Raw genomic sequence first — 57671 nt, forward strand, 5'->3', positions numbered from 1 at the left:
CCGACCGCAAGCACGACCACTGCCGCATCGATACGGCCCGCCATCAGGCAAAGTCCGGCGAGCAGGGGTCGCGCAACCTCGTGATGCGCGTGGCTGCGGCGCTGGTGCTGGCGCCGGTCGCAATCGCACTGGCCTATATCGGCGGCATCGCCTGGTCGCTCCTGGTGACGCTTGTTGCGATCGGCCTGTTCGCGGAATGGCTTGCCGTCACCGGGCTCGGACGCGAGCTCCGCGTCGTGGTGCCCGGCGTGGTCACGTTGCTGCTCGCCGGACTTTGCCTGATGGCGGGCCGTATCGATGCGGCAGTGGTCGTGCTTGCGGTCGGTGCGGTCGTTGTGGCGCTGACATCGGGCGCGCGGCGCAACTGGGCGATTGCGGGATTGCTCTATGCGGCAGGGGCCGAGATCGCATCGGTGCTGCTGCGCCACGATCCGGCGAAGGGCTTTGCTGCGCTGATGTTCGTGCTGCTGATCGTATGGGTCACTGACATCGGCGGCTATTTCGCGGGCCGCAGCATCGGCGGGCCGAAGCTGTGGGTGCGGATCAGTCCGAAGAAGACCTGGGCCGGCGCGGTTGGCGGCTTCGTGGCGAGCCTGCTTGTTGCTGCCGGCTTCGCCGCCTTCGAGATCGGGGCGACGGGTGCGCTGCTGTTGCTCGGAGCCATGTTGTCGGTGGTCTCGCAGCTTGGCGATCTCTTCGAATCCGCCGTGAAGCGGCGGTTCGGAGTAAAGGATTCCAGTCACATCATTCCCGGCCATGGCGGCCTTCTGGATCGCCTGGACGGATTTGTCGCAGCCGTCATTGTGGCGGCGATTTTCGGCTTTCTCCGCGGTGGTGCCGATGGCGTCGGACGCGGTCTTATGGTTTGGTGATGAGATGAGCGCTGTTCCGTTGCGTAACAACAAGGCCGCGGCGGCATCCGCCGTGCGGACTGTGACCGTCCTCGGTGCCACCGGCTCGATCGGCGACAGCACGATGGATCTGCTGCGTGGCGCGCGCGATCGTTACCAGGTCGAGGCGCTGACCGCGAACAGCAATGTCGAGGGCCTCGCCAAACTGGCCAAGGAGTTCGGTGCGCGGTTCGCCGCCATTGCCGATCCGGCGAAGCTTTCAGAGCTGAAGGACGCACTGGCCGGAACCCGGATCGAGTGCGGGGCCGGGGAGAGCGCGATCATCGAGGCGGCCGCTCGGCCTGCGGATTGGGTGATGGCGGCGGTCAGCGGCGCTGCCGGACTGAAGCCTGCGCTTGCCGCGGTCGATCGCGGCGCCACGGTTGCGCTCGCCAACAAGGAGTGCCTGGTCTGCGCCGGCGACATCTTCATGGAGCGCGCCAAGAAGGCCGGCGCATGCATCCTGCCGGCGGACTCCGAGCACAACGCGCTGTTCCAGGCGCTGGCCTCCGGCAATCGCGAGGAACTGACGCGGGTGATCATCACCGCGTCCGGCGGACCGTTCCGAACCTGGGCGCCCGCCGACATCGAGCAGGCGACGCTGGAGCAGGCGCTGAAGCATCCCAATTGGAGCATGGGGCAGAAGATCACGATCGATTCCGCCTCGATGATGAACAAGGGCCTCGAGGTGATTGAGGCGTCCTATCTGTTCGCGCTGGCGCCGGACGAGATCGACGTGCTGGTGCACCCGCAGTCGATCATCCACGGCATGGTCGAGTTCTCCGATCGCTCGGTGGTCGCCCAGCTCGGCACGCCCGACATGCGGATCCCGATCGCGCACTGCCTCGGCTGGCCCGACCGGGTCGTCGGGCCGTCAGCCAAGCTCGATCTCGCCAAGATCGGTCAGCTCACCTTCGAGGCGCCGGACTTTCAGCGCTTCCCGGGGTTGCGGCTGGCTTACGAGGCGCTGCGCACCGGGCACGGTGCGACGACGGTCTACAATGCCGCGAACGAGATCGCGGTCGCCGCGTTTATCGCCGGCAAGATCAAGTTCGGTGCGATCGCCCGGCTGGTCGAGGCGACGATGAATGATTGGATCAGGTCGGGGAATCAGCCACCACTGCACTCGGCGGATGATGCGATTTCCGTTGACCATATCGCGCGAAATAAGGCTGCCGCCCTATTGCCTCAAATTGCCTTAAAGGCAACCTAGAGGGTTGGGGACGGAGCTTAATCGCTCTTGTCGAGGGGAGTCAGATGCCCGAGTATTTTCTTCATAGTATCAATGCGTTGAGCCATGGGCTCCTCGGCTATATCGTTCCCTTTCTCTTCGTCCTGACCATCGTCGTCTTCTTTCACGAGCTCGGCCACTTTCTGGTCGCGCGCTGGGCTGGCGTGAAGGTGCTGACGTTCTCGCTGGGCTTCGGGCCGGAGCTTGCCGGCTTCAATGACCGGCACGGTACGCGCTGGAAGATCTCGGCGATACCGCTCGGCGGCTACGTCAAATTCTTCGGCGACGACAGCGAGGCATCGACGCCATCGACCGAATCGCTCGCCGCGATGACGGCGGAAGAGCGCGAAGGCAGCTTCCATCACAAGTCGGTCGGAAGGCGCACCGGCATCGTTGCGGCCGGCCCGGTCGCGAATTTCATTCTCGGCGCCCTGATCTTCGCGGGCATGGCGCTGTATTACGGCAAGCCGAGCACGATCGCCCGGGTCGACGGCCTGGTGGCCGAAAGCGCCGCCGCGAATGCAGGCTTCAAGGTCGGTGACGTCGTCGTGGATATCGACGGCAGCGCGATCCAGAGCTTCGCCGACATGCAGCGGATCGTAGCTTCGAACGCTGGTTCAGAGCTTGGCTTCAAGGTGAAGCGGGATGGCGCGGTCGTCGCGCTCAAGGCGACGCCGGCGCTCAAGGAGGTCAAGGACCCCTTTGGCAATGCGCACCGAATCGGTGTGCTCGGAATCGAGCACAAGGCTCAGGTTGGCGAAGCCTCCAGCGCTCCGGTCGGCGTCTTTGAAGCCCTGAAGATCGGCGTCGAGCAGGTCTGGTACATCATTGCCAGCACCTTCAAGTTCCTGGGGTCGCTGTTCGTTGGGACCGGCAATCCGGGAGAGGTGAGCGGTGTCATCGGAATCGCCAAGCTGTCGGGGCAGGCTGCGAGCGCCGGTTTCCAGTTCGTGGTCAACCTTTGCGCCATCCTGTCGGTCTCGATCGGGCTGCTGAATCTGTTTCCGATCCCGCTTTTGGATGGCGGACACCTTCTGTTCTACAGCGCCGAGGCGCTTCGTGGCCGTCCGCTGTCGGAGCGGACGCAAGAGGTGGGTTTCCGAATCGGATTGGGTTTGGTTTTGATGCTGATGGTGTTTGCGACATACAACGACATCCTCAGGATCGCCGGGTCCTGAAACGGGCTTTTTTGTGGCGTTGCCGATGGGCAACGTCTTGGAACGAAAATGGAAATGTTCAGCTGTAGGAAGTTTGCCCCCTTGGCAAAGTTGGCTACAAGCTGAGCGGCAGGTTGGGAATCTGCCGGGCCGTTGGGGAACGGTCCGGCATTGCTAAGATAAGGGCGCGTTGCGCATGATGTTTGGAATGCGAGTGAGGGGGGGCTTGTTTGCCGCCTTGGTCATGTTCGCCGCGCCAGTGGCGGCCACCTTGGGGGCCGTAGCTGTGTCTGCGCCTGCGTATGCGCAGACGGTCGATTCGATCACGGTGGAGGGGAACCGCCGCGTCGAAGTCGAAACCATCCGCTCCTATTTCCATCCCGGACCGGGCGGCCGGCTGGGTCAGGCGCAGATCGACGACGGTCTCAAGGCGCTGATCGAGACCGGGCTGTTTCAGGACGTCCATATCGATCAGCGGGGCGGGCGCCTCGTCGTGGTCGTGGTCGAGAATCCCGTGATCGGTCGCGTTGCCTTCGAGGGCAACAAGAAGGTCAAGGACGAGCAGCTCACCGCCGAAGTCCAGTCCAAGCCGCGCGGCACCTTCTCGCGCCCGATGGTTCAGTCGGACGCGCTGCGCATCGCCGAAATCTACCGCCGCTCCGGTCGTTACGACGTGCGGGTCAATCCGCAGATCATCGAGCAGCCGAACAACCGCGTCGACCTGATCTTCGAGGTCAATGAAGGCGTGAAGACCGGCGTGCGGTCGATCGAGTTCGTGGGCAACAATGCCTATTCGGCGTCCCGTTTGCGCGACGTCATCAAGACCCGCGAATCGAATCTCCTGAGCTTCCTCGGCGGCAACGACGTCTACGACCCCGACCGGGTCGAGGCCGACCGTGACCTGCTGCGCCGTTTCTACCTCAAGAACGGCTATGCCGACGTCCAGGTCGTGGCCGCGCTGACCGAATACGATCCCGACAAGAAGGGCTTCCTGGTTACCTTCAAGATCGAAGAGGGCCAGCAGTATCGCGTCGCATCCGTCAACTTCACCTCGTCGATCAATACGCTCGACCCGAACGCGCTGCGCACCTATTCGCGCGTCAATGTCGGCTCGCTCTACAACGCCGAGGCGCTGGAGAAGTCGGTCGAGGAAATGCAGATCGAAGCGTCCCGCCGCGGCTACGCCTTCGCGGTGGTCCGGCCGCGCGGTGATCGCAATTTCGACAATCACACGGTGTCGATCACCTTTGCGATCGACGAGGGCCCGCGCACCTATATCGAGCGCATCAACATCCGCGGCAACAGCCGCACCCGCGACTACGTGATCCGTCGCGAATTCGATATCTCTGAAGGCGACGCCTACAATCGTGCGCTGGTCGACCGCGCCGAGCGCCGCCTGAAGAACCTCGACTTCTTCAAGACAGTGAAGATCACCACCGAGCCCGGCTCCTCCAGCGATCGCGTCATCCTGATCGTCGATCTCGAGGAGAAGTCGACTGGTGACTTCTCGGTGTCGGGCGGCTATTCGACCACCGACGGCGCGCTGGCTGAAGTCAGCGTCTCGGAGCGCAACCTGCTCGGCCGCGGCCTGTTCGCGAAGGCGTCGGTGACCTACGGCCAGTATGCCCGCGGCTACTCGCTGTCGTTCGTCGAGCCGTATCTGCTCGACTACCGCGTCGCGCTCGGCCTCGACTTCTACCAGCGCCAGCAGCTGTCCAACAGCTACATCGCCTACGGTACCAAGACGCTGGGCTTCAGCCCGCGCCTCGGCTTCAGCCTGCGGGAAGATCTCTCGCTGCAGCTGCGCTACTCGATCTATCAGCAGGAAATCACCCTGCCGTCGACGTTGAACAACTGTAATAACGTGCAGTTCCTGCCGGATGGAACGCCGAATCCCGCGTTCAATCCGAGCCCGGCCTATGCGAACCTGAACGGCATCAGCCTGGTGTCGACCAATGGTCTCGGCTGTTTCTTCGATGGCGAGGCCTCGCTGCCGGTCCGCAAGGAGCTGGCGGGTGGCAAGACGCTGACGTCGGCGCTGGGCTACACGCTCAACTACAACACCCTCGACAACAACAAGAACCCGACCGACGGTCTGATCGTCGACTTCAAGCAGGACTTCGCCGGCGTCGGTGGCGACGTCAGCTATATCAAGTCCGCGATCGACGCGAAGTACTACACCCCGCTGGTCTCCGACATCGTCGGCGTGATCCACGCCCAGGGCGGCATCCTGAACAAGCTCGGGAGCCAGGATCTGCGCATGCTCGATCACTTCCAGATGGGTCCGAACCTGGTCCGCGGCTTCGCGCCGAACGGCATCGGTCCGCGTGACATCAACCCGTACGGCACCATGGACGCCATCGGCGGCACCAAGTACTGGGGCGTGTCGGCGGAATTGCAGATGCCGTTCTGGTTCCTGCCGAAGGAAGTCGGGCTCAAGGGCGCGGTCTATGCCGACGCCGGCGGCCTGTACGATTACCAGGGCCCGAGGAATTGGTTGGCAACGGGCGAGGTCAATGTGCCCGGCTGTAAACCGCCGACGAATAACCCTGCATCTCCGGGCACCTGCCTTGGTCTGCAGTTTGACGACAGCAAGGTCGTCCGTACCTCGGTCGGTGTCGGTCTGATCTGGCAGTCGCCGTTTGGTCCGCTGCGCTTCGACTACGCCGTGCCGCTGACCAAGGGCGCGTATGACCGCGTGCAAGAATTCCGGTTTGGCGGCGGTACGACTTTCTAACACCGCGACCCGACCGGACTGCGACGGATGGAATGGCGCAGCCGATCTTCTTCAAGAGTCCTCCTTCGTCATCGCTGGCTGAAATTGCCGCGCTGACGAAGGCGCAACTGGTCGACCCCGCGAGGGGCGCGCTTGAGATCAGGGGGCTGGCCTCGCTCGACGAGGCCGGTCCGATTCATCTCGCCTTTTTCGACAATCTCAAATATGCCGACCAACTCGCCGCCACCAAGGCCGGCGCCTGTCTGGTCAGCCCGCGCTTCGAGGCGCAGGTACCGAAGGGCACGGCGGTGCTGCGGGCCGCCAAGCCGTTCCAGGTGTTCGTCGAGCTCGCCCGCGAATGGCATGCCGACGCGCTGCGGCCGCAATCCTGGTTCGGGACCGAGGGCATCGCGCCGTCGGCGATCATCGATCCCACCGCGCGTCTCGAGGACGGCGTCATCGTCGATCCGCTGGTGGTGATCGGCCCGCGGGTCGAGATCGGCGCCGGCACCATCATCGGCGCAGGTGCTGTCATCGGCGCCGACGTCAAGATCGGTCGCGACTGCAATGTCGGCGCCAAGACCACCATCCAGTTCGCGCTGATCGGCAACAATGTGCTGATCCATCCGGCCTGCAATATCGGCCAGGACGGCTACGGCTTCATCTTCTTCGGGCCGAAGGGCCACGTGAAGGTGCCGCAGACCGGCCGCGTGGTGATCCAGAACAATGTCGAGGTCGGCGCCGCCTCGACCATCGACCGCGGTTCCCTGCGCGACACCGTGATCGGCGAGGGCACCAAAATCGACAACCAGGTCCAGATCGGCCACAATGTGACCATCGGCCGGCACTGCCTGCTCGCGGCCCAGATCGGCCTCGCCGGCAGCCTGACGATCGGCGACAACGTTGCGCTCGGCGCCAAGGTGGGTATCAACAACCACCTCAAGATCGGCGACGGCGCCCAGGTGACGGCGATGAGCGCGGTCAAGGACGACATTCCGGCCAACGGTCGCTGGGGCGGGCATTTCGCCAAGCCGACCAAGCAGTGGTTCAGGGAAATTATCGCGGTGGAGCGCCTGGTGCGCGACAACGAAACCAAAGGCAAGGAACAGGAGTGATGGAGGAGGCACCGGTCAAATTCGAGCTCGTGGATATCAACGATATCCTGAAGACGCTCCCGCATCGCTTTCCGATGTTGCTGATCGACCGCGTGATCAAGATCCGCACCGACTACAGCGGTATCGGCATCAAGAACGTCACGTTCAACGAGCCGCCGTTCCAGGGGCATTTCCCGGATCGTCCGGTGTACCCGGGCGTGATGATGATCGAGGCGATGGCGCAGACCGCCGGTGTGATCGGCATCAAGTCGGTCGAAGGCACCGAGAAGCCGCGCGCGGTGTATTTCCTCACCATCGACAAGTGCAAGTTCAGGAAGCCGGTGATGCCCGGCGACACCATCGAATACCACATGCGCTCGCTCGGCCGCCGCAAGACGATGTGGTGGTTTCACGGCGATGCCAAGGTCAACGGCCAGGTCGTCGCCGAGGCCGATGTCGGTGCGATGCTGACGGATTAAAGCGCGCTGCTCAGGTCACGACGTCGTGCAGGCATAGCGGCCGTCCGCAGCTGCGATCCGCAGGACGCGATTGAGGTAGACGCCCATCGAGGATGCGTTCATCAGCGCATCGTGGGTCCCAGTGGGGACGTTGCAATAGTGCTGGTAGCTGCCTCGTACCGCGACCAGCAGCGTGCGCTCGCCTGGGCTGTAGCAGACCCGCTGGACGATCGTGCTGCGATTGATGTCGCGGCATTCGAAGGTCGAGAGATCGACGGTCGTGCTGCTGCCGAGATCGGCCGTCTCCGGACCGATCGGCAGAGATAACAGGCTGAGGATCAGCGCGGCGGCCCGGACCATCTTTCGGTTGCGACCTTGTCGTTTGCAACAGGCCGTCATGATACGTCACTGGACAGGGCGGGCAAAGTCGCGCTAACGACCGCCCAAATCGACAGCATCGCGTCTTGATAGCACCTTGGCGCCGTTAACGAATTCCGGATCGAAACTTCATGAGCATGATCGACCCCACTGCGCGGATTGCGGATGGCGCCGTGATCGGGGCCGGCACCGAGATCGGTCCGTACTGCATCGTCGGCCCCAATGTCGCGCTCGGTGAGAACTGCAAGCTGATCGCGCATGTCACGATCAGCGGCTACACGAAGATCGGCGCCGGCTGCGTCATCTCGCCGTTTGCCGCGCTCGGGGGGCCGCCGCAGGATCTGAGCTATCGCGGCGAGCCGACCCGTCTCGAAGTCGGCGAGGCCTGCACGATTCGCGAAGGCGTGACGATGAACGTCGGTACCGTCAAGGGCGGCGGGCTTACCCGCGTCGGCGATCGCGGCTTCTTCATGAACAACAGCCATGTCGGTCATGACTGCATGGTCGGCGACGGCGTGATCTTCGCGACGTCGGCGACGCTTGGCGGCCACTGCGAGATCGGCGACTTCGTCTATATCGGCGGCCTCTCGGCGGTGCACCAGTTCACCCGCGTCGGTTCGCAGGTGATGATCGGCGGCGTCTGCGGCGTGCGCGGCGACATCATCCCGTTCGGATTGGCCAACGGTCAGTACGCGGTGCTCGAAGGCCTCAACATCATCGGTATGCGGCGGCGCCAGTTCACCAAGGCGCGGCTGGCTGTGGTGCGTGCGTTCTATCAAAAGCTGTTCCACGGCCCCGGCATCTTCGCCGAACGGCTGGCCTCGGTGCAGCCGCTGGCTGCCGAGGATCCGGCGATCGCGGAAATCCTCACCTTCATCGAGGGCGGCAAGCTCCGGCCGCTCTGCCTTCCCGCCGATACCAACTGAGCAGGGATGGCCGCCAGCATGACGTCAGCGGCTCCCTCGCTTTCCTCGCCGGTCGGCGTGATCGCCGGCGGCGGCGCCATGCCGTTCGCGGTTGCCGATCAGCTCGCCGCGCGCGGCATCACGCCGGTGCTGTTCGCGCTGCGCGGCGCCTGCGATCCGGCGCGCGCACAACGTTTTCGTCACCGCTGGATCTCGGTCGGCCAGCTCGGGCGGGCGACCCGGTTGTTCCGCGACGAGGGTTGCCGCGACCTGATCTTCATCGGCACGCTGGTTCGCCCGGCGCTGTCGGAGATCCGGCTCGACTGGGGCACGCTGCGCCTGCTCGGTCACGTCGTGCGCGCGTTTCGCGGCGGCGACGATCATCTGCTCTCGAGCGTCGGCCGCATCCTCGAGCAGCAGGGATTCCGCATGGTCGGCATCAAGGATGCCGCGCCCGATCTCCTGATGCCCGAGGGGGCCGTGACGCGCGCGACGCCGGATAGCACCGCGCTCGCCGACATCGCGCGCGGACGCGGCCTGCTCGACGCGCTCGGTCCGTTCGACATCGGCCAGGCAGCTGTCGTGATCGACGGCCACGTGGTTGCGGTCGAGGATATCGAGGGCACCGACGGATTGCTGGCGCGCGTGGCGCGGCTGCGCGCCGAGGGCCGCATTCGCGCCAAGGCCGGCCGCGGCGTGCTGGTGAAGGCGCCGAAGAGCAAGCAGGATCTGCGCTTCGATCTGCCGACCATCGGCCCGCGGACGGTCGAGGGCGCAGCGGCGGCCGGTATCGCGGGGATCGCGGTGATCGCCGGCAACACGCTGGCCGCCGAGCCGCAGGCCCTGATCGAGGCAGCTGACGCCAAAGGGCTCTTCGTCATCGGACTGGCCGGCTGATGCAGGCGCACAGTCCCAGCACCGTCCGCAAGATCTTCCTCATCGCGACCGAGGAATCCGGCGACCGTCTCGGTGCGGCGCTGATGAAGGTGCTGCGCCAGCGGCTCGGCGATGCCGTGCAATTTTCCGGCGTCGGCGGCCGGGCGATGACCGCCGAGGGCATCGAGCCGCTGTTTCCGATCGAAGACCTCTCGATCATGGGCTTTGCCGCCGTCGTCAAGCAATTGCCGAAGATCCTGCGATTGATCCGCCGCACGGCCGATGCCGTGCTCGCCGACGCGCCCGATATGCTCGTTATCATCGACAGCCCTGACTTCACGCATCGCGTCGCGCGCCGCGTTCGCGCCCGCAATCCGAACATCCCGATCGTCGACTACGTGTCGCCATCGGTCTGGGCCTGGCGGCCGGGCAGGGCGCGCGCGATGCGGCGCTATGTCGATCACGTGCTCGCGCTGCTGCCGTTCGAGCCTGAGGAATATCGCAAGCTGCAGGGACCGCCGTGCAGTTATGTCGGTCATCCCCTGACCGAGCAGTTCGCTTCCCTCCGGCCGAACGACGAGGAGCAGAGGCGGCGCGATGCGCAGCCGCCGGTCCTGCTGGTTCTGCCGGGAAGTCGGCGCAGCGAGATCAGGCATCATCTGGCGCTGTTCGGTGCGGCGCTCGGCCAGCTCAACAAGCAAACGCCATTCGAGCTCGTGCTGCCGACCATGCCACATCTCGAGGCGATGGTGCGCGAAGGCGTCGCATCGTGGCCGGTGGTGCCGCGCCTTGCGATCGGCGAGACGGAGAAGCGCGCAGCCTTCCGCGTGGCACGCGCCGCGCTCGCAAAATCAGGCACGGTGACGCTGGAGCTCGCGCTATCGGGCATTCCGATGGTGACGGCCTATCGCGTCGGCGCTGCCGAGGCATTCATCCTGCGCCGTGCCATTCGGGTGTCGTCGGTGATCCTCGCCAATCTCGTGATCGGCAGCGACATCATCCCCGAATTCCTGCAGGAGGACTGCACGCCGGACAAGCTCGTGCCGGCGCTCGCCGATGTGCTCGCGGACTCGCCCGAGCGCTTGCGGCAGCTCGTGGCGTTCGCCACGATGGACGGAAAGATGTCGACCGGCGACCAGCCGCCGAGCGTCCGCGCAGCCGATATCGTGTTGGCGGAAATGGGCCGGCATTCGACCTAGCCATCGTGACCGCGTCAGCGGCGACATACGGCCGCAACGGTTCCGCTTGCCTCGAATATTTAGACCATACTAATATTAGCTGAAGGTAATATTAATGTGGAGCCTGCCATGAGGATTGATCCTGTCGCCTATGTCGGAGCCGTCATTCGCGAAGTCGCCGTCCGGGAGCGCGACGGCAAGCCGGCGCGGGCGGTGATCGCGACCCGCAGCTACGACACCGACATCGCGGATCTCTGGGACGCGCTGACCAACCCCGAGCGGATTCCGCGCTGGTTCCTGCCGATCTCGGGCGATCTGAAGCCTGGTGGCCGCTACCAGTTCCAGGGGCAGGCGGGTGGTGAGATCACGACGTGCGAGCCGCCGCGCCGGCTTGCCGTGACCTGGGAAGCGATGGGCACCGTCAGCTGGGTCACGGTGACCCTCGCCGGCGATGGCGCCGGCGGCACACGGCTCGAGCTGGAGCATCTCTCGCTGATCGAGGGCGACTTCTGGGATCGTTACGGACCCGGCGCGGTCGGTGTCGGCTGGGACCTCGCTTTGATCGGGCTCGCGCTTTATGTCGCCGCGGGTTCTGACGGGCAGTTCGATCGTGCAGCCGCGGAGGCGTGGCCCGGCTCCGAGGACGGCAGGGATTTCATCCGCCGCAGCAGCGCGGACTGGTGCTGCGCCTCGATCAAGGCCGGCACGGACGAGGCGGCGGCGCGCCGGGCCGGGGCCAACACGACGGCGTTCTACCTGGGTGAGCCCGAGCCGGGCGGCGGAGGCTAGCGGCCGTGCGCGCCTTCGACATCCTAGGCGATCCCGTCCGCCGGCGCATTCTGGAGCTGCTGGCGACCGGCGAGCACAGTTCGGGCGACGTCGTTGCCGTCGTGCAGCGCGAATTCGGCATCACCCAATCGGCGGTCTCGCAGCAGCTGCGGATCTTGCGCGACGCCGGTTTCGCGTCGGTGCGCGCCGACGGCACCCGCCGCATCTATGCCGTGGAGGCCGGACGGCTCCGTGAGGTCGATGACTGGCTCGACCGGTTCCGCGCGTTGTGGCTGCCGCGCCTCGATGCGCTGGCGACCGAAGTTGCGCGGGGCAAACGAAAACGGCGCCATCAGGATTGATGGCGCCGTCTCGGATCGTCGTTAGGGACGAAGCTTACTTGCGCTTGTCGATCGTCACATAGTCGCGGCGCGCCACGCCGGTGTAGAGCTGACGCGGGCGGCCGATCTTCTGCTGCGGATCCTCGATCATCTCGCTCCACTGGCTGATCCAGCCGACGGTGCGGGCGACCGCGAACAGCACGGTGAACATCGAGGTCGGGAAGCCCATCGCCTTCAGCGTGATGCCCGAATAGAAGTCGACGTTCGGGTAGAGCTTGCGGTCGATGAAATAGGGATCGCTGAGCGCGATCTTCTCGAGCTCGAGCGCGACCTTGAGCATCGGGTCATCGCCGTGGCCGGTCTCGGCCAGCACCGCGTGACACATTTTCTGCATGATCTTGGCGCGCGGATCATAGTTCTTGTAGACGCGATGACCGAAGCCCATCAGGCGGACTTCGCTGTTCTTGTCCTTCACCTTGGCGATGAATTCGGGGATCTTGTCGACCGTTCCGATCGAGGACAGCATCGCGAGCGCCGCCTCATTGGCGCCGCCATGGGCCGGGCCCCACAGGCAGGCGATGCCGGCCGCGATGCAGGCGAACGGGTTGGCGCCGGAGGAGCCGGCGATGCGCACCGTCGAGGTCGACGCGTTCTGCTCGTGGTCGGCGTGCAGGATGAAGATCTTGTCGAGCGCGTCGGCGAGCACCGGGTTGATCTTGTAGTCCTCGCACGGCACCGCGAAGCACATCTGCAGGAAGTTCTCGGCGAAGGAGAGCGAGTTCTTCGGATACACGAAGGGCTGGCCGATGGTGTACTTGTAGGCCATCGCCGCCAGCGTCGGCACCTTCGCGATCATCCGCATCGAGGCGATCATCCGTTGCTTCGGATCGTTGATGTCGGTGGAGTCGTGGTAGAACGCGGCGAGCGCACCGACCGCTGCGACCATGATCGCCATCGGGTGCGCGTCGCGGCGGAAGCCCTGGAAGAAGCGGGCCATCTGCTCGTGCACCATCGTGTGATGGATCACGCGATAGTCGAAATCCTTCTTCTGCGCCGGGGTCGGAAGCTCCCCGTAGAGCAGCAGGTAGCAGGTCTCGAGGAAGTCGCCGTGCTCGGCGAGCTGCTCGATCGGGTAGCCCCGGTATTCGAGGATACCGGCGTCGCCGTCGATGTAGGTGATCTTCGACTGGCAGCTGCCGGTCGAGGTGAAACCGGGGTCGTAGGTGAACACCCCGGCCTGGCCGTAGAGCTTGGCGATGTCGATGACATCAGGCCCAACCGTGCCGCTCAGGATCGGGAAATCGTAGTTCTTGTTGCCGATGGTGAGTGTGGCTGTCTTGCTGGATTTTGCGTCCATCGCGATATCCCCGATGAATTCGTTGCGAAAACCGACCTTGCCCAGTCGCTAAATTGCGGCCCATGGCGGGGCGGAACGGCTTGTTGAGAAGGCGTCCGGGATTGGGTAGCTCATTGCAATGTGCGCTGCAAGATGGACCCTGGAGGGGGTCCGTGCAGGATCACGCCGCCTGATCGGCGAGGCGGGCAAGGCACTCCTGGCGTCCCAGGACGGCCAGCACGTCGAATATGCCCGGCGACGTCGTGCGTCCCGTCAGCGCCACCCGCAACGGCTGGGCGACGGCGCCGAGTTTCAGATTGTTCTGCTCGGCGAAATTCCGCATGGCGGTCTCGGTGGTCTCCGCCGTCCAGTCGCTCACGGCTTCCAGCGCGGTGCGCAGACGCCCGATCAACGCGCGTGTTTCCGGCGTCAGTAGCGCTGCCGCTTTCGGATCGAGCTCAAGCGGCCGATCGGCGAAAATGAAATAAGCGCTCGCGATCAGCTCGATCAGCGTCTTGGCACGCTCCTTCAGGCTCGGCATCGCCCGCAGCAATTGCGCGCGGGTGGTGTCGTTGAGTTTGGCCTTCAGCGCGGCGCCCTCAGGAACATAATCCAGCACGCTCTCGAACTGGGTCACGAGGGATTGATCGTCGCTCTGCCGGATATAGTGACCGTTGAGGTTCTCCAGCTTGGCGAAGTCGAACCGTGCCGCCGAGCGGCCGATGCCCGAGAGGTCGAACGCGTCGATCATCTCCTGAGTCGAGAAGATCTCCTGGTCGCCATGGCTCCAGCCAAGCCGGACCAGGTAGTTGCGCAACGCCGACGGCAGATAGCCGAGCGCGCGGTAGGCATCAACGCCGAGCGCGCCATGGCGCTTCGACAGTTTCGAGCCGTCGGGCCCGTGGATCAGCGGAATGTGGGACATGCTCGGCAGCTCCCACTCCAGTGCGTCGTAGATCTGCTTCTGCCGCGCGGCGTTGATCAGGTGGTCGTCGCCGCGGATGATGTGCGTGACGCCCATATCGTGGTCGTCGACCACGACTGCGAGCATGTAGGTCGGAGTGCCGTCACCGCGCAGCAGAACGAGGTCGTCGAGGTTCTCGTTCTGCCAGACCACGCGGCCCTGCACCTGGTCCTCGATCACGGTCTCGCCGGTCTGCGGCGCCTTCAGGCGGATGGTCGGCTTGACGTTACCTGGCGCGGTCGCCGGATCGCGGTCACGCCACATGCCGTCATAGAGGCGGGTGCGGCCCTCGGCCCGCGCCTTGTCGCGCATCGCCGCCAGCTCCTCCGGCGTGGCGTAGCAGTAGTAGGCCCGCCCGGCGGCGAGCAGCCCCTCGGCGACCTCGCGGTGGCGGGCGGCGCGGCTGAACTGGTAGATGACGTCGCCGTCCCAATCGAGCTCGAGCCACTTCAGGCCGTCCAGGATGGCGTCGATCGCCTCCTTGGTCGAGCGTTCGCGGTCGGTATCCTCGATCCGGAGCAGCATCTTGCCGCCGAGCTTCCTGGCATAGAGCCAGTTGAACAGCGCGGTACGGGCGCCTCCGATATGGAGGAAGCCGGTCGGTGAGGGGGCGAAGCGGGTAACGACGGAATTGGTCATGATCGCGTGCGACGTATGCTGGAATGGGCGGTGGTGTATAGCAGGAACCGGACATAACTAAAGCCTCGGTTGACCTTTTGCCCGTCAAACCAGGCTTGAAAGCACACTCGAAACCAGGCTTGGCCGGGCCGCCCGAATTTGGCAGAAGGTTGAGCTTAATCCTCCAGGGAACCCATTGATGACGATTGATACGACGGCAGAGGCAGGGCGCGACTTCATCCGCGACATCGTCCAGGCCGATCTCTCCTCCCACAAGCACAACCGGATCGTGACCCGATTCCCGCCGGAGCCGAACGGCTACCTGCATATCGGCCACGCCAAGTCGATCGCCCTGAATTTCGGCATCGCGCAGGAATTCGGCGGCCAGTGCAATTTGCGCTTCGACGACACCAATCCGACCAAGGAGGAGCAGGAGTACATCGACTCCATCCAGGCCGACGTCCATTGGCTCGGCTACGATTGGGGAACCAATCTCTTCTTTGCGTCAGATTATTTCGAGCGCCTGTATGATTGGGCCGAGGGCCTGATCAAGGCCGGCTATGCCTATGTCGACGACCAGTCGCAGGAGGAGATCCGCACTTCCCGCGGTACGCTGACCGAGCCCGGCAAGAACTCGCCGTTCCGCGACCGTTCGGTCGAGGAGAACCTCGACCTGTTCCGCCGCATGAAGGCCGGGGAGTTCTCGAACGGCGCCCGCGTGCTGCGCGCCAAGATCGACATGGCGTCCGGCAACATCAACCTGCGCGACCCCGTGCTGTACCGCATCCTGCACGCCCACCATCCGCGGACCGGCGACAAATGGTCGATCTATCCGAGCTACGACTACGCGCACGGCCAGTCGGACGCCATTGAAGGCATCACCCATTCGATCTGTACGCTGGAGTTCGAAGATCACCGCCCGCTCTATGAGTGGCTGCTCGACAAGCTGCCGGTGCCCTCGAAGCCGCGCCAGTACGAAATGGCGCGTCTCAATGTGACCTACACGCTGCTGTCCAAGCGCGTGCTGACCCAGCTCGTCCGTGACGGGCACGTCTCGGGCTGGGACGATCCGCGGATGCCGACCGTCGCCGGCCTGAAGCGGCGCGGCGTACCGCCGGCCGCGGTGCGCGAATTCATCAAGCGCATCGGCGTTGCCAAGGCCAACAGCGTGGTCGATGTCGGCATGCTCGAATTCTGCATCCGTGAGGAGCTGAACCGCACGGCGCTGCGCCGCATGGCGGTGCTGCGGCCGCTCAAGGTGGTGATCGAGAACTATCCGGAAGGACAGGTCGAGGAGATCGAGGCGATCAACCATCCCGACAATCCGGAAGCCGGCACCCGCAAGATCGCCTTCGGCCGCGAGCTCTATATCGAGCGCGACGACTTCATGGAGAACCCGCCGAAGAAGTTCTTCCGTCTCTCGCCCGGCAATGAGGTGCGGCTGCGCTACGCCTACTTCATCAAGTGTACCGGCGTGGTGAAGAACGACGCCGGCGAGATCGTCGAGCTCCGCGCGACCTACGATCCCTTAACCAAGGGCGGCAACGCACCCGACGGCCGCAAGGTGAAGGCGACGATGCACTGGCTGCCGGCGGCGCAGTCGAAGCCGGCGGAGATCCGCATCTACAATCAGCTGTTCGCCAACCCGAGCCCGAACGCCGCCGATTTCGCCGGCGACCTCAATCCGCAGTCGCTGGAAGTGCTGGCCGACGCGCGGGTCGAGCCGGCGATCGCCGACGGCAATTCGCCTGACGCGATGCAGTTCGAACGGCAGGGCTATTTCGTCCGCGATGCGGATTCGACGCCGGACAGGCTGGTGTTCAACCGTACCATCGGCCTGCGCGACACCTTCGCCAAGGAAGTCGGCGGCAAGGGTTAGCGCCGTCCAGCGCGGACAACAGGCGGAGGCGATCGATGCCAAGCGAGACCGACGACATCGCCTCCGCAACCATCGCCAAATGGTCGGCGGGGTTCGGCAAGCTCGATGCCGACGCACTCGCCGCGCTCTATTCGAAGGGCGCGTTCTTCTTCGGCTCGAACCCGACGCTGTATCGCGGCCGCGACGGCGTCAGAGCCTATTTTGACGGCCTGCCGCGCTGGCACGCGCCGCGCGTTCAGTTCAGCGAGGTCAGGACCGAACGGGTCAATGCCGATCTCGTCAACATGGCCGGCATCGCATCGTTCTTCCTCGACGGCGATGCGCCGGCGCTCGCCGTCAAGATCACCTGGGTGATCGCGCGCGAGGACGGTGACTGGAAGATCGCCTGCCATCACGTCTCGTCGCAGGCGCCGCTGATCTAGGCTTTACGCTGCGACGTGGCGCAAAAAGTCGAGGGCCGGCGGGCCCTCGTAGTCAGGGAGAGTGCGGGGGCAGTGAGCAGGGCTGGGCGTCGTGCGCCTCCCGGCGGCCGCACAACTAAGCAATCTTGCACCCAACTTGCAGGCTACCCGGATCGCGCTGCATCGCGAGGAGGGACCAAGGTCGTAGGCTGTGGGGAGCGGCTTCCGGATCAGCAGCGGCAACACATCGCAGGTCCGACAGATGTTTTCTTGTCTCCGCCGCACCATATCTTTGCAAGAAGGAGGTGAGGAATATGCGCATTCAACACTGGCAGGATGCTGCCAGCCTGTTGGTGGGCGTCTGGCTGGTCGCGTCGCCGTTTGCACTGGGCTTCTCCGGTGCAGCTCTCTGGATCTCCATCGCGCTCGGATTGGGCGTCGTGCTGTTTGCCGTGGAGGCATTCATCATTCCGTCCTATCTGGAGGAATGGGGCGAGATGCTGATGGGGTTGGCTCTGGTGTTGGCACCCTGGACGTTCAACTACGGACAGGGACCGGTCACGACGAGCAGCGTGCTCGCCGGAATCGTGGTGATCGGGCTCGCCTGCTGGGAGCTGACGACGGATCGTGATTTCACCACCTGGTGGCACGATCGCTGGCATCACCGAGCTGGCTGAGAGGAAACGGACTGAAACGTTGGTCTGACCGCCAACCACCAGCGGGCGGTGAGGTTTGATTGCGTGGAGCGCCATCCCCGCTCGCGACGACATCGCACTGATGCAGCCTCTGCGAGGAAATCACGCCGAGGAACGGCAAGTGCGGGGCAATTCAGAAGCGTCGTCCCGCACTCGCGCTTGCCGGAAGGCCGGCCATGACCCTTGCCGCGGGGTTATTCGCCCCTCAGCAAGGATGCTCAGTCACGATGCAACTCTCGCCTCGATCTGCTCCCAAATCCTGGTCTTGCGTGTCTCCGGCATGATGAAGAGGGCGATCACGAAGCACACCGCGGGAACGACAATCGGGTAGATCAGCGCATAGCCGATGCTGCCGGTCGCTGCGAAAGCGGCCGATGTGATGAACGGCACCAATCCGCCGCCCCAACCATTTCCGATATGATACGGCACCGAGACCGAGGTGTACCTGATCCTGGCCGGGAAGAACTCCGCCAGGAACGCGCCGACCGGCCCGTACACCATCCCGACGTAGCAGACGAGGATGAAGATGATGAAGACGGCGACCGGATAGTTGATGTGTCCCGGCTGCGTGACCGTGCCGAGCCACAGATACAGCGGATAGTAGGTGATCGCGGCAAGCAGCATTCCTCCGAGGATCACGGATTTGCGGCCGATCTGATCCGACAGCCAGCCAAAGAAGATCAGGCTCGGCGTTGCGATCAGCAGTGCGGTTCCCACGATATAGGCCGAGGTGACCGGATCGACCTTGGAGACCTGCTGCAGGAAGTACAGTGCCCAGAATTGACCGCTGTACCAGACCACGCCCTGTCCGATCAGAACGACGATGGCGATCAAGATGTACTTGATGTTGGCGCTGAGGAAAGCTTCCCGCCAGGGATTCCTGGTCATCTGTCCGCGTGCCTTGATCTCCTGGAAAATCGGCGTCTCCTGGAGCTGGAGGCGGATGTAGATGGCAATGGCGACCAGCAGAAACGAGACCAGGAACGGAACGCGCCACGCCCATTCGTCGAAGGCCTGATTGCCGGCCCAGGTCCGGGTCATAACGATCACGGCCAGCGACACCACGATCCCGAGTGTCGGCGAGGTTTGTAGCCAGCCCGTGTAGTAGCCGCGGCTGTCGTCCGGAACATGCTCGGCGACATAGGTGATGGCGCCGCCATATTCGCCGCCCAGGCATAGACCCTGGATCATCCGCAGGCCGAACAGAACGAATGCGGCCGTCAGGCCGATCGACTGGTAGGTTGGGATCAGTCCGATCGCTCCCGTTCCCAGGCCCATTCCGCTCAGCGTGATGAGGAACGTATATTTGCGGCCGACACGATCGCCCATCCATCCGAACAGGAAGGCCCCCAGCGGCCGGATCAGGAATCCCGCAGTGAACAGCGCGATCGTGCTCAGCAGGGCTGCGACGGGGTGGGATTGCTCAAAGAACTTGACCGACAGCACTGCTGCCAAACTGCCAAAGATATAGAAGTCGTACCATTCAATGATGTTTCCCACTGACGCAGCGACAATAACGCGACGAAAATCGCTAGGTACTTGAATTGCCATGTGCCGCTCCTATCAAATGCAAACGCTACTCCTCGCTTTTTTTCAGCGATCAATCCGCTCGCGGAGTGCGCGTGGTGCGCGGCGTTGCAGGCGAGATTTGCGAGTTCGTCCGCAACGCCTGGTCTCAGGGGAGTTGTGGGCCACCTGAGAAGAGCTCCAGCGGCCTTCAAGGTGCCGCGAGCCGTCACCGCCTCATCCCTCTGTGTCCGGGAGTGGAGGCGTCAGGGCAGTCTAATCCCAACGGGATCGGTACCTAATGAGACTTTCGGCTCGATCGGATTGACGCAGGCAGCACCGGTGGCCCGGCGCGGGGGAGGCGAGGTGCTGGACGATCCAGGTATCCGGCCTTGTCGATCGGTATTCTGCATCCGTTCCGCTAGTCGGGTGACTGCGGCATCCGCTAGCCTGCCGCCCGGCAGGGATCGCAAGCGGAATGGCGGAGCAGGGCACGACGCCGGGCGGCAAACGCGGCTACGCGGGGACGTGGCCGCCGCGCGCGGCTGCACCGGTCGGCGGCTATCTCCCGGTGCGCGCCAGCATCTGGCGGCCTTTCGTCGAGACCATGCGGCAATGGGCGCGCGCGGAGGCGGGCGCCGGACGGCTGTTGCCGTGGGCGCCGGTGGCGTTCGGCACCGGTATTGCGTTCTATTTTGCGGCCGAGCACGAGCCGGTGTTGTTGGTCACGGCGACCGTCGCAATCGCGCTCTGCCTGTTGGCGCTGTTGCTGCGGCGGCGCAGCGTGTTTCCCGCCGTGGTGATGCTGGCCGCGATCGCTGCGGGCTTTGCGATGGCGACATGGAAGACGGCGCGGATCGCCCATGGCGTGCTGGCACGGCCTGTGTTCTCGGTGGCGCTGACCGGTTTCGTCGAGACGCGCGATATCCGGGAGAAGACTGACCGCTTCGTGCTGCGCGTCGTGTCGATGGAGAGCCAGCGCGAGGTTCCAAAACTCGAGCGCGTCAGGCTCTCGGTGAAGAAGGGCGCCGCGCCTGAGGTCGGCAGCTTCGTTGAATTGAAGGCGCGGCTGATGCCGCCACTCGGGCCGCAGCGTCCGGGCTCCTATGATTTCGGCCGCGACCTCTATTTCCAAGGCATCGGCGCCTCCGGCTTCGTGATGGGTGCGGTCAAGACCAGGGAGCCGCCGGCAGCCGGCGGCCTCGCGCTGCGCTATGCCGCCTTCATGCAGTGGCTGCGCGACGCCATCGATGCACGCATCCGCACCACGCTCGACGGCGACCAGCGCGCGATCGCGACCGCGCTGCTGACCGGCCGGCGTGATGCGATCACGACGCCGGTCAACGACGCGATGTTCATCTCGGGGCTCGGGCATGTCCTGTCGATTTCCGGCTACCACATGGCCGTGGTCGCCGGCGTCGTGTTCTTCACGATCCGCGCACTGCTCGCGCTGTTTCCGGCGCTGACGGCGGGACACCCGATCAAGAAATGGGCCGCGGCCGCGGCGCTGGTCGCTGCGGCGTTCTATCTGCTGCTGTCGGGAGCCGAGGTCGCGACCCAGCGATCGTTCTTCATGACGGCCGTGGTGCTGATCGCGGTCATCGTCGATCGCCGCGCGATCACCTTCCGCACGCTGGCGGTGGCGGCGCTGATCGTGCTTGCGATCGCGCCGGAGGCGCTGGTGCATCCGAGCTTCCAGATCGTGTGTGCGCCGAAGGCGTAGCACCGAGAATGGTTATGAAAACCATTAAATTTCAATCGGTTAGGCTGGATGTCATGACGCCTTGGCGTGAACGAAAACCGATCAAGAATCCGCGTAAATCCGAAAATGGTGGCCGAGAGTCCCGGAAAAGGTCCCGGAATTGTTCCGCCCGTTCACGGGGCGTTCGCTCCCAAGCCCCAACCAGAATGAAGGAGGCCCCGGATCAGCTCCGGGGCCTCCTCAACTTACCTGCTGTGGAACCGGCATGGCTGGGCCGCGGTGCTGTGAACACCTGATGTCCAACTCATCCTGCTGCGAGCGCGAGGCGCGGGCTGTGGTAAGTTTCGAGTAGGCGCTTAGCGCGCCCTACGGCGTCCTGGGCCTCGCGCGCTGCTGCCAACTCCCGCTCCAGCCGCTGGAATATCGGCACCATATAGTCGGCGCCGTGCCTCGTTATGCAATATGCGCAAGTCGCGAGTGCGCGTTCGAGACGCTCGACCGTTACTGGCTCACTCATCTTGCAACTCCCCTTGCTCGCTCGACTCGCTGCGCAGCATGAAAGCGCTCTAACTCAGACCAGTCATCCGCATCGCTTTCTGTGGCAGCGGCTTCGACGAGTGCCCGCGAATAAGCCGCGCGGAATTGCGGCGACGTCGGATCGCTCGGCAACGGAATGCGCGCGCCTCGATCGACGCGAAACGACAGCCTACCGTTTCGAGGATTGCGCTCGACATACCGCGGCAACGACTTGGCGCGCACGCGAAGCTCTTCGCGCAACGCAACCAGGTAGACGAAGAGCACAAACCCCGGTTCAGCGGAGCGAATTATAGCTCCGCCATGATTAATTTTTCCTCCTTTCGTGTCCGAACGACACTGAGGCGCAATGCGATGCGCGCGCCGCTCTTGCCATTCGCGCAAGAGTTCGTCTGCTTGCTGTTGTGATGTCATTGGTTGGTTCTCGCTGGCCGTTCAAAGCCGCGCCCGTGGCAGACGGGCAGCCGGGGGTTGAACGCGTGCGAGAACACGCCGAACGCTTTTGGGCTTACGCCTTGGACAGCGCGCTCGCCCCCGGCCTCATGGCCAATGATGTATACGGTCTCTCGTGGGCGTTCAAACCCACAAACAGTCTGGCACGAATCGGGATATCCGCAAAATTTCAACGTCCAACAAAAGCTCCCCGCGTTGGCGGTTGGCCATGTCCCGAAGTGCGCAGTTGCGCACAACCTTGGCATGTGGTCCTCTTCGATCATGTTGAAAGAGACAATCACCCGATATCTGATGACCGCGGTGCTGGCAGCTTCGCACTTGTTCGCGCCGGCTGCGCGCGCTGACGACACCGTACGGTGCAACCTCGACCGCGCCAGCTTCTATACGACGCGTCCCGCCTGCAACGCGATGATGGCGGAGTACGCGGCGATGAACACCGGCAGCACCACCGTCTCGCGGTCTCAGGCGGTGCACCGCTGCGCCGATAGTCTTACGCAGAAGATGCCCGGCAAGAGCCGACCGGAATACCTCAACCTGTGCGACGAGATGGCCTCAATGCTTTATCGCTTCTGATTACCGATGCCGGCTGATCGCGCCAAAACTTCTAAGCCACGATGATCGCCCTGGGGCCACAGCCCTCAGACGCTTGGCCAATTGTCTGCGACCTCAGGATGTGATCCTTTTAGCATGCTGGGCCGTGTTTTGTCGGCCGCGCCGCCGCGCACAACAGGAGGATTTTGATGATCGGCCCCGTGTTTAGCCAACCTGGCAGTAGCTCAAGCTGACCATGCAATTTGTCGCTAACGGCCCCGACATTCCCGATCCCCTCTTACAGGCGCAAGAAGAAGGGCGTGTTGTTTTTTTCTGTGGGGCGGGCATTTCTTACCCCGCCGGGCTGCCGAGTTTTCGGGGTCTGGTAGATGATATCTACAGGCTGGCTGGCACATCGCGTTTGGACATTGAACAGGATGCCTACGATCGTGGTCAATTCGATACGACGCTGGATCTCTTGGAGCACCGCTTCCCTGGCCAGCGTATCGCCGTCCGTCAAAAACTCGTTCAAGCTTTGAATCCGAAGTGGCGTCGCAAGGGCGCCACTGACACGCATGATGCCCTGCTGGAACTCGCTCGCTCTCGTCAGGGTCCTCTTCGCCTCGTGACCACCAATTTCGATCGCATTTTCGAGCGCGTGCGAAAACGATCTGGCAGAGCCTTCCAATCATATGCGGCACCGATGTTACCCATCCCAAAAAACAGCCGGTGGGATGGACTGGTGTATCTGCACGGGTTGCTACCGGAAAAGCCGGACGACAGTGCTCTGCATCGGCTGGTGCTGACCAGCGGTGACTTTGGGCTCGCTTACCTGACGGAACGATGGGCGGCGCGTTTCGTCAGCGAGCTTTTCCGCAACTACCTAGTCTGCTTCGTCGGCTACAGCATCAACGATCCAGTCATGCGCTACATGATGGACGCTCTGGCAGCCGATCGGATGCAGGGCGAATTCACGCCACAAGCCTATGCGCTAGGCGAATGCAAGCCAGGACAGGATCACCCCAAAACGGTCGAATGGACAGCTAAGGGCGTTACCCCCATCCTCTACCAAGTGCCCGCTCACGGCGACGATCACTCGGCGTTGCACGACACCCTGAAAGCCTGGGCCGGAACGTATCGCGATGGCATCCTCGGCAAAGAGCGCATCGTAGTGAACTACGCCCTTGCGCGGCCTTCCGCCAGCACCCGCCAGGATGACTTCGTGGGCCGGATGCTTTGGGCGCTATCCCACGAGTCCGGAATGCCTGCGAAGCGCTTCGCGGAATTCAACCCTGTTCCCTCGCTCGACTGGCTCGATGCATTTTCAGATGCACGCTTCCTCCACCGCGACCTGGATCGCTTCGGCGTTCCACCACTGGCGGATGTCGACGACAAGCTGCAGTTCAGCTTGATCCGACGCCCTGCACCGTATTCGCGTGCGCCGTGGATGGCGCTGGTATCGCATGGTGCTAACGGGAGCGAGTGGGATCACGTGATGTATCAACTGGCCAGCTGGCTGGTGCGGCATTTGAACGATCCCACATTGATTATCTGGTTGGCCGAGCGCGGCGCACAACTGCATAATCGCTGGACGTGGCTGATCGAGCAGCAGTTGGATCTCTTTGCACGCTTGGCACGGGAAGGGAAAACAAGCGAACTCGACGAAATCCGCGCCAACGCACCCAACGCTATTCCTGGGCCGCTGATGCGAACGCTGTGGCGCCTTCTTCTCACCGGGCGGGTCAGGTCGCCATCGCGTGACCTTGACCTCTACCACTGGAAGGATCGATTCAAGCGCGACGGGCTAACAGCTTCCCTGCGGCTAGAACTACGCGACTTACTTTCGCCCAAGCTCACTTTGAAAAAGCCATTTCGCTTCGGTTCCGAGGAAGAAGCCACTGACGAGCCCACGCGCATCCGACAACTCGTGGACTGGGAGCTCGTGCTTACCGCAGACCATGTTCACTCTTCAATTCGAGATCTGTCGGAAACCTGGCGCGCGGTGTTGTCGTTGCTGCTGGATGATTTTCAGCAATTGCTGCGCGACGCGATGGATCTACTGCGTGAGTTGGGTGAGGCTGACGACCAAAGAGATCGCTCGTATTGGGATATGCCGTCGATCAGCCCGCACTGGCAAAACCGAGGGTTCCGCGACTGGGTGACCTTGATTGAGCTGTTACGCGATGCCTGGCTTGCAACGCTCGCAAGCGACACTGATCGCGCTAGGCGGATCGCATTGGGTTGGTTCGAAATACCATACCCGACGTTCAAGCGATTGGCCCTGTTTGCAGCGAGCAAGGACGACGGCATCGATTCCGCGCAGTGGGTCGAGTGGCTCGTGCGTGATGATGCGTGGTGGTTGTGGTCCTTGGATACACAACGCGAGACACTGCGTTTGCTGGTACTGCAAGGAGCGAAGCTCTCACCGTCAAGCAGGTCTTCGCTGGAGGCGGCAATTTTGGCGGGCCCGCCCCGGTACATATTTAAGGCAGACCTCGAACCCGAGGAATGGCAATCGCTGGTCGATGACTCGATCTGGATACGTCTGGCCAAGCTGCGCTCGAGTGGTGCCCAACTCGGGGACGATGCCTCCCGGCGCGTCGACGATTTAGCGGCGGCAGAGCCACGACGGCGATTGGCTAGCAACGAAAGGGACGAGTTCTCACATTGGATGAGCGGCACCGGCGACCCAGACTACGAGTCTAGCCGACAGGTCGCCGTCGCACCTCTCAAACGAGCGGAATTGGTCCAATGGCTCAAGAAGCCGCAACCGGAAACGCATTCGTTTTTCTATGAAGACAATTGGCCGGAGATCTGCCGCACGCGCTTTTCCCTCAGTTTCCTGGCATTGTGTGTCCTAGCTCAAGAAGAGGTTTGGCCTACGGAACGCTGGCGGGACGCGCTGCAAGCGTGGAGCGATCAGGGGCTAGTTCTGCGGTCGTGGCGTTATGCGGCATCGTTGGTGCAGAAGATGCCCGATGCTGTCGCGCAGGCTAACGCGCACAGCCTAACTTGGTGGATGGAGGCGGTCTCTAAGGTGATCGACCGCCATGAGGCAATCCTGCTGGATCTTTGCAGTCGCGTGCTGGCGTTGCCGCTAGAGCCAAGCACGGGCATTCGTGAAGATGGCGAACCGATCAAAGACCCGGTGGGCGAAGCTATCAATCATCCGATCGGCCACGTCGCGCAGGCGCTGCTAAATCTGTGGTTTAAACGCACGCCCAACGACAATGACTCATTGCCGCGAGACATCGAGCCATTTTTCACAGAGATGTCCGATGTTGGGATTGCGAGATTCCGCCACGGACGCGTGCTGCTGGCGTCGCGATCGATCGCCTTGTTCCGCGTAGATCGTCCTTGGACCGAAAAGCACCTGCTACCATTGTTCGACTGGGAAACCAGCGCGGAGGCCAAGGCGGCCTGGGAAGGGTTTCTCTGGTCCCCCAGACTGTATCATCCGCTTTTAATCGCTTTCAAATCGCAGTTCCTTTCCACAGCGGATCACTATGAGGAGCTTGGCGAACACGGTCGGCAATTTGCAGCATTCCTTACGTACGCTGCCTTGGACCCCGCGGAAGGTTACACATCGACGGACTTTAGGACCGCCGTCGGCGCACTGCCGCAAGAGGGATTGCAGGAAGTGGCACAAGCACTCTCGCAAGCCCTCGAAGGTGCTGGGGAACAGCGTGAGGATTACTGGAAGAACCGGGTCCGCCCGTTCTGGCAAGAGGTCTGGCCCAAGTCCCGCGACCTTGCTTCAAAGAGCATCGCGGAGTCGCTGGCTGTCTTGAGCATTGCGGCAGGCGGGGAGTTTCCTTCGGCCCTAGCCGCGGTTGTGGATTGGCTGCGGCCGATTGAGCATCCCCACTTCGTTGTGCACAAGCTGGATGAATCTGGGCTTTGCGCTAGATTTCCCGAGGCCGCGTTACGTTTGCTCGATGCCATTGTCACTGATCAGCCTTGGGCTCCCAGAGAGCTTGTGAAGTGCCTCGAAGCTATTGCACAACAGATACCGGGTTTGCGAAAAGACAAACGGTATCAGCGGTTGGCCGAGTATGCGCGAAAACATGGGCTCTGACGTTGATGCTCAAACTCGTAAGATCAGCTGTCGCGCCCCCGACCCAGCCCTATCTTGCTTCTTCCGGTGGCACGTCGCTGTATTCCGACCCTTCGGGTCTCTCCGGGTTCGAGCCGATCGGCAGGCCACCGGTCACCTCAACGCGGTGCACGACTTCGGTGACGCCGGCATCAGCGCCGCCAGTTGGGACGACGCGCGGGTGAACATAGACCGCCGCATCCTTGGCAACGGCCACTGCGGCGCGGAGGTAATATTCAAACCGCTTCTTGTTGCTCACGCACTCGTTTGCCAGCGCCTCGAAGTTCCGCATTGCCTTGATCATGACGTCGAGCGGGGTTGAGCCGGACGCTGCAACGGCGCGTTCTCTCGCGGCGGTCGCCTTATTCGGGACGCCCTTTTTGCGACCAGCGCCGGGCCGTTTTCCGCCGTTCGCCATTGTGCCAGTTTTTCAGTTTTTCAGTTTCAAGCGATGGCGACCGCGTGACGGTGTCTGCAGATCCGCCCGGTGTATTCGAGGAATCGGAGCGCCAATTGCCGGAAGGGTCGCGGTCGGCGCGGCGGCGCTGGCTTCGGCGCGCTGACGATCGGAGCGCGGGTCGCGATGGCCGGCGGCTTGCAAGGCTTTCGGCGCGGCCGTGGCCGACCTGGCACGCCATACGCAGCGGGTGAGCGGAGCGTCGCTTGCTTGTCCAGGAGGCGTTGGCGCTTTGCCCCCTCGGCCTTGCATGCCCGACATTGACGCTTGAAGTGACCGGACTTCGTTGACTTGATCAGTTTGGTATTGGCCGGCGTGTAGGCGTGGCCGTGCGGGCAGTGGGTTTTGGATTCTTGCCAGCGATTTCCGGTAATCACGCTCAGGTTACCGCTCACGACGTTCCCCCCGTGGTTTTGGTCGGGAAGGCGTTGAACTCGGTCACCCAGCTATAGGCGTCGCGCTGACGGAAGTTTCCGAAATGGTGAATCGACGAAATGACGAACGTACCCTGCTGCGTGACGGACTGATTGATCAGCGAGGACTGCGCTTGGGCCGAGTTGGTGATCAGCGTCTTCGGCATCGTGACCGTATCGTTGAGCACGATGTCGGCGCGCATCGCGCATTTGAACGCAATCGACGGCGCTTGTATCCAAGTCGGCTGGCCGATCAGGTCGACGAAGTCGATCGCTTTCGGTGTCGTGTTCGGCTGGTCATAGACGTTGATCGTGTTGCCATCGAAGGCGATCTGAACGCCCTGATAGTCCGGCTTGTTGATGATCGACTTGCTCGCCGCGAACAGGAACTCGGCAAGCGACCGAGCGCCGGTGTAGATGCCGGGTGAATCCTCTGGTGCGACGAGATTTCCGTTGAGCGTCTGCACGTTGACGGTGAAGCCCGGATAGCCGGTGGTCAACGTCGACTTGATCGCCCCGTCGAGCGTCTGCCCTTTTTTCCAATCGAGAGACAGGTTCTTAGGAGGATTCGGCGGCGCGTCCTGTGCCGGCGGCGCTCCGACAGTGATGACTAGGTCGAGCGACATATCCGTGCCCAGCCAGTTTCCAAACGCCTGGAAGATGTAGCCCTGCACGAGCAGCCCGGCCTGCTTTGGATTGGCCAACGGCAGGCCCTTCTGAAAGCCGCCGTAGACCTTGATTTTCTTGCCGGTGAGGTTCTTCGCCTGGCTGATCATGGAGAGAGGAATGCCCCAGACCTTGACGAAGGCGCCAGCATTTGCTGGCGAGTGCATCGGGGCCACTGGGATATCTAGCTCCACCTGCAAGGCGCCGGGAAGGTTCTGCCCGCGGTCGAAGCTAGTGAATACCGTGGAGCCGCCGTCGATTTCGATCCGATAGTATCTCATGGGGAGGGGATTGCCTGCTGCGTCTGCACGACGACGTTGTTGCCGGTCTGGTTCATGATCCGAACGTCGGTCTGCACGTGGATGTGACCACCGGTCGCGTTTTTCGACGGGTTGCTATACTCGTCGATCACTTTTCCCTTGATGCCCTGCCGCGCCATTTCATCGCGCACGATCTGCGCGACTTCGGCGGCCTGGGCCGGGTTCTTGATCGTGAAATCGAATGCGCGACCTTCGTTGTGCGCCGAGCTGAAGCCCTTGTGATAGGCATCCGCACCCGCCGTGATCTGATCGAAGCCCGGGACCTTGCCTTGCACGGTCCGAGCGAGCGATGCGAGGCCAGGGTCGAGCGTCCCGGCGCCGGCCTTGATCGGTAGTGAGGCGCTACCGGGCGCTGTGCCAGTACCGCCTTTGTAGATATCCCAGAGCTGGGTCCATACCGTGGCCTTACCTTCGGCGCGCGCCTTCCGCAGCTCGCCTTCGGTCGGCAGACCGTCTCTGTGGTGCTTTGACCAATTGTTTCGAGTCCGGATGCCTTTGGCGCCCGTGTCGCCAGAGACGTAGATGCCGAAATCCCGGACCTTGCCTGCAAACCACGCAAAGCCAGCAGCGACCCCTTTCACGTCGCGTTGGAAATCCTCGCTGCCGAGATAGGTGCCGAACGTCTCAATGCCCTTGCCGATGCGCTCCATGGCGTCGGGCGGGATCGCCTTCGATAGGTTCTCGATCGACCGGACGAGAGAGCCGGACAGCTTCTCCATGCCCGGGATCAGCGGCGCCAGGCCCCTGACGAACACGTTCTCGATCCGGTTGCCGGCATCACTGAGTGCGGTCTCGAAGTCTTGATAGGCGCGCTGGGTGTCGCCGCCCACGCCGTATTCACGCGACCGGTCGCGGAACATGACATGCTGTTTGTTTACTTCCTCCCATGAGGTGTGCTTCAGCGTCCGGAGGTAGTCCGCGTTCATCCCCAGGCTGCTGAACCCGCGCACGTCGGCAATGGTGCCCAGCACACTGTCGTCGGTTTTGTCGGCGATCCGCTTAGCGGACGCAATCAACCGCGCGGACACCTCGGCGCTGCCGCCAGTGAGATCGCTGTCGGTCAATCCGGCGTTGTAGAGTGAAGCTCTCTTCCGGACGTCGCCCAGCGCGTCAGCGACACCGTGCAGGATCGCGCCCGGATCGCCAAACCGGTCAAAGGCCGTACCGAATGCGCGCTGCTGCCCATAGGTCGCTCCCAGCCCAAGCGCGCTCCGCCGGCCGCTGGCGACGTTATCGGTGAGACGGCTGATGCCGAACAGGCCGCCGGCACCGAGCAGGCCGCTGAAGACGGCGGTGAGGCTGCCCCACTTCATGAGCTGGCCGGTCATGTCGCGAATGTTGCCGGCGACGCCCGTGGTCTGCCGCCGGATCCTCGTCCACGAGTTTTCCTCTTGCCGAAGTAGGTTGAGGGCCGCCTTGTGCGCCTCGCCGAGCATGCGCTGCTGGGCGATCGCCGTGGCCTGCTCGAACACGAGATCGCGGAAGCCCTTCACGCCCTGCTGCTGCGCGGCGGCGATGTTGCGCCACTGTAGCGGCGTAGAGCCGAGCTGCTGTTGATAGCGCTGGAAGAGGGTGTTGAACTGACGGAACGACTGATCGTTCACGTCGATTTGTAGGATGCTCCTGGCCGTCATGGTGGTCCCCGTCGTGTGTGGATGCGCTGGCTTGTCGGAGCGGGCCTCCGCCAAGAATCATCGAAATCCCCGTGCAAAAACGTCAGCTTTGGAATTGTGCCGCAACTCCTGCCCAAGAGGCCCGCCGTAGTCCTTCCCAATCTGCTGGAAAAATTCAGCCATGACTCGCTCGGGATCACCATGGACGCGCGGCCTGTAGTCCGCGGCATCGAGTGGTGGGCCGGGGTCTCCAAACGCGTGGTGTTGCGTCGCCACCTTCTGGGGCTTCTCCTCCAGCGGCGCCGGTGGCCATTCGCCCGTGGCATAGAAGGTCGCGAGCGCGGGCGCTTTGTACTCTCGCCCGCCGATGCCGATGATCCAGTGGCCGCTGGCATCGCGCCCGGCCACGTCACCGGCGCACGCACTGCCGTGCTTGGCTCTCCAGCGGAACACTCTGGTGTCAGGTTCGAGGATCAGCATTTCCCGCAATAGGGCCTGTGTCAGCTCGCGCTTGACGGTCGCAGGCTTTGGCGTTCTCACCATGATGATCACCATTGCGCTCGCCGCGCGTAGCCGGCCGGCTCTTCGGGGGGCACTTCGGGGTAGTGCTCCGCAATACTGGCCCACCACGACTCGAAGTCCGGGAACGCGGCGAGTTCATCGGAGCGGGGGAGCCCGCCGACAACTAACGCGGTCTCGCCGGCTGCAATGGCCAGGTCCGCGGCGCGTTTGGCGAACGCCTCCAGCTCTTCACCGTCTTCGCGCTTCCAGCGGTGCGCGCCGGCATAAGCCCAATTGATCGACCCCTGCAATCCACCTTCAACGATCACTGTCCGGAATACGTTGCCAGTCCGGAGGTGCTTCGCGTTGAGACGCGCTTCGATCGCCCGTAAACGCTTTCTATGGTTCGACATCCAGCGCCATCCCTTCTTCGATCTTCTCGATGAATGCTTCGTGCTCTGCGGTTTCGATGGCCTTCCGATGTAGCTCGACAACGGCAGAGACTTCGGTCGCCTCGGTGGGAGTAAGCGTGCCGGCCGACATGGCCGCTGAGATGGCCGCCTGTGCGCTGACAATGTCGGCCGCGGTGTTGAGCGCCGGAAGCTCAAACTGCACAGGCCGCCCCTTGCGCTCGCTCCAGCCCCATTGCGTTTTCGAGTACCAGATGAAGGCCGTCATGTTGCCGCGCCGGAGCTGTTTGACGAATCCGCCCGAGGCGATGTTGTCCAGCTCGATCTTTGCGGTTTTGATCTCCCGCGCAAAGCAGCGCGCGAAGGTTTGCAGGCTGATTGGATCGCCCGTTGCGGGATTGATCAGCACCGCACAGAGATCGCTGTGGGTGTAGGCGCGCAACGCCAAGTTCATCCGAACTAGTTCGCGCATCGCCTTTGTCGGGACGAATTCCTTCGGGCGCCCCGCACCAGTTCGCCGGCCGCCATTCCTGGGTCGTGACGGGTCTTTTCGCTTTTGTCTGGAGATTTCCATAATCAGTCATGGAACGAACGTGATCGGGGCGGTGCGGGGCTTTAGGTGGACTGCTAAGGCGCCGCGCCGCCCGTCACACATTCGGCGCCGGCCTCCGGACGTCCAGGAGCGGAAGCAGGCGCCGCTGTCGCAAAGATCGGGATCGTGAAGGTGTCGACGTTGTCCGTCGTCAGATCCTCGATATCGCTTGTGACCTGCGCGGCAGCTCTGACGATAGCGTCGACCTTGGCGCGGCGCGATTCTTGATCAGCGAGATGCTGTTGGTCAGCCGCGCCAATCGTCCTGGGATCAGCGCCGCGAATGTCAACTTCGCGCAGATCAGCCAACCGACGCTTGCCGAGCGGTAGCTGCGTTTGTTTCAGCGCTTCTTGCTCTGCATGATGCACGGCGTTCAACAGAAGCGCCTTCTTCGCTGCAAAGATTTGCGCCGGCGTCGGATCATCGTTCACGATCTCGAAGTCCGGCACATAGGTGACGCTGCCATCAGCGCCTGTGATTGCCTTGATCGATGCCGCAATATCAGGATGGGCGAGGGGGGCCGGATACGGCTCATGGCGACCTCGCTTCTCAGTCTGCCACGCAGCGAAATCTCGCCAGAAAGCCGACGCCGGATCTTCCGCATCAGCGTGATCGGACGGCTTTGGTTCGGGACGCATGGGCTGCAACGCCTTCACCTGAACGTCGTGATCGTGCCATGTCTGCATCTCGTGGATGAAAGTGTCGACCAGATTTCCGAACGCTTGCTTCACCTGATCGAAGGTGACTGGCGGCGGAGCGAGTGCAGACTTGAGGATTTGGTGCGTCATGATTGCGAGCCTTAAAGCTTGATGTAGTAGTACACGCCATCGACGAGCGGAACGTTGTTGTGTGCCGCTCCGCTGCCTGCGGACGCGTTGGATAGCGAAATGCCCGTCGCTGCGCCCGCATTGTTGATAGCAATGTTGGTGACAGCACCAGAGTTGCTCAGAACGATTCCGGTGACCGCGGCAGCGTAGGAGATGTTGCTGTGTTGCTGGATGACATCGAAGGCGCCGCCGGCGGCGCCGCCAGCGGCGTTACCGCCCAGAATCGCACCCACGTTCTGGTGAGCGTGCCCAGGGTCGGACAACACGTTCCCATGGAGGTGTCCCGGATCGCTCAATGTGTTGCCGTGTGCGTGGGTTGGGTCCGTCAGCACGTTGGCGTGAGTGTGCACAGCCAACTCGGCGACGATCAAAGTGTGCAGGTTCTCGCCGAGGACAGAGCCGGGTGTAGTAGAGCTGCCGGTCCGCACCGGAACGCCAGACAGTAACGAGGTGGCGGTGCCACCCATAGTGTCGACACCATGCTCTCCCTTGCCACGCTTGTCGTATACGGCAATGCTCTTGTTCGCGGCGAAGTCCGCGGTGGCGTTCGCGCCGCGAGTAGTCGGCGCTCCAGCGCTGGTGAAGACCGGACATTGCATGTTCGAGAAGTTGTTCCAGTGCCAGGCGAAGAGGTTGGCGCAGTCATTGTTGGCACGCTGCGTTGCGTTCGATGCCGGTCCGCCAATCGTGGTCGCGTTTGCGATCACCCAGCCCGTGATGGTTTCACTCGTCGGACGAAACTTCATGTCGCCAGTCGTTGCAGCGCCGGCCGTCGATTGCGCCTGCTGCGACGAGCTGATGAGCTGATAGCTGGTGAGGTTGTCGACAAATTCGGCCCAGCCGCCGGCAATGAGCGCTCCAGAACCGAGCTGGCTTCCGTCAGGATTGAGGAACGGAGACGCGCCGGCACCCACGTCGAGCGTGCACGGGCCGGTGTTGTTGTTCGCGATCCTGATCCGCAGCGTCATGCCTTGGCTGCGTTGGGTGATCGGAGGAGAATAGGCGCCGACGTAGGCGTTCACGCCGCCCGTATCCAGAGCCCAATTGTGCGCGGCGGCCTGTGCCTGCGGAATTTGCTCCATGTTCTGGACGGTCGCTGCCGTCACGAGATTCGCGCAGATGTCGCCGCCGTTCCAGTTCTTCGCGACGGTGCCATCCTGACCGCGGACGATCGTGAACACGTCGCCCACACGCTGTGTGACCAGCACGATCTCGTTGACCTGCTGCGTCGCCGCGTCGAGCAAGGTCAGGAAGAACGGTTGGTTCGCGATTGGCGTTGGAAAAAGCGCTCCCGTACCGGCCTGCACCTGAAGCGTGGTCACCAGCGAGTTGATCGGCGCCGCCAAGATCGTGTTGGCGTTGTTTGCAAATTGATAGGTTGGTGCGGCCATTTATGTGTCCCGGTAGTTTAGATGTCGCCGGACTCGTCCGGCGACATCGTGGAGAGCAGCGTAAACGGTCAGCTACTGCATCGAGCCAGGCAAATGCCGGGTGCCGATGTATTCGACGTGCCGAACCGGACGCGAAAGCTGCTTGAAGATCGTGCCGTTGCCGACAAACCGGGTGATGGTGTGACCGCCCGAAGTGGTCTCGGTAATCGCGCGATGCTGAAACTCCGGCATTCCGACGGGGCTTGTCGCCGCGTCCATGGCATCAGCTCGGATTTCGCCGAGCACGTTGTCGAGCGCGACTTGGTCTCCTGCGATAATCCGAAGCTCTACGCCTTTCCATTTCGGCGAATGCTTCTGCATCGCTCGGTGCTGGCGGATTTTGTACGAGACGAGATCTTCACCGGCCATAGGCGGCTCTGCGCGCGAGCCGAGAGCGCGCATTACGGAGTCGGCCTTTGCTTGCACATCGGCGAACGCGTCCAGATCAGCCATCGACCGCGACTGCTTCTTGCGCATGTCGTTGACGCTCGACGCCGACACAGCGAACTCATGGCGGCTAACGCTATCGGATCGCGCGTCTGCGGCGGTACGCACGGCCATCGTTCCGTCGGGACCGCGGTCATCTTCGTCTCGGCGGCGCATAGAGGTATCGACACCGCGATCGCGCGCGCCTGCGGCGTCGGCGGCCGTGATGGCAGCGAGTTGATTGTAGCTCTCGCTGACTGCGTCGACACGGCCAGCGAGTTTCAAGATGTCGCCGCGGAGCTCTTCAGCAATAGCAGCGAGCGCTTCGAGCAGTTTCTCTTCGTCCATTTTCGTAGGTCCCTGTTGTTGGGTGTTACGCGCACATCCTGTGTTGCAAGCTGTAGCACGCTTTCAAAGAACAGCCGCGTAGAGCTGTGGAAATCGCCTTGTTACCGTTGCGTTGTTGTTACCTTCGAGCGCGGTCGATCAACGACAACAAGAAAGCCCGCTTCGCAAAGTCGCTGCCGCACACCGGCAAATCGTGTCAGCGACCATTGGTCCGGCATCTCGCGCCGAACGTCGTCCGCGAGGTCGAACGCGCCGGCATGTTGCCACTTCAGATATTCGAGTAGCTGATACGCGTCGGGGTCGCGAAGTCGGATATTCTCGGTGGCCATCGTCCGATCAATGGTCAGTCTTGGCATCGCTCAATTCCTTTCGGCGGGACAATTGGTCGGTTTCATCGTCCGCCTACAAATGACCTGACGCGGCCGGATTCCTGAAGGCTGGCGAGCGTGCCCCAAGACGCTGCCGCATCATGTGCAGCCCGCCGCGGTGCGCAGGGATGGCTGCGCCATCGGTGTCGTCCTGCAGATAGCTTTCGAAGCTGGACAACCAATCGCCAAGCGACGGCGCGTCATGCGTCCCGCGGAGATAGTCGGCAGCGGTGTCGACGATGTCATCAGCCGCATATCCCCTGCGAAGTAACGCGTGCCAATGGACCAGCGGGTCATCTTCCCAGGTGCCGCACCAACCATCGAGCTTCTGCAGTTCGTCGAATGCGAGGCGGGCTTCCACTGTGCTCTGCTGGTACATCGCCAGACTACGGGACGGAGGAAGGGGCCTGCAGGTGCTGGTACTCGGTGCAGCGTTCGGAGACCGATCAACCTCGCTCGCGTTCGCAACGTCAGTTGCGATACGACTGTTATCTTTCTTGGTTGAATCTGTACTTGGTAGAAGATCAGTATTTAGTAGTGACCTGTTTTCAGGCGACGGTTCTTCCGGCGCCGGTGCGTCGGGCGCAGCGAGTACGTCATAGCCGGCCGCGCCCCATCGTCCCGCAATGCGCTCTTGAACCTTCCGGATGTAGCCGGCCGCGATCAATTCATTGATGGCATTGCGAACGCGGTCCCTGCCGGCTTTGAAGCGTCGCGCAAGCTCCGTCTGCCTCACCATCCAGTCGGACGGCTTGCTTCGCAGGTACGTGAAGATTGCCAGTGCCTCGAAACTCAAGCGCTCGTCATTGAAGCAGGCGTTGCCGATGACGGTGTAGTTGCTCGTGAATGTGTGCTGCGCGATCGTCACTTGTGATCCCTTCGTTGCGTTCGAAAGGAAGCGACCGACACGACGCTTGATAAACAGCGGCGCATGCACTATGCAGAATCTCGCTGGAGACTTCCGCAAGGGGTCACATCCCTTGTGTTCAACACCCGTCGGTTCACAGCCGGCGGGTGTTTCGTTTGTAGCGATGTCAGATGCTCTTGTTCCGCTCAAGCCCCGACAAACACGCGAGGCTTGTTCCGCGTGAGAAAAACTTGGTTACCCATCGGGGAGAAATCATCCTGCTACGCGCCAATAGAGTAGGCGTTTTGGAAGTGCCCATTCTACGCGGGTTTTCGCAATTGCTGCTCCTCGCGCGTCGCGGATATGCTTGCTTGTTACCCGTGAGAGAAGCTCATGAACTTTATTTTTCTTCCGCGAATGTGAAGATGTGCAAAGTGAGTTGTTACCGCGTTGCTACCGCAATAATGACACGCTACACCATGCACGCCGATTGATCGCGGGTGCTCCTCTCGCGGTCTATTGGTTCGGTGATGGTGTTGTGTTGCTTACGCACCTTCTTCGCTTGGCTCTGAAGGATCGGCCCGCGGCACCTGTCACGGGCCGGTTTTCGTTTCAGGCGTGCATCACGTCCTGATAGTTCTTGCCGTTTGCGCGCATTTCGTATTGTTTGCGACCGTCCAAAAGCGCTCTGCACTCGCACGATCCCGGCAAATGCCGGGCGGAGGCAATGCCATGGACCAATCTCGGCAGAGCGACGTCTCAAAGGCGGCAGGACGCGCTCCCGCAACCGGCGCCGGAGCGTCATCCGACTGCCTGTTGACGCCTCACGAAGCCGCCTGCAAGCTCAACATCACGGTGGATCAACTCAACGCATTCGCCCAGGACGGTGAAATCGCCTACATCAACGTCGGGCGCGGTAAAAAGCGACCGCGAAGACGATACGCTGAAGAGGACATCCAAGAGTTTCTTGAGCGACGCCGGAGGAGGGAAGTACCGTGTCAGTCTATCGCGACAAGCGCTCGCCGTACTACCAATTCGATTTCCAGCACGAAGGTCGTCGGTTTCATGGCAGCACGAAGTGCACGACGCGACGCGATGCAGAAAAATTCGAAGCTGCAGAGCTAGAGAAGGCCAAAGCGCTGGTAAAGGCGACGCGACGCTCCAAGGCGTCGCTGGCTATCGATGACGTAGCCGACAGGCTCTGGAACCACAGCGCTCAATACGACGCGGACCCGAAGGCCACCGAGACGAATCTGGCGCGCCTGATCGAATACTTCGGGCCATCGAAACCCCTAACCCAGATCGACAACCAGGCCGCCAGGGAGATGGTGGCGTGGCGGCGAGGGCATCGCGTTAAGCGGCGCGGCAAGCGGACCAAGGAAGAAGAACAGGCCCTGCCGCTGGTCTCGAATGCCACCGTGAACCGGTCAGCGACGAAGGTACTTCAACGGCTCTTCACGTTGGCCAAGGCCGAGCGCGCTGAATTCCCGGCCGAGCCGGATTGGGATGAACTGTTGCTGCCCGAACCGGAGGAGCGTGTCCGCGAACTACAGGACCACGAGGGCGACGCGTTAGACGATGCGATGCGCTCTGACTATGAGCCGTTCTTTGACTTCGTCCGGGCCAGCGGCATGCGAATGAAGGAATGTGTGACCCTTCGCTGGACCGAGGTCAACTTTGGCGCCAAGCAGATCGTCAGGCTCGGTAAGGGTGGCCGGCGGGTGGTATTCCCAATCACACCGGCCGTGCGTGAGATCCTGTTCCCGCTGCAAGGCCAACACCCTGAATTCGTGTTCACTTACGTCGCTGTCTACGGCAACAAGAAAACGCAGATCGTGCGCGGCCAGCGCTACCGGATAACATATAACGGGGCCAAGTCCGCTTGGCAGACGCTCCGCAGGCGGGCCAAGGTGACGGACTTCCGATTCCACGACTTCCGACACGACTTCGGTACCAAGCTGCTGAGGAACAGCAGAAACCTCAAGCTGGTGCAGAAGGCGCTGAACCACCGGGACATAAAGAGCACCCTGCGCTACGCTCATGTTCTGGATGAGGACGTTGCTGCTGCCGTCGAGGAGCTTGCGAAGTCCCGGAAAAAGTCCCGGAGCGATGTCAAGAAGGTGAGCTAAGGCTCTGATATCGCGCTGAAAGTGCTAACTGGCGTCGAAGCTTCCAGATGTCGTTTGCCGCAACGCTCGGCCTCGTGGCGCTGGTGCAGATCGGGCTGCCGAACCTGCTGGCGTCGCCGGATCATTCGGCGACCGCGCGCGTTGCGCTGTGGGGCGGGCGTGAGCTCACGATGCTGATGCTGGCCTCGCTGGTGGCGGGGCTCGCGACGACGCCCTATGCCGCATTCCATTTCCACCGCGTGACGCCGTACGGGCTGCTCGCGAACCTCGCGGCGATGCCGGTGGTGTCCGCGATCGTGATGCCGGCCGGTATGCTCGGGCTCCTCGCCATGCCGTTCGGGTTCGACGGCGTGTTCTGGGCGATCATGGGCTTTGGCATCGACTGGATGATCCTGGTGACGCAATGGGTCGCTGCGCTGCCCGGTGCGGTCGGCCGTATGGCGGCGTTCGGGATCGGGCCTCTGATCGTTGCAAGTGCGGGCCTCGTCCTGCTCGGCCTGTTGCGCACGCCGCTGCGCTGGTCGGGCAGCGCTGCTGCTGGTGGTGGCTTCGGTCTGGGCGCTGCTTGTGCCGCAGCCGGACGTGCTGGTCTCCGCCGACGGCCGCAACGTCGCGGTGCGTGGCGGCGATGGGCGGCTGCATCTGATGCACAGCGCCAAGGACGCCTTTCTCGTCAAGGAATGGCTGGCGGCGGATGCCGATGCGCGGAGCGCGGCCGATGCATCCCTCGGCGAGGGCGTCTCCTGTGATCCGAGCGGCTGCGTGACCCAGAGCTCGAACGGCGGCTTCGTCGCGCTGGCCGTGCGCCCTGAGGCGCTGGCTGACGATTGCGAGCGTGCGGCACTGATCGTGACGGCCCGGCCGCCGCCGCCGCGGGGCTGCGCGGCCTCGGTGATCGATGCCGAGCGGTTGCGACGCCACGGTGCTCTGGTGCTGCGCAGGACACGTGACAGCTACGCCATCGATGCGGTCAAGCCCGGCGGGATCGACCGGCCGTGGTCGCCTGCGGTTCCCGGCGACAGTGACAGCGAGACAACGTTGCGTGGACCCGCCACCACGCCGCGGCCCGCCGTCGATGCGACCCCGGCCGAGACGGATTTGCAGGGCGAAGATTAGCCGTGGTCCGGCGAGGGGCCGGCCGGCAGTTCGAACAGGCCGAGATGGTACTCGTCGGAATCGGGGCCGGCGTCGGGCTTCTTGACGAGGGTAAAGCAAGCCTCGGGAAACTGCTCCCAGACCTTCAGGTCGTCAGCCGTCACCGTCAGCCAACCGAACCGGAACATATAGCGGCCCGGTTCCGTGACGCGTCCAGCTTTTTGCCAAGTGACCTTATCGACCACCGCGCACGTCCTCCGTGCACGATGATGCTCCAAGGCGGCCGCCGACGCAAATCTCCTGCGGCGCCCCGGAACCGGATGTCCGGGGTCGCTCCAAATCGTTAGGTCATCCGCCGCTGAATGGCGCATTCCGCGGCGACGATGCGCTCAACCCAAAAACAGCGTTGCGAACGCGGAGGGGCGCCGCTCCACAACCTTCGGCTTCTGCTCGACCGGCGGATGCAGTGCCGGCAATTGCAGCACGCTGACGCGCTGTCCCTCGACGAGCTGGGTCACCAGCACGTGGCTGCCGTCGGGGAATTCGACCGCGTCATGATGGCGATCGGGAACGTCGGGTTCGACTTCGTTGAACACGCCGACGCGGAAATTCATCGTCTTGGTCCAGATCCAGCGGCTGTCGTAGCGAACGTTCTCGGCGAAAGCGAGTTCGGTGCCCGGCAGCATGCAGACCGCGACCGTGGGATCGTTCTCCGAAGCAAAGCCGCGGGTCGACGTGCCGCGGAAAGTCGTCGTGATCAGCGTCTCTCCGACGATGGCGGGGCGCGATGCCACGGCGTGCAGACTATAGTCACACATCGGATGGCTCCTCATTTCGAGGTAGCGACCCGTGCCTCTCCTTGAGGCATAGGGCCTCTACCAGAGTGGACGATAGCGAACGAGCGTCTGCTCGTTTCTGGGCGATTGTACGACTGGCCCGAGTTCGCCTCAATCACAAACACGCGACACTGCGTGAGAGTTATCGGAGCGCATCGGGCTGGCCGCATGCCGCACTATCTTCCAAGGAACGATCCGATGTGTCGCTCGTTCCTCTCAGCCCTCAGTATTTGCGATAAAGGCCGATCAGCTTGCCCTGGATGCGGACCCGGTTCGGCGGCAGGATGCGCACTTCATAGGCGGTATTGGCAGGCTCCAGTGCGATCGATGCGCCGCGGCGGCGGAAGCGCTTCAGGGTGGCTTCCTCCTCGTCGATCAGCGCCACCACGATGTCGCCGGTGTTGGCAACGTCGTTGCGCTGGATCAGCGCCATGTCGCCGTCGAGGATGCCGGCATCGACCATCGAGTCGCCGCGCACTTCCAGCGCATAATGTTCGCCGGAGCCGAGCATGTCGGGCGGCACGCTGATGGTGTGGCTGCGGGTCTGCAGCGCCTCGATCGGCGTACCGGCGGCGATTCGGCCCATCACTGGGACCGCGACCGGACGGTTGCCGTCGTCCTCGGCGATCGGCGGCGTGCTGGTCCGCTTGCCGAGGGTGCCTTCGATGACGCTCGGCGTGAAGCCGCGACGGCCGTTGCCGGCGCCGGCCGAGAGTTCGGGCAGCTTGATGACTTCGATGGCGCGGGCGCGGTTGGGCAGGCGGCGGATGAAGCCGCGCTCCTCCAGCGCAGTGATCAGGCGGTGGATACCGGACTTCGAGCGCAGGTCGAGCGCATCCTTCATCTCGTCGAAGGAGGGCGGCACGCCGGCCTCTTTCAGACGTTCATTGATGAAACGCAGAAGTTCGTACTGTTTGCGCGTGAGCATCTCGAGTATTCCCCCGGTTGATAGCGTCGTTCGATTCCGAGACTCTTCAGGTGGGGCCTGCAGGCCGGGCCTGACCTCAGGAGCATGGCGCTCGTTGCACTGCTCCCTGGCGGCCTCCCGATTGTAGACACCAGTACTCGAAACAAATCATGAACGGACACTATATGTTCGATATGTGTTCCGCAACCACTTAATTTCCGGTGAACGGGTTCTGCAACGCGCAATCGGTGGGCCGCGAAAGCCTCACTCAGGCAGCGTCAGGATCTCGCATTCGCTGCCTTTGACGGCAGCAGGCGCAAACGGCGGACGCACGAGAAGTGCCCGTGCCGCAGCGAGATTCCCGAGCAGTGAACTATCCTGTTGCGTCACCGGCGTTGCGATCAGCGTGCCGTCCTCGCGCTCCTCGAGACGCGCGCGCAGATAGTCCTCGCGCTGGTCGTTGGCGGCGAGGTCGCGGCCGAGCAGAGCGGTCGCGCGGACATGATGGATCGTCTTTCGGCCGCTCAGCGCCCGAATCAACGGCACCAGAAACAGGAAGGCGCAGACGTAGGAGGACACCGGATTGCCGGGCAGGCCGATCACCCGCATCGCACCGAGACGGCCGTGCATCATCGGCTTGCCGGGCCGCATCGCGATCCGCCAGAACGCCATGTCGACGCCCTCGGCCTCCAGCGACTGCTTGACCAGATCGTGGTCGCCGACCGACGCCCCGCCTGTCGTGATCAGGACATCGGCGCCGGTCTCGCGCGCCCGGCGGATGCCGGCGGTGGTTGCTTGCACGGTGTCGGCGGCAATCCCGAGATCGACGGTCTCGGCGCCTTCGGCGCGGGCCAGCGCCCGCAGCGCATAGCCGTTGGAATAGACGATCTGGCCGGGGCCTGGCTGTGCGCCCGGCATCACCAGCTCGTCGCCGGTTGCGAGCACCGCAACCTTCGGGCGGCGGCGGACGGCGAGTTCCGGATAGTTCATGGCGGCCGCCAGCGACAGCGCGCGGTCAGAGAGGCGGCTGCCGGCTGCGAGGAGCACGTCGCCCTCGCGGAAATCGACGCCGGCGGTGCGGATGTGCCGTCCGGCGGTTGCGACCTCGGTGATCGCGATGTGGTCGCCGTCGATCCTGGTATCTTCCTGGATGATGACGGCGTCGGCCCCTTTGGGGATCACGCCGCCGGTGAAGATCCGCACCGCTTCGCCGGCACCGACCGTCCGCTCGAACGGGCGGCCGGCGGCGACTTCGCCGATCACCTTGAGCCGGGCCGAGAGGTCAGCGGCGTCGGCGGCACGCACGGCGTAGCCATCCATCGCCGACATCGGCTGCGGCGGCTGGGTGCGCAGCGCCGCGAGGTCGCGCGCCAGGGTGCGGTGGTAGGCGGCATCGAGCACGACCTTCTCCTCCGGCAGCGGTTCGGCGCCGGCGAGGACGGCGGACAGGGCATCGGCAACCGGCATCAGGGCCACGCTCAGAACTCCCAAGATTCCAATGTTCAAATCCCAAGTGCGGTCAAAGCCCTTGCCACGTCATCCGTCGATGTCACGTGGATGGCATGAAGGCCGCGCGCCCGCGCGCCTTCGATATTGGCGGTCAGGTCGTCGAAGAACAGGATCCGCGACGCCGGCACGCCGATGGCTTCTACCACATGATCGTAGGCCGCGGCGTCGGGTTTCCGATGGCCGATGGTCGAGGACAGGAACACGGTCCGGAAATGGCCGAGCAGCTCGGCATGGATGACCGAGAAATGCGCGACATGGGCCGGGTTGGTGTTGGAGAAGGCGTAGAGCGGCATCCGCTTCGCCGCGGTCGCGAGCAGGGGGGCGATGCCCGGCATCTCGCCGGTGAAGATCGCGTTCCAGCCTTCGAGGAACTGCGCATCGGTGAGGTCGATGTCGAGCGTTCGGCGCAGGTTATCGAAGAACGCCGCGTCGTCAATCCGGCCGATCTCATGATGTTTGAAGCTGTCGTCGACGACGAAGCGGCCGGCGAGCTCGGCCGGCGCACAGCCGGCATGCTGCGCCCAGTGCGCCATCACCTTGTCGAAGTCGATGTCGAGGACGACGCGGCCGATATCGAACAGCAGCACGTCGACGGAATCGGGAGAGAGGTGCGAGGTCATTGCGTGAAACGATGTACGAAAATTGCGGGCGCGCGGCAACGTCCTCGATTTCGGTGACGGGTGTGTGGATGGCATTTGCGTTCGTCATCCCGCGTACACTACCGTCGCCCCGGCGAAGGCCGGGATCCATAAGCACAGGGTTGTGTCGTCGAAAACAGGCTGTGGCCCCAGCGTCGCGCAACAATTCACATTCGTGGTAGTAGGTCCCGGCCTTCGCCGGGACGACGGCGAATGTGCGGCTCCGCTGGCGCGCCACACCTCCGCATTCTCGCGACATGATTTGCCCGAGTCTTGCTTTTCGTCTCGCCGCCCTGAAATCAGAGGGCGCAGGGAAAGCCGGGTGCCGATCGCACCCATGGGCCCCGAGCAAAGGGTAGAAAGCTCGGGGGTAGGACCACAGGTGTAACCGGAAACAACCCGGCTTTCCCTGCGCGATGGGTTACGGCTTATACGTGCTCTCCCCGGCGAGACTGGGCTTTGTTGTCACCGTCTTCGCAACGCGCATTGCGCAATCGGAAAAGACACCTACCACTAGGGCGTCAGGCCTGCACGATTTCGCCGTCCGCATCATGCGCATTCGTCGACTGCGCAATCAGCGTCCACCGCATCTCGACCCGCGTTCGTGACGATCGCGAAACGCCCCTCGATCGGGCGAGACGGGGAATTCATACACCGAGTTATTACACTTCGGATAAAGCGAAATATTTTTGCTGCGGAGGCTTGCGCCGTCGGGCAAGTCAGATGTATGGGCCTTACGGGTGTTTGGTGCGTGAAGCGACTTGCTGCTTGCCGGGCAGACCTCTCATATCCTGGAAAGCGCCAGGCCGAGGTAGGCGATGAGCGCGCCGGTGCTGAGGATGACGACGACGAGCGCCTGCTCTGAACGTGCCTGCAAGGTTTTTCGGCTCACGGCGATGACGCTCCATCGTTCAAGATCATGCTGTCCAACTAACATCGGCTGGTATGCGTTCCAGTTCCTGTCCGGGAACTTTCATCCATGTCAGCTGCGTCGGCAGACCGGGGCGCGCCTCGTTGCAGGCCAGAAACGCGCAACGCCGCCCGCATTGAAATACGACGGGCGGCGTTGGTTCTGGCCCCAGGAGGGATGACAAAATCCTGACCTGTACGGATACGAAGGCTGAGGAAAAAAGGTTCACCGCTTCGGCTCCGTATGATTCCGGTACTCCGGAGGGGCAGATGAAAATAGTGCAGCGTGGCTTAGGATCGCGTCACCAAGTTGCTCCGGCCTCAGCGTGTACCCCCTCGCTGGGGCCTTTCTTTGCGCCGCGGATCCCGCGGCGCCGGGGTTACGTGCAGCGAGTTGTCAGTCGGCGAGCTGAGGCGCCGGATGGGTTCGTGGCTGCACTGCGCGTCGATGTCGCTGCTGAGCCGCACTATCGCCTTGTCGATGACGAGGCGTGGAACCATGCCCGGATATCCGTGTCGCGCGAGGTGCGCGCTGTTCTTGCCGCTGCGTTGCCGACGGCACGTACCGCCGCCGCGGCGCCGATGGGGCTTGCGGTGGCGTCCGCGACCAGCTTGCGCAATCGGGCCGCTACGCCAGGGATGGTTCGCGACTGCAATCCTGGCAGGCATACTATAGCAAGGCGCGATAGCTGATAGACCCACCGTGATCTATCGTGCGGCTCGTGCGTGGTATCACCCCGCCTTGATCCCCGCAAAGGAGCTGCCGATGCGTTTGCCCGCCGTCCTTTTCGTTCTAACGGTCGCCGCGAGCCCCGTGGCAGCGCAGGAGCTGTCGGGCACGCTGCAGAAGATCAAGGAGACGAAGAAAGTCACGCTCGGCTTTCAGGAAGCCTCCGTTCCCTTCAGCTATCTCGACGACAACGCGCGGCCGATCGGCTTTGCGCTCGATATCTGCCTCAAGATCGTCGATGCGGTGAAGAAGGAGCTGGGCATGCCCGACATCGCCGTCGACTACCTCCCGGTGACCTCTTCGAACCGGATTCCGCTGATGGTCAACGGCACGATCGATCTGCACTGCTCGGCGACCACGAACAGCGCGGACCGCCAGAAGCAGGTGACCTTCACCAACACGCACTTCCTGAGCGCGACGCGCTTTGCCGCCAAGAAATCCGCCGGCATTAACTCGATCGACGACCTCAAGGGCAAGTCGGTCACCGCGGTGGCGGGGTCGGTGAACCTCGCGCAGCTCATCAAGGTCAATGCCGATCGCAAACTTGGTGCCAATGTGCTGCCGGCCAAGGACCAGGCCGAGGCATTCCTGATGCTGGAGACCGATCGCGCCCAGGCCTACGCGCTCGACGACGTCCAGCTTGCGGTCGCGATTGCGCGATCGAAAGAACCTTCGCTCTACATGATCAGCGAGGAGGCTTTCTCGAAGGCCGAGCCGTTCGGCATCATGCTGCGCCGGGAGGACGCGCCGTTCAAGGCGCTCGCCGACCGCGCCACCGCGGAGCTCTACCAGAGCCCGGAGATCGAGGTGATGTACAGGAAGTGGCTGGAGCAGCCGACCCCGCCGAAGGGCATCAACTACAACGTCCCGATCTCGCCCGCGCTGCGCAACGCATTCGCCCATCCGAGCTCGAGCTTCGATCCTGATGTGTACGAGGTTGCGAAGTAGCGGACGATAGGCTGACCGGAAAACGGTTCACCGCGCCAAGCCGTCGATCCTTGGAACGGCTTTTCTCGCGCGCGGCGAAAAACGAAATAGCGTCTCATATACATCGCCGGCTTTTCACCTAAGCTTGTGGCAGTTGTGACTGCCGATCAGGAGCTGCCGGTGACCGCGCCATCCTTTCTTTCTCGACGTTCTGCGCTAGGTGTGCTCGCAGGCAGCCTGATTGCGGGTGGTGCGCGCGCGGAAACCGGAGCGGGCGGGGGTGCCGATCTCGGTGGCGTCACGTTGCGGGTGGCGTACTACAAGGGCGGCTGGCGTCCGCTGCTGGAGGCGGCGGGCGAGGACAAGACGCCCTACCGGATCGAATGGAAGGAGCTCAACAACGGTGTGCTCCACATCGAGGCATTGAACGGCGATGCGCTCGACATCGGATCGGGCAGTGAGATTCCGGCGATGTTCGCCGCGCGCCAGAACGCCAAGGTGCGCTTCATTGCCGTCACCCATGAGGATCTCAACATCCAGGTCACGGTGGCGGCGAAGGACGCGCCGATCCATTCGATTGCCGACCTCAGGGGAAAGCGCGTCGGCTATGTGCGCGCGACGACTGCTCATTATTTCCTGGCCAAGCAGCTCGAGGAAGCCGGGCTTGGGTTCGGCGATATCGAGGCCATCAATCTGACGCCGTCGGACGGTTACTCGGCGTTCGCCTCCGGCAAGCTCGATGCCTGGGCGATCTACGGCTACAACGGACAACTCGCCATCGCCAAGCAGGGTGCGCGCCTGCTCAAGACCGGCGTCGGCTATCTCTCGGGCAACTTCCCGATCTACGCCAATCCGAAGGCGGTCGACGATCCGCAGCGCCACGCGGCGGTGAGCGATCTGCTGCTGCGGATCCAGCGCGCCTATGCGTTCGCCAACAAGAACTTTCCCATCTATGCGGCCGCGCAGGTGGCGGAAACCCATCTGCCGTTGCAGGACATTCTCGACCAGTTCGCCCGTCGCAGCGACGACTTCTCGCTCGCCGGCGTGACGCCCGACGTGCCGGAAACCCACCAGAAGGTCGCCGACACCTTCCTCAAGCTCGGCGTGCTCGACGCGCGCGCGGAGGTTGGCAAATTCTGGGACACGAGCTTCAACGAAGCGATCGCCGCGGGCGCTGCCAAGCTTGCGCGGATATGAGGGCCGTTATGAGGACGTAGCCCATATGGGCTAAGCGAGCTCCGTCAATCAATTCCGCTGTACGTGGAACTTCGACGTTTTACGGCCCCAGCGTGACGGCTGGGGCCGCAGGAGGTGTTGTGTGCCTCTGGGGCAATGATCAGAGCACCGCCACTGAACGGCACACAGGTGCGGATGTTCCAACGCGTTGCGGCCGGCGATGCCGTGCTGCCATGCGGACCGGGAAGGTTGCAGGCCGCGCCAGGACCGTATCATGATGACGTCAACCAACTCGTATCGAATGCGAGTCGGATCGACGGTTTCGGCACCGGCCTTCAAGGCCCAAGGTTCTGGAGCCGCATCACGTTTGCAGCGGGTTTCTTTCCTTGATGCCGATTGTTGTTCGGAGCCGACATTGAATCACGACGCATTGGCCAAGCTCACCGTCACCGTCGTTGTTCTGGTCGCGTTGCTGATGTGGCGCGTTACCGATCAGAGGAAGTCGGTCGATTGCGGAGCCGGCTGTCCGACCGATGTCTCCGCAATCCGCAAGACCGCTCCATAGCAAGACCGCTCAATAGCAAGTCCGCTCGATAGTCAGACCAGCGTCGCGCACGTGGCGTCTCGCGTGGCGCTGCTTCGGTTGACGTCAACGTCACTCGCTCAGCGTTTCGCCGGCGGACCGCTCTTGTTGCCGGGCAATCCCTTGACGTTTGACGGATCCTGCTCCTGGACATGCAGGTTTTGCGAGCCTGAGCCAACCGTGCTCTGGCCCGGGGGCGGTCCGTTCTTGTTGCCCGGCGCCCCGCTGATGCCGGTCCCGGAATTCTGGGCGCTCGGAGATGTCGCGGCGTCCGTGGAACCGGTCGCGGCATCGGGGCGCCCCGGAGGCGTGGCGGCTGCACCGGAACGCTGCTGATCGCCGACATAGCCGGATTCACCGGAGTTGCGGGTCTTGGCGCCCTTGTCGGCTTCGTTTTGCAGATTCTGCGCGGCCGCGATCGGCGCGGTTGCCGTGATCGCTGCGATGAGCAGCGCGATCGTGCTGGTCCTCATGAGAGTTCTCCTTGGGTTACCTAGGACAACTCGTTTCGCGGCCATCATTTCCTGCGCGCGCAGGAATTTGTCGCGATGGAACACACGACCAGCTTGATCACGGCGCAACACGCGACGGCAAAGCCTGCGGGTAACGAAGCGGTGTGAGGCTACTTCCTCGTGCTTCGCCGTGCCCCTATCGGCCACAGCGCGGTGCGTATATCGTCGGCAGCAACGACAAGATCGACCCGGCGCACCGGGTCGCGACGTCAGATGAGGAAATGATGTCCGACAAGCTGCTGTTTTCGCCGATGACCATCCGCGGCGTCACGCTGAAGAACCGCATCGTGGTGCCGCCGATGCACCAGTATTCCGCCGAGAAGGGCTTTCCGACCGACTGGCATCTGATGAACGCCGGCAAGTTCGCCGCCGGCGGCGCCGGTCTCGTGATCGTCGAATCGACCAAGGTGGAGCGGCGCGGCTGCGGCACGATCGGCGATCTCGGCATCTGGGACGACAAGTTCGTCGCGCCGCTCGGCCGCATCGTGGGCTTCATCAAGCAGCAGAACGCGGTTGCCGGCATCCAGCTCGGCCATTCCGGCCGCAAGGCGCGCGCGAGTCGCCCCTGGGAAGGCGACCGTCCGCTGGAACGCAGCGCCGCAATCGAGGATTGGGACGCCTGGACGCCGGTGGCGCCGAGCGCGATCGCCCATAGCGAGCGCTGGCCGGTGCCGCGCGCGCTCGAGACGCATGAGGTGAAGGACCTCGTCGCGGCCTGGGGGCAGGCGGCGCGGCGCGCGCATCAAGCCGGGTTCGAGGTGCTCGAACTGCACGGTGCCCACGGCTATCTCGTGCACGAGTTTCTCTCGGAGCGTTCGAACCAGCGCAATGACGACTATGGCGGGTCGGAATCGAACCGGATGCGCTTCCTGATCGAGGTGACGGAGGCGGTGCGAGCCCATTGGCCGGATCACAAGCCGCTGTTCGTGCGGCTGTCAGTCGAGGACAATGCCGGCTGGGGCCCGGAGCAGAGCGCCCGGCTGGCCAAGATTCTGAAGGCGAAGGGCGTCGATGTGATCGACTGCTCGTCGGGCGGAATCAGCGAGATGGCACCGATTCTGGGCAAGGAGATCAAATACAACTATCAGGTGCCGCTTGCGGAATATGTCCGCAGCCATGCCGATATCATGACCATGGCGGTCGGGTTGATTATTCACGGCGACCAGGCCGAGCGGATCCTGCACGATAAACAAGCAGATTTGATCGCGGTCGGGCGGGAAATCCTCAATAACCCCAACTGGCCGATGGATGCGGCATTGAAACTCGGGGTTGAAGGGCCATTTCGCAATGTTCCTCCGCAGTTTGGCTATTGGCTGGGCACGCGGGCCAAGCGCGGATTCGGGACCCAGCCGTCGACCTGGCAGACCGGGTTGCGGGAAGGTGGTCCAGAGGCCGACTTTGGGCTGACACGGAGCTGACTTGAGAGGGCCGATCTGGGCGGACCAGGGCATCGTGACAGGACCGTAATGGTCCGGTGACGGGGCGGCCTTGATCCGACCAAAAAGCCGTTGTGTGGTGCCCCGCGTCGGGGTGAGGCAGGCCGTATATTGCGAAACGTTGCCGGCCGTTAGCGAAGGGATCACGGATAATGCGCAAACATGTTGGCTTCTTCCTCGGAACGGTTGCGGGCGCGTGTCTCACCCTGCTCGTGGCCTCGCCGCAGGGGGCGCATCTGTTCGCCGTCGCCAATGCCGCCGCGCATTCCGACAACACCTATTCGCAGCTCAATCTGTTCGGCGAGGTGTTCGAGAAGGTCAAGACCGACTACGTCGAGAAGCCCGAGGACTCCAAGCTCGTCGAAGGGGCGATCAACGGCATGATCTCCTCGCTCGATCCGCACTCCCGCTACATGAACGAGAAGGGCTGGGCGGAGATGCAGGAGACCACGCATGGCGAGTTCGGCGGGCTCGGCATCGAGGTCACGATGGAAGACGGTTTCGTCAAGGTGGTGGCGCCGATCGACGACACGCCGGCCTCGCGCGCCGGCATCATGTCGGGCGACGTGATCACCTCGATCGACGATGACCAGATCCAGGGCATGACGCTCGACCAGGCCGTCAACAAGATGAAGGGCGCGCCCAACAGCTCGATCCGGCTGAAGATCGTCCGCAAGGACGCCGACAAGCCGATCGAGCTATCGATCACCCGCGAGATCATCCGAGTCCGCCCGGTGAAGTATCACGTCGAGGGCGGCGACATCGGCTATATCCGGATTACCTCGTTCAACGAGCAGACCACCGAAGGCCTGCACAAGGCGATCGCGGAGATCCAGAAGGAGATCCCGCAGGACAAGCTCGCGGGTTATGTCGTCGACCTCCGCAACAATCCGGGCGGCCTGCTCGACCAGGCGGTTTCCGTGACCTCGACCTTGATGCAGCGGGGCGAGGTGGTCTCGACCCGCGGCCGCAATCCGGAAGAGACGCAGCGCTTCACCGCCCATGGCGGCGACATGACCAAGGGCAAGCCGATGGTCGTCCTGATCAACGGCGGCTCGGCCTCGGCGTCCGAGATCGTCGCCGGCGCGCTGCACGACCACAAGCGCGCGACCCTGATCGGGACCCGCTCGTTCGGCAAGGGCTCGGTGCAGACGATCATTCCGCTCGGCGCCGGCAATGGCGCGCTGGCTCTGACCACGGCGCGCTATTTCACCCCGTCAGGCCATTCGATCCAGGCGCTCGGCATCAAGCCCGACATCGAAGTGCTGCAGGACGTGCCGGACGAGTTCAAGACCCGCTCGGAGTTGAAGGGCGAGGCCTCGATGCGCGGCCATCTCGCCGCCGAGGGCGCAGAGCAGACCGGTTCGCAATCCTACGTCCCGCCGGATGAGAAGAACGACAAGGCGCTGGCCGCGGCGTTCAACCAGCTGCGCGGCGTCACCGTCAACGCCGACGCCAAGAATGCGGACAAGGCCGCGCAGAAGCGGCCGGTGCCGAACTAGGGCAGGATGTTTCCGTTGTCATGGCCGGGCGTAGCCGTCCGAAGGACGGCGTCGCTTCCGCTCACCTGTGACCCGGCCATCCATCTTCCTTCGCAGGCTCTTTCCAAATCGATGGATGCCCGGTTCAAAGCCCGGGCATGACGAGCCCTGTGTAGCGAAGCTTACGCCGCGCCGGCGACAGGTTTGCGCCGGCGGACGGCGCCTGCACCCGCTGACGGCCCCTGGCGATGCCCGGCCAGCAGCTCGCGGATCTGGGCGGCCGGCTTCGGCGGGCTGAACAGATAGCCCTGCATTTCCGAGCAGCCGAGCTCGCGCAGCAATTGCTGCTGCTGCGCGGTCTCGACGCCTTCCGCCGTCGTGGTCATGCTGCGCTCGGCGGCGATGTTGACGACCGCCTCGACGATGCCGGCCGAGCCCTGCGGATCGGCGATGTCGGTGACGAAGCAGCGGTCGATCTTGATCTTGTCGAACGGGAAGCGCTTCAGATAGCTCAGCGACGAATAGCCGGTGCCGAAATCGTCGAGCGCGATCCGGATGCCGATGGCGCGGAGCTGGTGCAGCGCGGCGAGCGCCGTCTCGTCGTCACGGATCAGCACGGCCTCGGTGATCTCGAGCTCCAGCCGTCCGGCTGACAGGCCCGACGCCGCAAGCGCCGCGATCACCTTGAGTGCCAGCGTGCCGCTGCGGAACTGCACCGGCGAGACGTTGACCGCGAGCTTGATCTGGTCGGGCCAGTTCACGGCTTCCTTGCAGGCCGTCATCAGCACCCATTCGCCGAGCTGGTTGATCAGGCCGGTCTCCTCGGCGATCGGCACGAACTCCGCCGGCGAGATCATGCCGCGTGCCGGGTGGCGCCAGCGCACCAGCGCCTCGCAGCCGGTGATCTCGTTGCTGCGCAGGTCGACGCAGGGCTGATAATACACTTCGAGCCCGCTGCCGGCCGAGATCGTCTGCCGCAGCTCCATCTCGAGCTCGCGGCGGGCGCGGGCGTCGGCATCCATCGCCGGCTCGAAGAAGCGCGCGACGCGACGGCCGGCCGACTTCGCCGCATACATCGCAAGGTCGGCGTTCTTCATGATCTGGTCGAGATCGGTGCCGTCCTTCGGCGCCAGCGCGATGCCGATGCTGGCGTCGGTCGTGACCTGGTGGCCGAGGCATTGATAGGGCGAGCGGATCACCTCGTAGATGCGTGCGACGAGGTCGGTGACCTCGACCTCGCTCCGCACGCCGGTCTGCACGATCGCGAATTCGTCGCCGCCGAGACGGGCGACGAAATCGCCGTCGCCGATCACGCCGCTCAACGTCCTCGCCACGGATTTGAGCAGCTCGTCGCCGACCATGTGGCCGAGCGAGTCGTTGACGCCCTTGAATTCGTCGATGTCGATATAGAGCACCGCGAGCTGGCTGTCGGGCGTGACATGCGGCAGCTCGCGCTTGATCTCCTCATGGAACAGGGCGCGGTTCGGCAGGTCGGTGAGCGCATCGTAGTGGGCAAGATGCGTGATGCGCTCCTCGGCGCGGCGGCGCTCGGTGACGTCCTCGTGGGTCGCAAGCCAGCCGCCGTCGGCCAGCGGCTCGTTGACGACCTGGATCGAGCGCCCGTCGGGGGTCGTGATCACCATGGTATTGCGGACGCCGACGTCGCGCAGCACGAGGTTGACGTAACGTTCGACGTCGCCCTGGAACGAGCCGGTCAGATGGCGATGCACGATGACGTCGCGGAAGCTGCAGCCGGGCCGGATGACGTCAGCGGACAATCCGTACATCTCGATGTAGCGCTTGTTGCAGATCACCAGGCGCTGAGCAGCATCGAACAGCAGCAGACCCTGGGTCATGTTGTTGACGGCGGTGTCGAGCCGGAGCTTCTCCAAGGTCAGACGCTGCTGCTGGGTACGGTGCTGCTGCAACAGCTTGCGCACCACGAGCGTCAGCAGGGTCGCGATCGCCAGCACGGAGATGCTGGTCACCGCGATCAGGATGGCGATCTGCTCGCGCCAGTTGGCGAGTGCCGCTTCGGTCGTGGTCGTCGCGACGACGACAATCGGGAACTTGGTGAGCGCGCGCGACGACACCAGACGGTCCTTGCCGTCCACCGGGCTGGTCAGCCGCGAGGTGCTCGCTGGCTGCTCGAACACCTGCTGCTGGCTGGCAGGGCCGGTGCGGAAGTTCTTCCCGATCATCTCTTCGACATGAGGATAGCGCGCCAGCAGCGTGCCGTCGCGATGGTGCATCGAGATCGCGGCGCCTTCGCCGAGCGCAACGGTGGAGAAGAATTTCTCGAAGGTCGCCGGTTCGATACCGCGGCCGACCACGCCGAGGAACTCGCCATGCGGGCCCGTGACCTTGCGGACGATCGCGGTGGTCCAGGCTCCGCTGACGCGGCTGACCACCGGCGCGACCTGCATGTCGGGCGAGTAGGGGCTCGACTTGAAGATCTGGAAGTAACTGCGATCGGCGACAGAGGCCTGCGGCAGCGGCCAGACGCCCGAGCTGTTGATCAGCACGCCGTCCGCGTCGAACACGTTAAGGCTGCCGACATTCGACAGCGCGTCCATCTTCGATTTGAGGATCGCGTGAATATCAGCCGTCGACATCCGGCGCCTGTAAGTCTCAGGCGTCGAGATCCCGTTGTCGCGAATGAACGCGATCAGGTCGCGCTGGACGACCTCGAAATCCTCGAGCTGCTGGTCGAAATGCCGCGCCAGCAGCAGCACGGTGTTCTCGAGCTCGCGCTCGCTGTTGTGCAGGGCGCGCTCGCGGAAATTCTCGGCCATCAGGGTGGCGCCGATTGCGATCGCGGCCATCAGCACGGCGCCGCCAAGGATCAGCCAGCGGATCGGACCGCTGCCGATCACCGAGTTGATGTTGAACGAGGCGTTGCCGTTTGGATTCATCTGACGCTATCGCTTCCAGGCGTTTCACCCGGAAGTAGGTTTCGTGCACCTCCGGCCCGCGAAAGTCGTATCCAAACGAGATGGAGCGCCGGTTAGCGAGATTGGTTAACGAATGGTTGCTTGGGTGGACGGGCGCGCTCGCCGTTCGACTAACCGGCCGATACGGCAAGCTGCCGGTTGACAAGGCGGAGGCCCGATTCCGGATCGTGCGTCGGCAGATAGATCGTCGGACGGCTTTGGGCAAAAGCTTTGATAGCATCAAGTGTGGCTTTTGCGATATCGACGCCGGCACTTACTCCGTCGACCGTGCCCGAAAGCATGAGCGCCTGATTGTAGGAGGTGTCACCGGCGAGGAAAATTGCGGTGTCGCCGTCCTGAACAACGACCGACATATGGTTTGGTGTGTGTCCAGGCGTTGCCACCGCAACAATGTCGCCGGCCTTCGTTAGCCGCCGGCTGCGCTTGAACGAGCCAAATTGTTCCGCCGGCAGCTCGACCGGCGTTGGGTCGAACCAAGTGGGCCAACGATGCGGAAGATACCCCCGCAGCCGCCCGAGCAATCCGCGCGCCTGGGCGAGTTCACCGGCTGGGACAATGATTTCGCTGTTGGGGAAGTGCGCAAGGCCTCCGTCGTGATCCATATGAAGGTGCGTGAGCACGACTTTTCTTACGTCGCGGGCACCAATCCCCAGGGCCCGGAGCTGCGGCCCGATTTCTTGCTCGCGCTCGATCTGGAAGCCGACTTCCCATCTCACATAGGGATTGAGCTCGCGCGAATGCTCCAGCAGATGTGTCCCTTGGCCGCTGTCGACGACAATGACGCCTTCGGGATGCTCGATCGCCCATGCGAATGTCGGCACCCAGTCGGTCCAGTTCGGATCTAGAAATATGTCAACGAGGCCGTGGCCCCGGCCCTTGACCTGGGCGGTTTTGATTTTGACGGTTCCTGTCTGGATAGGATGGATGCGCATCTGGTGTCTCATTGGAGCGTTGGTGGACCCAGAATGCGCGCCCTTGCCGATGAACGGAATTGTCGAGAGTTATTGAGTTGATATACAAAAATGCATGGAGAAGAATCCGAGCTGGGAACTCTACAGGTCATTTCTGGCGGTCCTGCGCGAGGGGAGCCTCTCGGGCGCGGCGCGCTCCCTCAAGCTCACCCAGCCAACCGTCGGCCGGCACATTCGTGAGCTGGAGGCCACTCTCGGTATGCCGCTCTTCACGCGTGCCCAGGATGGCCTGAGGCCGACCGCGGCGTCCGTCGTTGCGCAGCCGCACGCCTTGGCCATGGCCGCTGCCTCCGAAACATTGCTGAGAGCGATTTCGAGCAAAGCTGGCCAGCCCCGCACAGTGGTCCGCCTCGCGGCCTCCGAGATCGTTGCGACGGAGATTCTTCCGCCAATTCTTACTGAACTGGAACGGAGCCAGCCGGGATTGGTCGTCGAGATCTCCGCTTCGGACCGGTTGGAAGACCTGTTGCGGCGGGATTGCGATATCGCCATTCGCATGGTGAGGCCGACACAGGCCGATCTCGTCGCGCGCAAGGTGGGCCAGGCTCGGCTGGGATTCCATGCTCACACGAACTACCTGGAAAAGAACGGCAAACCCGCCAATTTACGCGAGCTGAGCCGGCATTGCCTGGTGGGCTTCGATCACGAGACCGCTGCCGTCCGAGCCTTGTATCGGCTCGGCCTCCAATTGAGGCGAGACGACTTTACCCTGCGGTCCGACAACACGCTTCTTCAGTTGGCGGCTATCAGGGCGGGATTCGGAATTGGAATTTGCCAACGCGCGGTCGTGCGCGAGGACACCCAAATCATGCATCTCCTGCCTAAGGAATTTTCACCGAGCCTCGATGTCTGGGTCACGATGCATCAGGACTTGCGCAAGAGTCCGCCGATGAGATCAATGTTCGACCATTTGGTCGAAGCGCTGAAACTTGTCTATCAGTCGTCCGCGCGATAGTGCCCGGATTTGCCGCCGATCTTCTCGATCAGATGAATGCGTTCGATGCGCACGCCGCGCTCGACCGCCTTGATCATGTCGTAGATCGTCAGGCAGGCGACCGAAACCGCGGTCAGCGCCTCCATCTCGACGCCGGTCGGCCCCGTCACCTTGACGCTGGCGCGGACGATGCAGCCGGGCAGCTTGGCGTCGGTTGCGATATCGATCGTGACCTTGGTCAGCGCCAGTGGATGGCAGAGCGGGATCAATTCCGAGGTCCGCTTCGCCGCCATGATGCCGGCGATCCGCGCGGTCGCCAGCACATCGCCCTTCTTGGCCTGGCCGGATTCGATCAGCGCGAGCGTTGCCTTGCTCATCAGCACGCGGCCTTCGGCAACCGCGGTCCGCTCGGTCGCCGGCTTGGCCGAGACGTCGACCATGCGCGCGTCGCCCTTGGCGTCGATATGGGTGAGGGCGGTACCCGAGCCCGACGGCTCGGCTTTGGTGTTGGCTTTGGTCTTCCGCGCCATCGCGTCAGCGCGTGCCGGTGGCGCGCGATGCGGTCGGCCGCGTCAGCAATGCGCGGGTCGCCGCGGTGACGTCCTGCTGGCGCATCAGGCTCTCGCCGACCAGGAAGGTCGACATCCCAACGCGCTCCAGGCGGGCGAGATCGTCAGGCGTGAAGATGCCGCTCTCGCCGACCATCACGCGGTCGCGCGGGATCAGCGGCGCCAGCGCCTCGCTGGTCGCGAGCGTGGTCTCGAAGGTACGCAGATTGCGGTTGTTGACGCCGATCATCGGCGAGCGAAGGTTCAAGGCGCGGTCGAGCTCGGCCCGGTCGTGGATCTCGATCAGCACGTCCATCCCATACGACAGCGCGGCGTCCTCGATCTCTTTGGCGGCGGTGTCGTCGAGTGCGGCCATGATGATCAGGATGCAGTCGGCGCCATGGGCGCGCGCCTCCGCCACCTGATAGGTGTCGAACATGAAGTCCTTGCGCAGCACCGGCAGATTGGTCGCCGCACGGGCCGCCACCATGAAGTCGAGATGGCCCTGGAACGAGGGCGCATCGGTCAGCACCGACAGGCACGCCGCGCCACCGGCCTCATAGGCTTTCGCGAGAACGGGCGGATCGAAGTCGGCGCGGATCAGCCCCTTCGAGGGCGAGGCCTTCTTCACTTCCGCGATCAGGGCATACTCGCCGCTTGCATGCTTGTCCCTGAGGGCGCGGACGAAGCCGCGCGGGGCGGGGGCCGATTTAGCCTGCGCCTCGACGTCGGCGAGCGGACGCGCGCGCTTCGCAGCGGCGATCTCCTCGCGCTTGTAAGCCTCGATCTTGGTCAGGATGTCCGACATCTCTGTACTCTCAACCGTTGGAAACCGCGACCAGATGCTTCAGCCGTGCCGCGGCAGCGCCGCTGTCGAGCGACTGGGTACCGATCGCAACGCCTTCCTTCAGATCCTTGGCGCGGCCGGCAACGATGAACGCAGCGGCCGCGTTCAGCAAAGCGACGTCGCGATAGGCGCTCGGCTTGCCGTTCAGCACGCTGGACAGCGCGACCGCGTTGGCATCGGCATCGCCGCCCTTCAGCGCCTCGCCGCCGACGCGGCCGAGGCCGGCATCCTCCGGCGTGACCTCTGATGTCGTGATCTCGCCGTTCTCCAGCCTGGCAACGAAGGTCGGGCCGGTGAGGGTGATCTCGTCGAGGCCATCGGAGCCGTGCACGACCCAAACCTTGTCGGAGCCGAGGTTCTTCAGCACCTGCGCCAGCGGTTGCACCCACTGCCGCGAGAACACGCCGACCATCTGCCGCTTGACGCCGGCCGGGTTCGACAGCGGTCCGAGCAGGTTGAAGATGGTGCGGGTGGCGAGCTCGACCCGGGTCGGGCCGACATTCTTCATGGCCGGATGATGCGCCGGCGCGAACATGAAGCCGATGCCGGCCTCCTTGATGCAGCGCCCGACCTGTTCGGGCGTCAGGTCGATCTTGACGCCGAGCGAGGCCAGCACGTCGGCCG

The 57671-nt window shown here is 63.3% G+C and carries 50 protein-coding genes and 2 pseudogenes (1 of these 52 running past the window's edge); 25 read left to right on the forward strand and 27 right to left on the reverse strand.

The genetic code is table 11. From position 1 onward, the window contains the following. The first annotated feature begins 83 nt into the window (after nt 1-83). The 6 genes from FNJ47_RS07215 (at nt 84) to fabZ (ending at nt 7567) form a co-directional block, all read left to right on the forward strand. Entirely contained in the window at nt 84-872 is a 789-nt protein-coding gene (locus tag FNJ47_RS07215; RefSeq protein ID WP_163152165.1) for a phosphatidate cytidylyltransferase, read from the forward strand. A 4-nt stretch (nt 873-876) separates the two neighbouring features. Continuing rightward, nucleotides 877-2103: a 1-deoxy-D-xylulose-5-phosphate reductoisomerase gene (gene dxr, locus FNJ47_RS07220; RefSeq protein WP_163152066.1), complete on the forward strand. Its 1227-nt coding sequence runs from the start codon at nt 877-879 to the stop codon at nt 2101-2103. 44 nt (nt 2104-2147) lie between these two features. Continuing rightward, on the forward strand, nt 2148-3299 hold the full coding sequence (gene rseP, locus FNJ47_RS07225) for an RIP metalloprotease RseP (protein ID WP_163152068.1): 1152 nt from the start codon (nt 2148-2150) through the stop codon (nt 3297-3299). Between the two features lie 175 nt (nt 3300-3474). Further along, nucleotides 3475-6015 carry an outer membrane protein assembly factor BamA gene (bamA, locus tag FNJ47_RS07230; protein ID WP_163152070.1) on the forward strand — a complete coding sequence of 847 codons (2541 nt, stop codon included), beginning with the start codon at nt 3475-3477 and terminating at the stop codon, nt 6013-6015. Nucleotides 6016-6047: 32 nt separating this feature from the next. Continuing rightward, nucleotides 6048-7109 carry a UDP-3-O-(3-hydroxymyristoyl)glucosamine N-acyltransferase gene (gene lpxD, locus FNJ47_RS07235; RefSeq protein WP_163152072.1) on the forward strand — a complete coding sequence of 354 codons (1062 nt, stop codon included), beginning with the start codon at nt 6048-6050 and terminating at the stop codon, nt 7107-7109. Continuing rightward, nucleotides 7109-7567: a 3-hydroxyacyl-ACP dehydratase FabZ gene (gene fabZ, locus FNJ47_RS07240; RefSeq protein ID WP_016841580.1), complete on the forward strand. Its 459-nt coding sequence runs from the start codon at nt 7109-7111 to the stop codon at nt 7565-7567. Before lpxD ends, fabZ begins: the two co-directional genes overlap by 1 nt. Before the next feature lie 15 nt (nt 7568-7582). On the opposite strand, the gene FNJ47_RS07245 is transcribed toward fabZ, so the two are convergent. After that, nucleotides 7583-7906 (reverse strand): KTSC domain-containing protein, encoded by a 324-nt coding sequence (locus FNJ47_RS07245; protein ID WP_163152074.1) that lies wholly within the window; start codon nt 7904-7906, stop codon nt 7583-7585. A 149-nt stretch (nt 7907-8055) separates the two neighbouring features. Between FNJ47_RS07245 and lpxA the strand changes: the two genes are divergently transcribed. The 5 genes from lpxA (at nt 8056) to FNJ47_RS07270 (ending at nt 12013) form a co-directional block, all read left to right on the forward strand. Continuing rightward, nucleotides 8056-8850, forward strand: coding sequence for an acyl-ACP--UDP-N-acetylglucosamine O-acyltransferase (gene lpxA / locus FNJ47_RS07250; protein ID WP_163152076.1), 795 nt, complete (start codon nt 8056-8058; stop codon nt 8848-8850). 18 nt (nt 8851-8868) lie between these two features. Next, the gene (locus tag FNJ47_RS07255; protein WP_163152078.1) at nt 8869-9726 is read left to right on the forward strand and encodes an LpxI family protein; all 858 of its coding nucleotides are present in this window, start codon (nt 8869-8871) and stop codon (nt 9724-9726) included. After that, a complete protein-coding gene (gene lpxB / locus FNJ47_RS07260) occupies nt 9726-10904 on the forward strand; it encodes a lipid-A-disaccharide synthase (RefSeq protein WP_163152080.1) in 1179 nt (392 codons plus the stop codon). Before FNJ47_RS07255 ends, lpxB begins: the two co-directional genes overlap by 1 nt. Before the next feature lie 108 nt (nt 10905-11012). Beyond that, entirely contained in the window at nt 11013-11672 is a 660-nt protein-coding gene (locus tag FNJ47_RS07265; RefSeq protein WP_163152082.1) for an SRPBCC family protein, read from the forward strand. 5 nt (nt 11673-11677) lie between these two features. Further along, nucleotides 11678-12013, forward strand: coding sequence for a metalloregulator ArsR/SmtB family transcription factor (locus FNJ47_RS07270; RefSeq protein ID WP_163152084.1), 336 nt, complete (start codon nt 11678-11680; stop codon nt 12011-12013). Between the two features lie 34 nt (nt 12014-12047). Here the strand turns inward: FNJ47_RS07270 and gltA are convergent, their stop codons facing one another. Continuing rightward, nucleotides 12048-13349 carry a citrate synthase gene (gltA, locus tag FNJ47_RS07275; protein ID WP_163152086.1) on the reverse strand — a complete coding sequence of 434 codons (1302 nt, stop codon included), beginning with the start codon at nt 13347-13349 and terminating at the stop codon, nt 12048-12050. Between the two features lie 160 nt (nt 13350-13509). Further along, a complete protein-coding gene (gene gltX / locus FNJ47_RS07280; protein WP_163152088.1) occupies nt 13510-14931 on the reverse strand; it encodes a glutamate--tRNA ligase in 1422 nt (473 codons plus the stop codon). A gap of 178 nt (nt 14932-15109) precedes the next feature. On the opposite strand from gltX, the gene FNJ47_RS07285 reads away from it, so the two are divergent. From FNJ47_RS07285 to FNJ47_RS07295, 3 genes are all read left to right on the forward strand, one after another. Then, the gene (locus tag FNJ47_RS07285; RefSeq protein WP_163152090.1) at nt 15110-16789 is read left to right on the forward strand and encodes a glutamine--tRNA ligase/YqeY domain fusion protein; all 1680 of its coding nucleotides are present in this window, start codon (nt 15110-15112) and stop codon (nt 16787-16789) included. Between the two features lie 35 nt (nt 16790-16824). Then, nucleotides 16825-17211, forward strand: coding sequence for a YybH family protein (locus tag FNJ47_RS07290; RefSeq protein ID WP_163152092.1), 387 nt, complete (start codon nt 16825-16827; stop codon nt 17209-17211). 293 nt (nt 17212-17504) lie between these two features. After that, complete coding sequence (locus FNJ47_RS07295; protein WP_163152093.1) at nt 17505-17867, forward strand: SPW repeat domain-containing protein; 363 nt, start codon at nt 17505-17507, stop codon at nt 17865-17867. A 240-nt stretch (nt 17868-18107) separates the two neighbouring features. Here FNJ47_RS07295 and FNJ47_RS07300 read toward each other — a convergent pair whose 3' ends face one another. Then, entirely contained in the window at nt 18108-19436 is a 1329-nt protein-coding gene (locus FNJ47_RS07300; protein WP_163152095.1) for an MFS transporter, read from the reverse strand. Between the two features lie 433 nt (nt 19437-19869). Here FNJ47_RS07300 and FNJ47_RS07305 point away from each other — a divergent pair. Then, nucleotides 19870-21093 (forward strand): annotated as a pseudogene (locus FNJ47_RS07305) (ComEC/Rec2 family competence protein); the annotation flags it as partial. A gap of 513 nt (nt 21094-21606) precedes the next feature. Here FNJ47_RS07305 and FNJ47_RS07310 read toward each other — a convergent pair. Beyond that, complete coding sequence (locus tag FNJ47_RS07310; protein ID WP_163152099.1) at nt 21607-22041, reverse strand: hypothetical protein; 435 nt, start codon at nt 22039-22041, stop codon at nt 21607-21609. Between the two features lie 330 nt (nt 22042-22371). Here FNJ47_RS07310 and FNJ47_RS07315 point away from each other — a divergent pair, with 330 nt between their 5' ends. Both FNJ47_RS07315 and dsr1 read left to right on the forward strand, forming a co-directional pair. Further along, nucleotides 22372-22653: a hypothetical protein gene (locus tag FNJ47_RS07315; RefSeq protein WP_163152100.1), complete on the forward strand. Its 282-nt coding sequence runs from the start codon at nt 22372-22374 to the stop codon at nt 22651-22653. Nucleotides 22654-22867: 214 nt separating this feature from the next. Beyond that, nucleotides 22868-26689 carry an anti-phage defense-associated sirtuin Dsr1 gene (gene dsr1 / locus FNJ47_RS07320; RefSeq protein ID WP_163152102.1) on the forward strand — a complete coding sequence of 1274 codons (3822 nt, stop codon included), beginning with the start codon at nt 22868-22870 and terminating at the stop codon, nt 26687-26689. Between the two features lie 49 nt (nt 26690-26738). On the opposite strand, the gene FNJ47_RS07325 is transcribed toward dsr1, so the two are convergent. The 11 genes from FNJ47_RS07325 to FNJ47_RS07375 all read right to left on the reverse strand — a co-directional run bounded on the left by FNJ47_RS07325 (nt 26739) and on the right by FNJ47_RS07375 (nt 36015). After that, complete coding sequence (locus tag FNJ47_RS07325; RefSeq protein ID WP_163152104.1) at nt 26739-27125, reverse strand: hypothetical protein; 387 nt, start codon at nt 27123-27125, stop codon at nt 26739-26741. Between the two features lie 430 nt (nt 27126-27555). Next, entirely contained in the window at nt 27556-28524 is a 969-nt protein-coding gene (locus FNJ47_RS07330) for a hypothetical protein (RefSeq protein WP_163152106.1), read from the reverse strand. Then, nucleotides 28521-30197, reverse strand: coding sequence for a hypothetical protein (locus tag FNJ47_RS07335; protein ID WP_163152108.1), 1677 nt, complete (start codon nt 30195-30197; stop codon nt 28521-28523). Before FNJ47_RS07335 ends, FNJ47_RS07330 begins: the two co-directional genes overlap by 4 nt. 57 nt (nt 30198-30254) lie before the next feature. Beyond that, entirely contained in the window at nt 30255-30731 is a 477-nt protein-coding gene (locus tag FNJ47_RS07340) for a hypothetical protein (protein WP_163152110.1), read from the reverse strand. After that, the gene (locus FNJ47_RS07345) at nt 30725-31090 is read right to left on the reverse strand and encodes a hypothetical protein (protein WP_163152112.1); all 366 of its coding nucleotides are present in this window, start codon (nt 31088-31090) and stop codon (nt 30725-30727) included. The genes FNJ47_RS07340 and FNJ47_RS07345 overlap by 7 nt, the downstream gene beginning before the upstream one ends. Further along, nucleotides 31077-31559 (reverse strand): hypothetical protein, encoded by a 483-nt coding sequence (locus FNJ47_RS07350; protein ID WP_163152114.1) that lies wholly within the window; start codon nt 31557-31559, stop codon nt 31077-31079. Before FNJ47_RS07350 ends, FNJ47_RS07345 begins: the two co-directional genes overlap by 14 nt. A 155-nt stretch (nt 31560-31714) precedes the next feature. Beyond that, nucleotides 31715-32467, reverse strand: a complete 753-nt coding sequence (locus tag FNJ47_RS07355; protein ID WP_163152116.1) for a hypothetical protein — start codon at nt 32465-32467, stop codon at nt 31715-31717. Nucleotides 32468-32478: 11 nt separating this feature from the next. After that, a complete protein-coding gene (locus FNJ47_RS07360; protein ID WP_163152118.1) occupies nt 32479-33897 on the reverse strand; it encodes a hypothetical protein in 1419 nt (472 codons plus the stop codon). A gap of 72 nt (nt 33898-33969) precedes the next feature. Continuing rightward, complete coding sequence (locus FNJ47_RS07365; protein ID WP_163152120.1) at nt 33970-34710, reverse strand: hypothetical protein; 741 nt, start codon at nt 34708-34710, stop codon at nt 33970-33972. Between the two features lie 101 nt (nt 34711-34811). Continuing rightward, nucleotides 34812-35066 (reverse strand): hypothetical protein, encoded by a 255-nt coding sequence (locus FNJ47_RS07370; RefSeq protein WP_163152122.1) that lies wholly within the window; start codon nt 35064-35066, stop codon nt 34812-34814. Nucleotides 35067-35112: 46 nt separating this feature from the next. Continuing rightward, a complete protein-coding gene (locus tag FNJ47_RS07375) occupies nt 35113-36015 on the reverse strand; it encodes a helix-turn-helix domain-containing protein (RefSeq protein WP_163152124.1) in 903 nt (300 codons plus the stop codon). Between the two features lie 905 nt (nt 36016-36920). Here FNJ47_RS07375 and FNJ47_RS53855 point away from each other — a divergent pair. Together FNJ47_RS53855 and FNJ47_RS07390 are read left to right on the forward strand one after the other, a co-directional pair. Next, nucleotides 36921-38054 (forward strand): tyrosine-type recombinase/integrase, encoded by a 1134-nt coding sequence (locus FNJ47_RS53855; protein ID WP_163152128.1) that lies wholly within the window; start codon nt 36921-36923, stop codon nt 38052-38054. 38 nt (nt 38055-38092) lie between these two features. Continuing rightward, nucleotides 38093-39170 (forward strand): annotated as a pseudogene (locus tag FNJ47_RS07390) (ComEC/Rec2 family competence protein); the annotation flags it as partial. On the opposite strand, the gene FNJ47_RS07395 reads toward FNJ47_RS07390, so the two are convergent. From FNJ47_RS07395 to FNJ47_RS07415, 5 genes are all read right to left on the reverse strand, one after another. Next, nucleotides 39167-39394 carry a hypothetical protein gene (locus FNJ47_RS07395; protein ID WP_163152130.1) on the reverse strand — a complete coding sequence of 76 codons (228 nt, stop codon included), beginning with the start codon at nt 39392-39394 and terminating at the stop codon, nt 39167-39169. The pseudogene FNJ47_RS07390 and the gene FNJ47_RS07395 sit on opposite strands and share 4 nt — an antisense overlap. 144 nt (nt 39395-39538) lie before the next feature. Beyond that, a complete protein-coding gene (locus FNJ47_RS07400) occupies nt 39539-39967 on the reverse strand; it encodes a hypothetical protein (RefSeq protein ID WP_163152132.1) in 429 nt (142 codons plus the stop codon). A 241-nt stretch (nt 39968-40208) separates the two neighbouring features. Then, complete coding sequence (lexA, locus tag FNJ47_RS07405) at nt 40209-40913, reverse strand: transcriptional repressor LexA (protein WP_163152134.1); 705 nt, start codon at nt 40911-40913, stop codon at nt 40209-40211. 243 nt (nt 40914-41156) lie between these two features. Next, nucleotides 41157-42368 carry a molybdopterin-binding protein gene (locus FNJ47_RS07410; protein ID WP_163152136.1) on the reverse strand — a complete coding sequence of 404 codons (1212 nt, stop codon included), beginning with the start codon at nt 42366-42368 and terminating at the stop codon, nt 41157-41159. A 26-nt stretch (nt 42369-42394) separates the two neighbouring features. Continuing rightward, nucleotides 42395-43021: an HAD family hydrolase gene (locus tag FNJ47_RS07415; protein WP_163152138.1), complete on the reverse strand. Its 627-nt coding sequence runs from the start codon at nt 43019-43021 to the stop codon at nt 42395-42397. A 1693-nt stretch (nt 43022-44714) separates the two neighbouring features. On the opposite strand from FNJ47_RS07415, the gene FNJ47_RS07420 reads away from it, so the two are divergent. From FNJ47_RS07420 to FNJ47_RS07430, 3 genes are all read left to right on the forward strand, one after another. Next, entirely contained in the window at nt 44715-45626 is a 912-nt protein-coding gene (locus FNJ47_RS07420; protein WP_163152140.1) for an amino acid ABC transporter substrate-binding protein, read from the forward strand. A 159-nt stretch (nt 45627-45785) separates the two neighbouring features. Continuing rightward, complete coding sequence (locus FNJ47_RS07425; RefSeq protein ID WP_347341626.1) at nt 45786-46802, forward strand: ABC transporter substrate-binding protein; 1017 nt, start codon at nt 45786-45788, stop codon at nt 46800-46802. A 253-nt stretch (nt 46803-47055) separates the two neighbouring features. Then, complete coding sequence (locus tag FNJ47_RS07430; RefSeq protein WP_163152142.1) at nt 47056-47346, forward strand: hypothetical protein; 291 nt, start codon at nt 47056-47058, stop codon at nt 47344-47346. A 98-nt stretch (nt 47347-47444) separates the two neighbouring features. Here FNJ47_RS07430 and FNJ47_RS07435 read toward each other — a convergent pair whose 3' ends face one another. Next, on the reverse strand, nt 47445-47837 hold the full coding sequence (locus FNJ47_RS07435; protein ID WP_163152144.1) for a hypothetical protein: 393 nt from the start codon (nt 47835-47837) through the stop codon (nt 47445-47447). A 263-nt stretch (nt 47838-48100) separates the two neighbouring features. Here FNJ47_RS07435 and FNJ47_RS07440 point away from each other — a divergent pair, with 263 nt between their 5' ends. Then, the gene (locus FNJ47_RS07440; RefSeq protein WP_165445584.1) at nt 48101-49294 is read left to right on the forward strand and encodes an NADH:flavin oxidoreductase/NADH oxidase; all 1194 of its coding nucleotides are present in this window, start codon (nt 48101-48103) and stop codon (nt 49292-49294) included. A 170-nt stretch (nt 49295-49464) separates the two neighbouring features. Then, nucleotides 49465-50814 (forward strand): S41 family peptidase, encoded by a 1350-nt coding sequence (locus tag FNJ47_RS07445; protein ID WP_163152148.1) that lies wholly within the window; start codon nt 49465-49467, stop codon nt 50812-50814. A 161-nt stretch (nt 50815-50975) separates the two neighbouring features. Here the strand turns inward: FNJ47_RS07445 and FNJ47_RS07450 are convergent, their stop codons facing one another. Both FNJ47_RS07450 and FNJ47_RS07455 read right to left on the reverse strand, forming a co-directional pair. After that, nucleotides 50976-53708 (reverse strand): bifunctional diguanylate cyclase/phosphodiesterase, encoded by a 2733-nt coding sequence (locus FNJ47_RS07450; protein WP_163152150.1) that lies wholly within the window; start codon nt 53706-53708, stop codon nt 50976-50978. A 149-nt stretch (nt 53709-53857) separates the two neighbouring features. After that, entirely contained in the window at nt 53858-54679 is an 822-nt protein-coding gene (locus FNJ47_RS07455) for an N-acyl homoserine lactonase family protein (RefSeq protein ID WP_163152152.1), read from the reverse strand. Between the two features lie 94 nt (nt 54680-54773). On the opposite strand from FNJ47_RS07455, the gene FNJ47_RS07460 reads away from it, so the two are divergent. Beyond that, the gene (locus FNJ47_RS07460; protein WP_163152154.1) at nt 54774-55673 is read left to right on the forward strand and encodes a LysR family transcriptional regulator; all 900 of its coding nucleotides are present in this window, start codon (nt 54774-54776) and stop codon (nt 55671-55673) included. Here FNJ47_RS07460 and moaC read toward each other — a convergent pair. The 3 genes in view from moaC to trpD are tightly spaced (at most 10 nt apart) and all read right to left on the reverse strand, a layout consistent with a single transcriptional unit that may run on beyond the window. Continuing rightward, nucleotides 55655-56182: a cyclic pyranopterin monophosphate synthase MoaC gene (gene moaC / locus FNJ47_RS07465; protein ID WP_163152156.1), complete on the reverse strand. Its 528-nt coding sequence runs from the start codon at nt 56180-56182 to the stop codon at nt 55655-55657. The two genes, FNJ47_RS07460 and moaC, sit on opposite strands and share 19 nt — an antisense overlap. Before the next feature lie 4 nt (nt 56183-56186). After that, nucleotides 56187-57008 (reverse strand): indole-3-glycerol phosphate synthase TrpC, encoded by an 822-nt coding sequence (gene trpC / locus FNJ47_RS07470; protein ID WP_163152158.1) that lies wholly within the window; start codon nt 57006-57008, stop codon nt 56187-56189. A 10-nt stretch (nt 57009-57018) separates the two neighbouring features. Beyond that, a protein-coding gene (gene trpD / locus FNJ47_RS07475) for an anthranilate phosphoribosyltransferase (RefSeq protein ID WP_163152160.1) crosses the window boundary here: on the reverse strand, nt 57019-57671 show its 3' portion. 361 nt of this gene lie beyond the right edge of the window; the window shows 653 of its 1014 coding nt (coding positions 362-1014); its start codon lies off the right edge, out of view; it ends in the stop codon at nt 57019-57021.

The sequence above is a fragment of the Bradyrhizobium uaiense genome, from assembly GCF_010811875.1.
GTDB classification, from domain to species: domain Bacteria; phylum Pseudomonadota; class Alphaproteobacteria; order Rhizobiales; family Xanthobacteraceae; genus Bradyrhizobium; species Bradyrhizobium uaiense.

Bases quoted from the DNA above. Each gene is read 5' to 3' on its own strand.
- FNJ47_RS07215 (WP_163152165.1), top strand. From the start codon at position 84: ATGCGCGTGGCTGCGGCGCTGGTGCTGGCGCCGGTCGCAATCGCACTG.
- dxr (WP_163152066.1), top strand. From the start codon at position 877: ATGAGCGCTGTTCCGTTGCGTAACAACAAGGCCGCGGCGGCATCCGCC.
- rseP (WP_163152068.1), top strand. From the start codon at position 2,148: ATGCCCGAGTATTTTCTTCATAGTATCAATGCGTTGAGCCATGGGCTC.
- bamA (WP_163152070.1), top strand. From the start codon at position 3,475: ATGATGTTTGGAATGCGAGTGAGGGGGGGCTTGTTTGCCGCCTTGGTC.
- lpxD (WP_163152072.1), top strand. From the start codon at position 6,048: ATGGCGCAGCCGATCTTCTTCAAGAGTCCTCCTTCGTCATCGCTGGCT.
- fabZ (WP_016841580.1), top strand. From the start codon at position 7,109: ATGGAGGAGGCACCGGTCAAATTCGAGCTCGTGGATATCAACGATATC.
- FNJ47_RS07245 (WP_163152074.1), bottom strand. From the start codon at position 7,906: ATGGTCCGGGCCGCCGCGCTGATCCTCAGCCTGTTATCTCTGCCGATC.
- lpxA (WP_163152076.1), top strand. From the start codon at position 8,056: ATGAGCATGATCGACCCCACTGCGCGGATTGCGGATGGCGCCGTGATC.
- FNJ47_RS07255 (WP_163152078.1), top strand. From the start codon at position 8,869: ATGACGTCAGCGGCTCCCTCGCTTTCCTCGCCGGTCGGCGTGATCGCC.
- lpxB (WP_163152080.1), top strand. From the start codon at position 9,726: ATGCAGGCGCACAGTCCCAGCACCGTCCGCAAGATCTTCCTCATCGCG.
- FNJ47_RS07265 (WP_163152082.1), top strand. From the start codon at position 11,013: ATGAGGATTGATCCTGTCGCCTATGTCGGAGCCGTCATTCGCGAAGTC.
- gltA (WP_163152086.1), bottom strand. From the start codon at position 13,349: ATGGACGCAAAATCCAGCAAGACAGCCACACTCACCATCGGCAACAAG.
- gltX (WP_163152088.1), bottom strand. From the start codon at position 14,931: ATGACCAATTCCGTCGTTACCCGCTTCGCCCCCTCACCGACCGGCTTC.
- FNJ47_RS07285 (WP_163152090.1), top strand. From the start codon at position 15,110: ATGACGATTGATACGACGGCAGAGGCAGGGCGCGACTTCATCCGCGAC.
- FNJ47_RS07290 (WP_163152092.1), top strand. From the start codon at position 16,825: ATGCCAAGCGAGACCGACGACATCGCCTCCGCAACCATCGCCAAATGG.
- FNJ47_RS07295 (WP_163152093.1), top strand. From the start codon at position 17,505: ATGCGCATTCAACACTGGCAGGATGCTGCCAGCCTGTTGGTGGGCGTC.
- FNJ47_RS07300 (WP_163152095.1), bottom strand. From the start codon at position 19,436: ATGGCAATTCAAGTACCTAGCGATTTTCGTCGCGTTATTGTCGCTGCG.
- FNJ47_RS07310 (WP_163152099.1), bottom strand. From the start codon at position 22,041: ATGACATCACAACAGCAAGCAGACGAACTCTTGCGCGAATGGCAAGAG.
- FNJ47_RS07315 (WP_163152100.1), top strand. From the start codon at position 22,372: ATGACCGCGGTGCTGGCAGCTTCGCACTTGTTCGCGCCGGCTGCGCGC.
- dsr1 (WP_163152102.1), top strand. From the start codon at position 22,868: ATGCAATTTGTCGCTAACGGCCCCGACATTCCCGATCCCCTCTTACAG.
- FNJ47_RS07325 (WP_163152104.1), bottom strand. From the start codon at position 27,125: ATGGCGAACGGCGGAAAACGGCCCGGCGCTGGTCGCAAAAAGGGCGTC.
- FNJ47_RS07330 (WP_163152106.1), bottom strand. From the start codon at position 28,524: ATGAGATACTATCGGATCGAAATCGACGGCGGCTCCACGGTATTCACT.
- FNJ47_RS07335 (WP_163152108.1), bottom strand. From the start codon at position 30,197: ATGACGGCCAGGAGCATCCTACAAATCGACGTGAACGATCAGTCGTTC.
- FNJ47_RS07340 (WP_163152110.1), bottom strand. From the start codon at position 30,731: ATGGTGATCATCATGGTGAGAACGCCAAAGCCTGCGACCGTCAAGCGC.
- FNJ47_RS07345 (WP_163152112.1), bottom strand. From the start codon at position 31,090: ATGTCGAACCATAGAAAGCGTTTACGGGCGATCGAAGCGCGTCTCAAC.
- FNJ47_RS07350 (WP_163152114.1), bottom strand. From the start codon at position 31,559: ATGCGCGAACTAGTTCGGATGAACTTGGCGTTGCGCGCCTACACCCAC.
- FNJ47_RS07355 (WP_163152116.1), bottom strand. From the start codon at position 32,467: ATGACGCACCAAATCCTCAAGTCTGCACTCGCTCCGCCGCCAGTCACC.
- FNJ47_RS07360 (WP_163152118.1), bottom strand. From the start codon at position 33,897: ATGGCCGCACCAACCTATCAATTTGCAAACAACGCCAACACGATCTTG.
- FNJ47_RS07365 (WP_163152120.1), bottom strand. From the start codon at position 34,710: ATGGACGAAGAGAAACTGCTCGAAGCGCTCGCTGCTATTGCTGAAGAG.
- FNJ47_RS07370 (WP_163152122.1), bottom strand. From the start codon at position 35,066: ATGCCAAGACTGACCATTGATCGGACGATGGCCACCGAGAATATCCGA.
- FNJ47_RS07400 (WP_163152132.1), bottom strand. From the start codon at position 39,967: ATGTGTGACTATAGTCTGCACGCCGTGGCATCGCGCCCCGCCATCGTC.
- lexA (WP_163152134.1), bottom strand. From the start codon at position 40,913: ATGCTCACGCGCAAACAGTACGAACTTCTGCGTTTCATCAATGAACGT.
- FNJ47_RS07415 (WP_163152138.1), bottom strand. From the start codon at position 43,021: ATGACCTCGCACCTCTCTCCCGATTCCGTCGACGTGCTGCTGTTCGAT.
- FNJ47_RS07420 (WP_163152140.1), top strand. From the start codon at position 44,715: ATGCGTTTGCCCGCCGTCCTTTTCGTTCTAACGGTCGCCGCGAGCCCC.
- FNJ47_RS07430 (WP_163152142.1), top strand. From the start codon at position 47,056: ATGATGACGTCAACCAACTCGTATCGAATGCGAGTCGGATCGACGGTT.
- FNJ47_RS07435 (WP_163152144.1), bottom strand. From the start codon at position 47,837: ATGAGGACCAGCACGATCGCGCTGCTCATCGCAGCGATCACGGCAACC.
- FNJ47_RS07440 (WP_165445584.1), top strand. From the start codon at position 48,101: ATGTCCGACAAGCTGCTGTTTTCGCCGATGACCATCCGCGGCGTCACG.
- FNJ47_RS07445 (WP_163152148.1), top strand. From the start codon at position 49,465: ATGCGCAAACATGTTGGCTTCTTCCTCGGAACGGTTGCGGGCGCGTGT.
- FNJ47_RS07450 (WP_163152150.1), bottom strand. From the start codon at position 53,708: ATGAATCCAAACGGCAACGCCTCGTTCAACATCAACTCGGTGATCGGC.
- FNJ47_RS07455 (WP_163152152.1), bottom strand. From the start codon at position 54,679: ATGCGCATCCATCCTATCCAGACAGGAACCGTCAAAATCAAAACCGCC.
- FNJ47_RS07460 (WP_163152154.1), top strand. From the start codon at position 54,774: ATGGAGAAGAATCCGAGCTGGGAACTCTACAGGTCATTTCTGGCGGTC.
- moaC (WP_163152156.1), bottom strand. From the start codon at position 56,182: ATGGCGCGGAAGACCAAAGCCAACACCAAAGCCGAGCCGTCGGGCTCG.
- trpC (WP_163152158.1), bottom strand. From the start codon at position 57,008: ATGTCGGACATCCTGACCAAGATCGAGGCTTACAAGCGCGAGGAGATC.